59 protein-coding genes and 1 tRNA gene (2 of these 60 running past the window's edge) are annotated in these 53991 nt (G+C 67.4%); 31 read left to right on the plus strand and 29 right to left on the minus strand.

Annotated features, from left to right (window positions below; translation table 11 throughout):
- The 5 genes in view from sucC to BM009_RS11275 are tightly spaced (at most 60 nt apart) and all read left to right on the plus strand, a layout consistent with a single transcriptional unit that may run on beyond the window.
- On the plus strand, positions 1–197 hold the 3' portion of the coding sequence (sucC, locus tag BM009_RS11255) for an ADP-forming succinate--CoA ligase subunit beta (protein WP_093296218.1). The gene continues 1003 nt to the left of window position 1, outside the view; only the last 197 of its 1200 coding nucleotides appear in the window; the start codon falls outside the window, past its left edge; its stop codon occupies positions 195–197.
- Positions 194–667 carry a GFA family protein gene (locus BM009_RS11260; RefSeq protein ID WP_093296219.1) on the plus strand — a complete coding sequence of 158 codons (474 nt, stop codon included), beginning with the start codon at positions 194–196 and terminating at the stop codon, positions 665–667. Before sucC ends, BM009_RS11260 begins: the two co-directional genes overlap by 4 nt.
- Positions 668–727: 60 nt before the next feature.
- Positions 728–1477, plus strand: a complete 750-nt coding sequence (locus BM009_RS11265; protein ID WP_093296221.1) for an electron transfer flavoprotein subunit beta/FixA family protein — start codon at positions 728–730, stop codon at positions 1475–1477.
- The gene (locus BM009_RS11270) at positions 1477–2406 is read left to right on the plus strand and encodes an electron transfer flavoprotein subunit alpha/FixB family protein (protein WP_093296222.1); all 930 of its coding nucleotides are present in this window, start codon (positions 1477–1479) and stop codon (positions 2404–2406) included. The genes BM009_RS11265 and BM009_RS11270 overlap by 1 nt, the downstream gene beginning before the upstream one ends.
- Before the next feature lie 4 nt (positions 2407–2410).
- Positions 2411–3073, plus strand: coding sequence for a phytanoyl-CoA dioxygenase family protein (locus BM009_RS11275; RefSeq protein ID WP_093296223.1), 663 nt, complete (start codon positions 2411–2413; stop codon positions 3071–3073).
- A gap of 84 nt (positions 3074–3157) precedes the next feature.
- Here BM009_RS11275 and BM009_RS11280 read toward each other — a convergent pair whose 3' ends face one another.
- The 3 genes from BM009_RS11280 to BM009_RS11290 all read right to left on the minus strand — a co-directional run bounded on the left by BM009_RS11280 (position 3158) and on the right by BM009_RS11290 (position 5070).
- Positions 3158–3721, minus strand: a complete 564-nt coding sequence (locus tag BM009_RS11280) for a fasciclin domain-containing protein (protein WP_093296225.1) — start codon at positions 3719–3721, stop codon at positions 3158–3160.
- 85 nt (positions 3722–3806) lie between these two features.
- Positions 3807–4502 (minus strand): anti-sigma factor domain-containing protein, encoded by a 696-nt coding sequence (locus BM009_RS11285; protein WP_093296226.1) that lies wholly within the window; start codon positions 4500–4502, stop codon positions 3807–3809.
- Positions 4495–5070 (minus strand): sigma-70 family RNA polymerase sigma factor, encoded by a 576-nt coding sequence (locus BM009_RS11290; RefSeq protein WP_093296228.1) that lies wholly within the window; start codon positions 5068–5070, stop codon positions 4495–4497. Before BM009_RS11290 ends, BM009_RS11285 begins: the two co-directional genes overlap by 8 nt.
- A 94-nt stretch (positions 5071–5164) precedes the next feature.
- Here BM009_RS11290 and BM009_RS11295 point away from each other — a divergent pair, with 94 nt between their 5' ends.
- Together BM009_RS11295 and BM009_RS11300 are read left to right on the plus strand one after the other, a co-directional pair.
- Positions 5165–6535 (plus strand): APC family permease, encoded by a 1371-nt coding sequence (locus BM009_RS11295; RefSeq protein WP_175487985.1) that lies wholly within the window; start codon positions 5165–5167, stop codon positions 6533–6535.
- A gap of 135 nt (positions 6536–6670) precedes the next feature.
- On the plus strand, positions 6671–7789 hold the full coding sequence (locus tag BM009_RS11300) for an MFS transporter (protein WP_093296230.1): 1119 nt from the start codon (positions 6671–6673) through the stop codon (positions 7787–7789).
- Here BM009_RS11300 and nhaA read toward each other — a convergent pair.
- Positions 7690–8952 carry a Na+/H+ antiporter NhaA gene (gene nhaA / locus BM009_RS11305; protein ID WP_093296232.1) on the minus strand — a complete coding sequence of 421 codons (1263 nt, stop codon included), beginning with the start codon at positions 8950–8952 and terminating at the stop codon, positions 7690–7692. The genes BM009_RS11300 and nhaA overlap by 100 nt on opposite strands.
- A 62-nt stretch (positions 8953–9014) precedes the next feature.
- Positions 9015–10613 carry a lysine--tRNA ligase gene (locus BM009_RS11310; RefSeq protein ID WP_093296233.1) on the minus strand — a complete coding sequence of 533 codons (1599 nt, stop codon included), beginning with the start codon at positions 10611–10613 and terminating at the stop codon, positions 9015–9017.
- A 236-nt stretch (positions 10614–10849) separates the two neighbouring features.
- On the opposite strand from BM009_RS11310, the gene BM009_RS11315 reads away from it, so the two are divergent.
- Positions 10850–12388 (plus strand): outer membrane protein assembly factor BamB family protein, encoded by a 1539-nt coding sequence (locus tag BM009_RS11315; protein WP_139216601.1) that lies wholly within the window; start codon positions 10850–10852, stop codon positions 12386–12388.
- Between the two features lie 42 nt (positions 12389–12430).
- On the opposite strand, the gene BM009_RS11320 is transcribed toward BM009_RS11315, so the two are convergent.
- The 3 genes from BM009_RS11320 to BM009_RS11330 all read right to left on the minus strand — a co-directional run bounded on the left by BM009_RS11320 (position 12431) and on the right by BM009_RS11330 (position 15653).
- Positions 12431–14287, minus strand: coding sequence for a ferrous iron transporter B (locus tag BM009_RS11320; protein WP_093296235.1), 1857 nt, complete (start codon positions 14285–14287; stop codon positions 12431–12433).
- On the minus strand, positions 14284–14562 hold the full coding sequence (locus BM009_RS11325) for a FeoA family protein (protein ID WP_093296237.1): 279 nt from the start codon (positions 14560–14562) through the stop codon (positions 14284–14286). The genes BM009_RS11320 and BM009_RS11325 overlap by 4 nt, the downstream gene beginning before the upstream one ends.
- A 287-nt stretch (positions 14563–14849) precedes the next feature.
- On the minus strand, positions 14850–15653 hold the full coding sequence (locus tag BM009_RS11330) for a DUF72 domain-containing protein (RefSeq protein WP_093296238.1): 804 nt from the start codon (positions 15651–15653) through the stop codon (positions 14850–14852).
- 63 nt (positions 15654–15716) lie between these two features.
- On the opposite strand from BM009_RS11330, the gene BM009_RS11335 reads away from it, so the two are divergent.
- The gene (locus BM009_RS11335) at positions 15717–16409 is read left to right on the plus strand and encodes a FadR/GntR family transcriptional regulator (protein WP_093296240.1); all 693 of its coding nucleotides are present in this window, start codon (positions 15717–15719) and stop codon (positions 16407–16409) included.
- A 29-nt stretch (positions 16410–16438) separates the two neighbouring features.
- Here BM009_RS11335 and BM009_RS11340 read toward each other — a convergent pair.
- A tRNA-Gly gene (locus tag BM009_RS11340) sits at positions 16439–16513 on the minus strand.
- Between the two features lie 220 nt (positions 16514–16733).
- On the opposite strand from BM009_RS11340, the gene BM009_RS11345 reads away from it, so the two are divergent.
- The 4 genes from BM009_RS11345 (at position 16734) to BM009_RS11360 (ending at position 20161) form a co-directional block, all read left to right on the plus strand.
- Complete coding sequence (locus BM009_RS11345) at positions 16734–17630, plus strand: tetratricopeptide repeat protein (RefSeq protein WP_093296241.1); 897 nt, start codon at positions 16734–16736, stop codon at positions 17628–17630.
- The gene (locus BM009_RS11350; RefSeq protein WP_093296243.1) at positions 17627–18235 is read left to right on the plus strand and encodes an LON peptidase substrate-binding domain-containing protein; all 609 of its coding nucleotides are present in this window, start codon (positions 17627–17629) and stop codon (positions 18233–18235) included. The genes BM009_RS11345 and BM009_RS11350 overlap by 4 nt, the downstream gene beginning before the upstream one ends.
- A gap of 145 nt (positions 18236–18380) precedes the next feature.
- Positions 18381–18719 carry a P-II family nitrogen regulator gene (locus tag BM009_RS11355; RefSeq protein ID WP_010542740.1) on the plus strand — a complete coding sequence of 113 codons (339 nt, stop codon included), beginning with the start codon at positions 18381–18383 and terminating at the stop codon, positions 18717–18719.
- Between the two features lie 14 nt (positions 18720–18733).
- Positions 18734–20161: an ammonium transporter gene (locus BM009_RS11360; RefSeq protein WP_093296244.1), complete on the plus strand. Its 1428-nt coding sequence runs from the start codon at positions 18734–18736 to the stop codon at positions 20159–20161.
- Positions 20162–20425: 264 nt separating this feature from the next.
- Here BM009_RS11360 and BM009_RS11365 read toward each other — a convergent pair whose 3' ends face one another.
- Positions 20426–20851, minus strand: coding sequence for a protein tyrosine phosphatase family protein (locus BM009_RS11365; RefSeq protein WP_093296246.1), 426 nt, complete (start codon positions 20849–20851; stop codon positions 20426–20428).
- 64 nt (positions 20852–20915) lie between these two features.
- Positions 20916–22685, minus strand: a complete 1770-nt coding sequence (gene recQ / locus BM009_RS11370) for a DNA helicase RecQ (protein WP_093296575.1) — start codon at positions 22683–22685, stop codon at positions 20916–20918.
- Between the two features lie 108 nt (positions 22686–22793).
- On the opposite strand from recQ, the gene BM009_RS11375 reads away from it, so the two are divergent.
- Positions 22794–23306, plus strand: a complete 513-nt coding sequence (locus BM009_RS11375; protein ID WP_093296247.1) for a GAF domain-containing protein — start codon at positions 22794–22796, stop codon at positions 23304–23306.
- A 75-nt stretch (positions 23307–23381) separates the two neighbouring features.
- Positions 23382–24833, plus strand: a complete 1452-nt coding sequence (locus BM009_RS11380; RefSeq protein WP_093296249.1) for a helicase HerA domain-containing protein — start codon at positions 23382–23384, stop codon at positions 24831–24833.
- Here the strand turns inward: BM009_RS11380 and BM009_RS11385 are convergent.
- Both BM009_RS11385 and BM009_RS11390 read right to left on the minus strand, forming a co-directional pair.
- Positions 24822–25511 (minus strand): phosphatase PAP2 family protein, encoded by a 690-nt coding sequence (locus BM009_RS11385; protein WP_093296250.1) that lies wholly within the window; start codon positions 25509–25511, stop codon positions 24822–24824. The two genes, BM009_RS11380 and BM009_RS11385, sit on opposite strands and share 12 nt — an antisense overlap.
- A gap of 217 nt (positions 25512–25728) precedes the next feature.
- Positions 25729–28014 (minus strand): CDC48 family AAA ATPase, encoded by a 2286-nt coding sequence (locus BM009_RS11390; RefSeq protein WP_093296252.1) that lies wholly within the window; start codon positions 28012–28014, stop codon positions 25729–25731.
- A 292-nt stretch (positions 28015–28306) separates the two neighbouring features.
- On the opposite strand from BM009_RS11390, the gene BM009_RS11395 reads away from it, so the two are divergent.
- From BM009_RS11395 to BM009_RS11410, 4 genes are read left to right on the plus strand one after another with little or no spacing between them, the layout of a single operon-like run.
- Positions 28307–29212, plus strand: a complete 906-nt coding sequence (locus BM009_RS11395; protein WP_093296253.1) for a LysR substrate-binding domain-containing protein — start codon at positions 28307–28309, stop codon at positions 29210–29212.
- Between the two features lie 59 nt (positions 29213–29271).
- Positions 29272–29772 carry a sterol desaturase family protein gene (locus BM009_RS11400; protein WP_254772269.1) on the plus strand — a complete coding sequence of 167 codons (501 nt, stop codon included), beginning with the start codon at positions 29272–29274 and terminating at the stop codon, positions 29770–29772.
- A gap of 50 nt (positions 29773–29822) precedes the next feature.
- Entirely contained in the window at positions 29823–30236 is a 414-nt protein-coding gene (gene msrB, locus BM009_RS11405; protein ID WP_093296256.1) for a peptide-methionine (R)-S-oxide reductase MsrB, read from the plus strand.
- 58 nt (positions 30237–30294) lie between these two features.
- Positions 30295–32448 (plus strand): transglycosylase domain-containing protein, encoded by a 2154-nt coding sequence (locus tag BM009_RS11410; RefSeq protein WP_093296258.1) that lies wholly within the window; start codon positions 30295–30297, stop codon positions 32446–32448.
- Positions 32449–32642: 194 nt separating this feature from the next.
- On the opposite strand, the gene BM009_RS11415 is transcribed toward BM009_RS11410, so the two are convergent.
- From BM009_RS11415 to BM009_RS11425, 3 genes are read right to left on the minus strand one after another with little or no spacing between them, the layout of a single operon-like run.
- Positions 32643–33314, minus strand: coding sequence for a M48 family metallopeptidase (locus tag BM009_RS11415; RefSeq protein ID WP_093296259.1), 672 nt, complete (start codon positions 33312–33314; stop codon positions 32643–32645).
- Positions 33311–33754: a YcgN family cysteine cluster protein gene (locus BM009_RS11420; RefSeq protein ID WP_093296261.1), complete on the minus strand. Its 444-nt coding sequence runs from the start codon at positions 33752–33754 to the stop codon at positions 33311–33313. The genes BM009_RS11415 and BM009_RS11420 overlap by 4 nt, the downstream gene beginning before the upstream one ends.
- Positions 33742–34323 carry an SCO family protein gene (locus BM009_RS11425; protein WP_093296262.1) on the minus strand — a complete coding sequence of 194 codons (582 nt, stop codon included), beginning with the start codon at positions 34321–34323 and terminating at the stop codon, positions 33742–33744. The genes BM009_RS11420 and BM009_RS11425 overlap by 13 nt, the downstream gene beginning before the upstream one ends.
- 71 nt (positions 34324–34394) lie before the next feature.
- Between BM009_RS11425 and BM009_RS11430 the strand changes: the two genes are divergently transcribed.
- Positions 34395–35012: an ankyrin repeat domain-containing protein gene (locus BM009_RS11430; protein ID WP_093296264.1), complete on the plus strand. Its 618-nt coding sequence runs from the start codon at positions 34395–34397 to the stop codon at positions 35010–35012.
- Positions 35013–35019: 7 nt separating this feature from the next.
- Here the strand turns inward: BM009_RS11430 and BM009_RS11435 are convergent, their stop codons facing one another.
- The 11 genes from BM009_RS11435 to BM009_RS11485 all read right to left on the minus strand — a co-directional run bounded on the left by BM009_RS11435 (position 35020) and on the right by BM009_RS11485 (position 41898).
- A complete protein-coding gene (locus tag BM009_RS11435) occupies positions 35020–35517 on the minus strand; it encodes an MmcB family DNA repair protein (RefSeq protein WP_093296577.1) in 498 nt (165 codons plus the stop codon).
- Between the two features lie 85 nt (positions 35518–35602).
- Positions 35603–36220: a cell wall hydrolase gene (locus BM009_RS11440; protein ID WP_254772255.1), complete on the minus strand. Its 618-nt coding sequence runs from the start codon at positions 36218–36220 to the stop codon at positions 35603–35605.
- A gap of 197 nt (positions 36221–36417) precedes the next feature.
- On the minus strand, positions 36418–36759 hold the full coding sequence (locus BM009_RS11445) for a DUF1491 family protein (protein ID WP_093296267.1): 342 nt from the start codon (positions 36757–36759) through the stop codon (positions 36418–36420).
- Positions 36756–37259 (minus strand): PaaI family thioesterase, encoded by a 504-nt coding sequence (locus BM009_RS11450; protein WP_093296268.1) that lies wholly within the window; start codon positions 37257–37259, stop codon positions 36756–36758. The genes BM009_RS11445 and BM009_RS11450 overlap by 4 nt, the downstream gene beginning before the upstream one ends.
- A complete protein-coding gene (locus BM009_RS11455; RefSeq protein WP_093296270.1) occupies positions 37210–37677 on the minus strand; it encodes a PTS sugar transporter subunit IIA in 468 nt (155 codons plus the stop codon). The genes BM009_RS11450 and BM009_RS11455 overlap by 50 nt, the downstream gene beginning before the upstream one ends.
- A 45-nt stretch (positions 37678–37722) precedes the next feature.
- Positions 37723–38322: a ribosome hibernation-promoting factor, HPF/YfiA family gene (gene raiA, locus BM009_RS11460; RefSeq protein ID WP_093296271.1), complete on the minus strand. Its 600-nt coding sequence runs from the start codon at positions 38320–38322 to the stop codon at positions 37723–37725.
- A gap of 35 nt (positions 38323–38357) precedes the next feature.
- A complete protein-coding gene (gene dnaQ / locus BM009_RS11465) occupies positions 38358–39068 on the minus strand; it encodes a DNA polymerase III subunit epsilon (protein ID WP_093296273.1) in 711 nt (236 codons plus the stop codon).
- A 7-nt stretch (positions 39069–39075) separates the two neighbouring features.
- Positions 39076–39681 (minus strand): dephospho-CoA kinase, encoded by a 606-nt coding sequence (gene coaE, locus BM009_RS11470; RefSeq protein WP_093296274.1) that lies wholly within the window; start codon positions 39679–39681, stop codon positions 39076–39078.
- Positions 39678–40487: a shikimate dehydrogenase gene (gene aroE, locus BM009_RS11475; RefSeq protein ID WP_093296276.1), complete on the minus strand. Its 810-nt coding sequence runs from the start codon at positions 40485–40487 to the stop codon at positions 39678–39680. The genes coaE and aroE overlap by 4 nt, the downstream gene beginning before the upstream one ends.
- Complete coding sequence (locus BM009_RS11480) at positions 40484–41083, minus strand: Maf family protein (protein ID WP_093296277.1); 600 nt, start codon at positions 41081–41083, stop codon at positions 40484–40486. Before BM009_RS11480 ends, aroE begins: the two co-directional genes overlap by 4 nt.
- The gene (locus BM009_RS11485) at positions 41083–41898 is read right to left on the minus strand and encodes a pyruvate, water dikinase regulatory protein (RefSeq protein WP_175487986.1); all 816 of its coding nucleotides are present in this window, start codon (positions 41896–41898) and stop codon (positions 41083–41085) included. Before BM009_RS11485 ends, BM009_RS11480 begins: the two co-directional genes overlap by 1 nt.
- Before the next feature lie 302 nt (positions 41899–42200).
- Between BM009_RS11485 and hemE the strand changes: the two genes are divergently transcribed.
- The 4 genes from hemE (at position 42201) to BM009_RS11505 (ending at position 46094) form a co-directional block, all read left to right on the plus strand.
- A complete protein-coding gene (gene hemE, locus BM009_RS11490; protein WP_093296581.1) occupies positions 42201–43232 on the plus strand; it encodes a uroporphyrinogen decarboxylase in 1032 nt (343 codons plus the stop codon).
- A complete protein-coding gene (locus BM009_RS11495; protein ID WP_093296279.1) occupies positions 43229–43681 on the plus strand; it encodes a CopD family protein in 453 nt (150 codons plus the stop codon). Before hemE ends, BM009_RS11495 begins: the two co-directional genes overlap by 4 nt.
- A 300-nt stretch (positions 43682–43981) precedes the next feature.
- Positions 43982–45238, plus strand: coding sequence for a transcription termination factor Rho (gene rho / locus BM009_RS11500; RefSeq protein WP_064313625.1), 1257 nt, complete (start codon positions 43982–43984; stop codon positions 45236–45238).
- Positions 45239–45374: 136 nt separating this feature from the next.
- Complete coding sequence (locus BM009_RS11505) at positions 45375–46094, plus strand: TerC family protein (RefSeq protein ID WP_093296281.1); 720 nt, start codon at positions 45375–45377, stop codon at positions 46092–46094.
- Between the two features lie 117 nt (positions 46095–46211).
- On the opposite strand, the gene BM009_RS11510 is transcribed toward BM009_RS11505, so the two are convergent.
- Both BM009_RS11510 and BM009_RS11515 read right to left on the minus strand, forming a co-directional pair.
- Entirely contained in the window at positions 46212–46907 is a 696-nt protein-coding gene (locus tag BM009_RS11510; protein ID WP_093296283.1) for a dienelactone hydrolase family protein, read from the minus strand.
- A complete protein-coding gene (locus BM009_RS11515) occupies positions 46904–47383 on the minus strand; it encodes a methylated-DNA--[protein]-cysteine S-methyltransferase (protein WP_093296583.1) in 480 nt (159 codons plus the stop codon). Before BM009_RS11515 ends, BM009_RS11510 begins: the two co-directional genes overlap by 4 nt.
- A gap of 52 nt (positions 47384–47435) precedes the next feature.
- Between BM009_RS11515 and BM009_RS11520 the strand changes: the two genes are divergently transcribed.
- The 7 genes from BM009_RS11520 to BM009_RS11550 all read left to right on the plus strand — a co-directional run.
- Positions 47436–47672 carry a DUF6489 family protein gene (locus BM009_RS11520; protein WP_093296285.1) on the plus strand — a complete coding sequence of 79 codons (237 nt, stop codon included), beginning with the start codon at positions 47436–47438 and terminating at the stop codon, positions 47670–47672.
- 11 nt (positions 47673–47683) lie between these two features.
- On the plus strand, positions 47684–48967 hold the full coding sequence (gene mnmE, locus BM009_RS11525) for a tRNA uridine-5-carboxymethylaminomethyl(34) synthesis GTPase MnmE (RefSeq protein WP_093296287.1): 1284 nt from the start codon (positions 47684–47686) through the stop codon (positions 48965–48967).
- Positions 48968–49047: 80 nt separating this feature from the next.
- The gene (gene mnmG / locus BM009_RS11530) at positions 49048–50883 is read left to right on the plus strand and encodes a tRNA uridine-5-carboxymethylaminomethyl(34) synthesis enzyme MnmG (protein WP_093296289.1); all 1836 of its coding nucleotides are present in this window, start codon (positions 49048–49050) and stop codon (positions 50881–50883) included.
- Complete coding sequence (locus BM009_RS11535) at positions 50880–51503, plus strand: 16S rRNA (guanine(527)-N(7))-methyltransferase RsmG (RefSeq protein ID WP_093296290.1); 624 nt, start codon at positions 50880–50882, stop codon at positions 51501–51503. Before mnmG ends, BM009_RS11535 begins: the two co-directional genes overlap by 4 nt.
- Positions 51500–52282, plus strand: a complete 783-nt coding sequence (locus BM009_RS11540) for a ParA family protein (protein WP_093296292.1) — start codon at positions 51500–51502, stop codon at positions 52280–52282. The genes BM009_RS11535 and BM009_RS11540 overlap by 4 nt, the downstream gene beginning before the upstream one ends.
- Positions 52279–53175, plus strand: a complete 897-nt coding sequence (locus BM009_RS11545; RefSeq protein WP_093296293.1) for a ParB/RepB/Spo0J family partition protein — start codon at positions 52279–52281, stop codon at positions 53173–53175. Before BM009_RS11540 ends, BM009_RS11545 begins: the two co-directional genes overlap by 4 nt.
- Positions 53176–53238: 63 nt before the next feature.
- Positions 53239–53991, plus strand: partial view of an FAD-binding domain-containing protein gene (locus BM009_RS11550; RefSeq protein ID WP_093296295.1) — the 5' portion only. The gene runs 453 nt beyond the window's last position; 753 of the gene's 1206 nt are visible here — the first part of the coding sequence; its start codon is at positions 53239–53241; its stop codon lies beyond the right edge, outside the window.

A 53991-nucleotide genomic window follows, 5' to 3' on the forward strand; every position in this document is an offset into this window, starting at 1 on the left:
GCGACATCATCGCAGAAGGCATCGTTGCGGCCGCCAAGGAAGTGAACCTCTCGGTTCCGCTGGTCGTCCGCCTCGAGGGCACCAACGTGCAGCAGGGCAAGGACATCCTGGCCAATTCGGGCCTCGCCATCGTTCCCGCCAACGACCTGGGCGACGCCGCCCAGAAGATCGTGGCGGAGGTGAAGAAGGTCGCGTGAGCGACACGGCCGCCCCGACTGGCAAGTCGGTCGAGGGTGGCTGCCGCTGCGGCCGCGTGCGGTTCCGGGTGACGGGCGATGCGCTCGTCACCATGGCCTGCCACTGCACCGGCTGCCAGCGCATGACCGCCAGCGCCTATTCGCTGAGCGGGCTGTATCCGGCGGAAGCGTTCGCCGTGATCGAGGGCGCGCCGGTGATCGGCGGCCTCCACGGCGCCACCCGGCATTTCCACTGCGAGCATTGCAAGAGCTGGCTGTTCACCCGGCCCGAGGGTCTCGACGCCTTTGTGAACATCCGCACGACGATGCTCGATGCGCCGATGTCCGCCCCGCCCCTTTTCGAGACCTGGACGGAGGAAGCGCTGCCCTGGGCTGCGACTGGCGCTTCGTACAGCTATCCAAAATTTCCGCCCCCGGAATCCTTCGGCACGCTGATGCAGGCGTACGCCGAATCGCTTGCGAGCGGTTGACGTTCGCGTAAACGTAACCCAATTGTCAGGGGGAGAGCCCCGGCAGACAGGAAGGATGCGATGAAGGTCTTGGTGCCGGTCAAGCGTGTGCTTGACTATAACGTGAAGCCCCGCGTGAAAGCGGACGGGACGGGCGTCGATCTGGCGAACGTCAAGATGAGCATGAACCCCTTCGACGAGATCGCGATCGAGGAAGCGGTGCGCCTGAAGGAAAAGGGCGCGGCGACCGAGATCGTCGTCGTCACGATCGGCGTCGCCAAGGCGGAGACCGACGTGCTGCTCACCGCGCGCGCCATGGGTGCCGATCGCGGCATCCTGATCCAGACCGACGAGGAGGTCGAGCCGCTGGCCGTCGCCAAGCTGCTCGCCAAGGTTGCCGAAGAGGAACAGCCTGGGCTGATCATCCTCGGCAAGCAGGCGATCGACGACGATTCAAACCAGACCGGCCAGATGCTCGCGGCGCTGCTCGGCTGGGCGCAGGGCACCTTCGCCTCCAAGGTCGAGATCGCCGGTGACCGCGTGCATGTGACGCGCGAAATCGACGGCGGCCTGGAGACCGTGGACCTCAAGATGCCGGCGATCGTCACCACCGATCTCCGCCTCAACGAGCCGCGCTACGCCACGCTGCCCAACATCATGAAGGCGAAGACCAAGCCGGTCGCGAAGAAGACCGTCGCCGACTATGGCGTCGACGTGACGCCGCGCCTCAAGACGCTGAAGGTCGTTGAGCCGTCCAAGCGCCAGGCGGGCATCAAGGTGGGCTCGGTCGACGAGCTGGTCGAGAAGCTCAAGGGCATGGGAGTCGCGTGATGAAGACGCTGGTTTGGGTTGAACACGACCATCAGAGCGTCAAGGACGCGACGCTCTCCACCGTCACCGCAGCTGCCAAGCTGGGTGAAGTCCATCTGCTCGTCGCCGGCAAGGGCATGTCCGCCGTTGCCGAGGCCGCGGCGCAGATCGCCGGCGTGGGCAAGGTCCATGTCGCCGACGACGCTGCGTACGAGCATTTCCTCGCCGAGAATGTCGCGCCGCTGGTCGTCCAGCTGATGGACAGCCACGACGCCGTGCTGTTCCCGGCAACCACCACGGGCAAGAATGTGGCGCCGCGCGTCGCCGCCGCGCTCGACGTGATGCAGATCTCGGACATCCTCTCCGTCGAGGGTGCGGATACCTTCACCCGGCCGATCTATGCCGGCAATGCGATCGCCACGGTGCAGACCAGCGACAAGAAGCTGGTGATCACCGTGCGCGGCACCGCCTTCGACAAGGCGGCGGCAACCGGCGGCAGTGGCACGGTGGAAGCCGTGGCGGCAGCGGGCGACAAGGGTCTCTCGACCTTCGTCGGCTCGGAAATCGCCGCGTCGGAGCGTCCGGAGCTGACCAGCGCCAAGATCATCGTTTCGGGCGGTCGTGCGCTCGGCTCGCAGGAGCAGTTCCACGCGCTGATCGATCCGCTGGCCGACAAGCTCGGTGCCGCGGTGGGCGCGAGCCGCGCGGCAGTGGACGCGGGTTACGCGCCGAACGACTATCAGGTCGGCCAGACCGGCAAGATCGTCGCGCCGATGGTCTATGTCGCGGTCGGCATCTCGGGGGCGATCCAGCACCTGGCCGGCATGAAGGACTCGAAGACGATCGTCGCGATCAACAAGGACGAGGACGCGCCGATCTTCCAGGTGGCGGACATCGGCCTGGTCGGCGACCTGTTCACGCTGGTGCCGGAGCTGACCGAAAAGCTCTGAGCCGGTGACGCTCGATTTTGAGCGCGATGGGGCGGCGCACCTTGCCGGTGCGGCCGCCCCTTTTCTCGCACGGCTGCATGCGCTGGCGGCGGTGCTGCCGGCGGGCAGGGCCGGCCTTCGGCTGCACGGCGTCGAGGGCTTGGCCGAACTCCTCGCCCTTGATGCGTTGAGCGCAATGGCCGCCGGATATCTGGGACCGAGTGCCCGGCCCGTGCGCGCAATCTGGTTTGACAAGAGCGCGGCGAATAACTGGGCGCTAGGCTGGCATCAGGATCGCACCATCGCTGTCCGCCAGCAGGCCGACTTTCCGGGCTATGGCCCCTGGTCGACCAAGCAGGGCCTGCTCCACGTCGAACCGCCCTTTGCTGTCATCGAAGCCATGGTGACGCTCCGGATCCATCTTGATCCGGTGCCGGAGGATAACGCGCCGCTGCTCGTCGCGACGGGATCGCACCGGCTGGGAAGGGTTCCGGAAGCGGAGATCGCGGCGGCTGTGACGGCATGCGGCACTGTGATGTGCCTTGCCGAGGCTGGCGACGTCTGGGCGTATCACACCCCTATCCTCCACGCCTCCGCTGCGAGCAGCGCCGCCGGCCATCGCCGGGTGCTGCAGCTGGACTACACGACTTTCGACCTGCCCGCGCCGCTGGAATGGCTCGGCATCTGAAGGGGTAGGCCCGCCGGCAAGGAGGGTCGCCGGCGGGCCGGGGCCTCGCCCAAAGGGGGGAGCGCGCGAGACCCCACGACAGCCTCAGGGCATGAGGACGCTGTCGATCACGTGGATCACGCCGTTCGACTGGTTGACGTCGGCGATGGTGATCTTGGCCTTGCCGCCCTTAGCATCCTGGATCATCCAGCCGCCGCTCGGGCCCTTCATGATGGTGATCGGCTCACCCTGGACGGTGGTGAGCGTCGCCTTGCCGCCATGCGCCTTGGCATTGGCCGCGATCGACGCCGCGCTCAGCTTGCCGGCAACGACATGGTAGGTGAGGATCTTGGTCAGCGTCGCCTTGTTCTCCGGCTTCACCAGCGTGTCGACGGTGCCGGCGGGCAGCTTGGCAAACGCGGCATTGGTCGGCGCGAAGACGGTGAACGGACCCGGGCCCGACAGGGTATCCACCAGCCCCGCTGCCTTCACGGCGGCGACCAGCGTGGTGTGGTCCTTCGAATTCACCGCATTCTGGACGATGTTCTTGGTCGGATACATCGCGGCACCGCCGACCATCGGGAATTTCTGCACGGCAGCAACGGCGCCGGTGGCGAGCAGCGCGGCACCGACGATTCCGGTGACCGAGGCGAGACGGGTCTTGCGCATCTTCTAGCTTCCTCTTGCTACGCACCCCTCTTTGCGGAGATGCGCCGGAGCTACGGGACGGCCTGCGCCCCGGATGCAGCGATGCTTAAAGAATCGTGATTTTTCCTGCCGCGACCGGCGTGCTGGTCGGCGCAACATGCGGCGCGGTGGCGGCGTCTTCCAGCGTCACCGCGAGCGTCGCACCCTCGGCGAGCAGCGCCCGGGTGGCGGGCGCCACCGTCACGTCGCGGCTGCCGTGCGGGGCAACCAGGCCAAGCGACACCGGCTTGCCGCCGGCCGGGATCACCCAGAGCTCGGGTGCTTGACGGCTGGCCGGCAGCGCCTCGGTTCGAACGTGGAGCATGCCCTGTGCGGCATCGTAGCGGGCTGCGAAGGCGGCGCCGGCGGTGCCGGTGATCTGCGCGACCACGACCGGCGGCGGCGGCAGCACCACCGGCTGCGGCACCGGGCGCAGCAGCAGGATCGCGAGCAGCACCGCCGCGGCGGCGCTGGCCGCGATCGCGGTCGCTCGCCAGCGCCGCAGCGCGACGACACTGCCGTGATCGCCCCCTGGCAGCCGCGCCTCGATCCGCCGCCACAGCCCTGCCGAGACTGGCGCATCGACACCACCCAGCGCCAGCGGCGCGAAGTCAAGCACCCAGCGCGCCACCGCGGCGGCAAAGACCGGATCCGCCAGCTGGCGGCGACGCGCGACGGCGAGGTCCTCGCCGTCCAGCAGGCCCAGGGCCAGTTCGGCGGCGAGCACGATGTCTTCGTCTTCCGGGCGCAGCGGCTCAGCCATCGCCGAGGCACCCCCGCAATTGGAGCAGCCCGCGCCGGATCCAGCTCTTCATCGTGCCGAGTGGCACGGCGGCGGCGGCGGCGAGCTCGGGATAGGTGCGGCCGTGGAAGAAGGCGGCGCGGATCGCCCCGCGCGGCTTTTCCTCCAGCGCCTCCAGGCAATCGAAGATTCGCGCCTCGGTCTCTCCGGCTTCGAGCAATGCTTCGGCCGAGGGGCGGCCATCGGGCAGTTCGAGCACCGCCTCGACCGGTGCCGTCTCGCCCAGCCCGCGCGCGCGGCGCCAGTCGATCGCGGTGTTACGGGCAATCGTGCACAGCCAGGTGATCGGGCTGGCGCGCGACGCATCGAAGCGCCCTGCCCTGTCCCACACCTTCAGATACACTTCCTGCATCACATCCTCAGCGGCCTCGCGGTCCTGGCAGATACGCAGGCAAACGCCCATCAGCTTCGCCGCTGTCAGATCATAGACGGTTTTGAGCGCCTTGCGGTCGCCACTCGCCACGGCGGCGAGCGCCTGGACGAGACGGGCGCGGGCGCCGTCGCCGGCCGGGGGGGTGGGAGAAGCCACGCGCCCAACCTAGCGAATCGCGCAGGCAGGGCAAGCGGCACCGATTGACGCGCACGCGGCCCTCGCCCAGGCTGCCTGGCAATTCGGGGGAACGATGTCGCAATCGAACGCACAGATGGAGCGCAGCCTGGGCACCGCAGGCGTGCTGTTCCTCACCCTGTCGATCACCACCCCGGCATCGTCGCTGTTCGTGATCGTGCCCGGCAGCCTGCAGATCGCCGGCACCGGCGCCTTGCTTGCGCTGGCGATCGCCGGTGTGGTGTGTCTCGCCACGGCGCTGATCTATGCCGAGCTCTCCTCCGCCTTCCCGGTGGCGGGCGGCGAATATGTGATGGTCGGGCAGACGCTGGGGCCGGCCGCCGGATTCATGATGCTGGGCGTCAACGCCTGCAACAACCTGCTCTTCCCGCCGGTGGCGGCGCTGGGGATCGCCTCGGTCGCCTCGACGGTGCTGCCGGGGCTGCCGCCGGTGCCGGTTGCCGTCGGGGTGCTGCTGGCCTCCACCCTGGTCGGCGTCCTCGACATCCGCCTCAACGCGCTGCTGACCGGCGCCTTCCTCGCCGTGGAAGTGGCGGCGGTGCTGGTGATCCTGGCGCTCGGTCTGGCAGCCCCGGTCCGCGACGTCCTGCCGCTGCTGCTGCACCCGGTGGCGCCTGCCGGCGGCGGGCTGGTACCGGCGAGCGCAGCCAATATCGGTCTGGCCAGCTCGATCGCGATCTTCGCGCTCAACGGCTATGGCGCCGCCGTCTATTTCGGCGAGGAGATGCACGCGGCGCCGCAGCGCATCGCCCGCGCGATCCTGCTGGCGCTCGTCGGCGCCCTGCTGCTCGAAGCGGTGCCGATCGTCGCCGCACTGGTCGCCGCGCCCGACCTTGCCGCCTTCCTGTCGGCCGGGGATCCGTTCGGGGCCTTTGTGCGGATGCGCGGCGGGGCTTCGCTCAATCTGTGGGTCGCGATCGGCATCGTCGTCGCGATCGTCAACGCGGTGATCGCCTGTATCCTCGCCAATGGGCGGTTCTTCTACGCCACCGCCCGCGACGGCAGCTGGGGCAGGCCGGTGGATGCCTGGCTTGCGGCGATTCACCCGCGCTTCGGCTCGCCGGCCCGCGCGACGCTGGCATCGGGCGCGATCGGCATTGCCGCCTGCTTCCTGCCGCTCCGGCTGCTCCTGCTGCTGAGCGGGACCGGGCTGATCGCGATCTATGCGGGGCTAGCGCTGGCGACGATCGTCGGACGGAGAACCCGCCGTACGGGCCATGCGCCCTATCGCATGCCGCTGCACCCGCTTCCCGCCATCGCGACCCTGCTGGTGCTGGGCGCCGTTACTTGGCTCAACGCGCTCGATCCCGCCGAAGGGCGACCGGCGTTGCTCGCAACGGCGGCGCAACTGCTGCTGTCAGCGCTCTATTATGCGCTGGTGCTGCGGCGGCGGGGCTGGACGACAAGCCTGCCGCCGGCGCCTTGATTGCGCGCAAAGCATTTGAGCACATACGAATTCTTATTTGACGCTGCACCGCAGCAAACCCATGTGGGCGCCGTGCACGCTCCCGTTCAACACTCCGCCGCCCGCTCGCCGGGTCTGGTTCACTTCGCGCTCGCCATGGGCGGGTTCGCGATCGGCACCACCGAATTCGCGACAATGAGCCTCGTGCCCTATTTCTCCAAGGGCCTCGGCATCGACGAGCCGACCGCGGGCCATGTGATCAGCGCCTATGCGCTCGGCGTGGTGGTGGGCGCCCCCCTGCTGGCGGTCGCGGCGGCGAAATGGTCGCGGCGGACGCTGCTGATCGCGCTGATGGCAAGCTTCGCGCTGTTCAATGCACTGAGCGCGCTGGCGCCGACCTATCACTGGATGCTGCTGTTCCGCTTCCTCAGCGGGCTGCCGCACGGCGCCTATTTCGGCATCGCCTCGCTCGTTGCTGCATCGCTGGTGCCGTATGATCAACGCTCGCAGGCGGTGGGGCGGATCATGCTGGGGCTGTCCGTCGCCACGGTGCTTGGCGTGCCGGCGGCCAACTGGCTGGGGCAGGCGGTCGGCTGGCGCTGGGGCTTTGCGATCGTCGCGGTGCTGGCGCTGATCACCGTGCTGCTGGTGCTGTGGCTGGCGCCGCAGGATCGCCCGCAGCACGGCGCGAGCCCCTTGCGCGAGCTGCGCGCGCTGGCGAACGGCCAGGTGTGGCTCACCCTCGGCGTCAGCGCGATCGGCTTTGGCGGCTTGTTCTGCGTCTACACCTATGTCGCCTCGACGCTGATGCACGTCACCGGCACCCCGCCCTGGGGCGTGCCGCTGGTGCTGGCGGTGTTCGGCATGGGGATGATCGCGGGCAACATCGTCGTGCCGCGCTTCGCCGATCGCGCGCTGATGCCGACCGGCGCGGCGCTGCTGCTCGCCAGCGCCGTCGCGCTGTCGCTCTACCCGCTCGCCGCGCATTCGCTGCCGCTGGTGGCGCTGGACGTGTTCGCGATCGGCTTTGCCGGCGCGCTCGGCCCGGTGCTGCAGACCCGGCTGATGGACGTGGCCGGCGAGGCGCAGGCGCTGGCCGCCGCGCTCAACCACTCCGCCTTCAACACCGCCAACGCGCTCGGCCCTTGGCTGGGCGGCCTCGCGATCGCCGCCGGTTACGGCTGGACGTCGACCGGCTGGGTCGGCGCGCTGCTGGCGCTGGGCGGGCTGGCGATCCTGGGGGTCGCGGTGCTGGCGGACCGCAGGACGGCGTAACCCGCCACCGCCGACACGATCGAGCCGAGCAGCACGCCGAGCTTCACCTCGTCGACCAGCAGTTCGTTGCCGGGGAAGGCGAGGCCGCCGATGAACAGGCTCATGGTGAAGCCGATGCCGGCGAGCAGCGACACGCCGTAGATCTGCCGCCAGCCGGCATTGCCCGGCCGCTTGGCGATCCCGGTCTTCACCGCCAGCCAGATGCTGCCGAAGATGCCGAGCTGCTTGCCGAGGAACAGCCCGGCGGCGATGCCGAGCGGCAGCGGCTCAAGCAGGATCGAAGGCGACAGCCCGTCGAACGACACGCCGGCATTGGCGAAGCCGAACAGCGGCACGATCAGGAAGGCCGACCAGGGGTGCAGCGCATGCTCCAGCTTGTGGAGCGGTGAGTCGGCGGCATCGGGTGCTCCCGGGGATTTGACCAGCGGGATCGTCATTGCCGCCGCGACGCCTGCGATCGTCGCATGCACGCCCGACTGAAAGACTAGCACCCACAGCACCATTGCCAGCGCCAGATAGACGGCCAGATGGCGCACGCCGAAGCGGTTGCACGCGATCATCACGCCCAGCACCACCGCAGCGCCGGCGAGCGCGATCACGTCGATATGCGCGGTATACGCCACCGCGATGATCGCCACCGCGCCCATATCGTCGACGATCGCCACCGTGGTCAGGAACAGCTTGAGCGCGGCCGGCGCGCGGCTGCCGAGGATCGCCAGCACGCCGATCGCGAAGGCGATGTCGGTCGCAGCGGGGATCGCCCAGCCGCTGGTGACGCCGGGGGTGCGGCCGGCGATCAGCAGATAGACCAGCGCCGGCACCGCCATGCCGGCGGCGGCGGCGATCACCGGAAGACGGCGGCGGTCCCAGCTCGCCAGTCGCCCGTCGACGAACTCGCGCTTGATCTCGAGGCCGACGAGCAGGAAGAACACCGCCATCAGCCCGTCGTTGATCCACAAATGGACCGTCATCGGGCCGTGCAGCGGCGCGATCACCGGGCCGGTCTGCAGGTGCAGCGTATGGAAATAGGTTTCGGAGATGCCGGGCAGATTCGCCGCGAGCATCGCCAGCGCGGCGGCCGCGATCAGGAAGATGCCGCCCGCCGCCTCGCCGTGCAGAAAGTCCCGCGTCGCCGATCGGATATGGCGGATTCGGCGTCGCATGGGTTTCAGTCCTCTCGATAAGTAACGTATCCTCCCCCGCCAGGGGGAGGATACGCGATCTCTCAGCCCTCTGCCTTCGCCAGCGCTTCCGCGATCAGCTTGCGGCTGTTCGCGATGCCGTACAGCGCGATGAAGCTGCCCATGCGCGGCCCCTGTTCGGAGCCGAGCAGGGTTTCGTACAGCGCCTTGAACCAGTCGCGCAGATTCTCGAAGCCGCCGGTCTTGCCGATCTCGTAGACCTGGTCCTGAATCGCCTCGGCCGTCGCATCCGCCGGCAGCGCGGCGAGTTCGGCGTCGAGGCGCTTCAAGGCGTCGATCTCCACGCCCACCGGCGCACGCTTCTTGAGCGTCGGGGCAACGAAATCGCGGGCATAGGCAAGCGCATAGCCGATCAGACGGTCGAGCGCCGGATAGGTTTCCGGGTTCGCGTCCGGGACATAATTTGTAAGATAGCCCCAGACCTGCTCCTTGGTCGCCTCGCCCATCACGCCGACCAGGTTGAGCAGCAGCCCGAAGGTGACCGGCAGCGTCTCCGCCGGCGGCTCGCCATTGTGGATGTGGTGGACCGGGTTGCCCAGACGCTGCTCCACCGCCTGCCCCGCATAATTGCCGCGGAACTGCCAGTACTCGTCGATCGCGCGCGGGATCACGCCCAGGTGCAGCTGCTTGGCCTTTTTCGGCTCGCGATAGGCGTAGAAGGCGATGCTCTCCTCGGGGCCATAGGTCAGCCACTGCTCGAGGCTGAGGCCGTTGCCCTTGGACTTGGAGATCTTTTCGCCCTTCTCGTCGAGGAACATCTCGTAGTTGAAGCCCTCGGGCGGGCGGCCGCCGAGCACGCGGGCGATCTTGCCCGACTGGGTGACCGAGTCGATCAGGTCCTTGCCCGCCATTTCATAGTCGACGTCCAGCGCCACCCAGCGCATCGCCCAGTCGACCTTCCACTGCAGCTTGGCCTTGCCGCCGAGCACCGACTGGACGATCCGCTCGCCTTCATCCTCAAAAGCGATCAAGCCCGCCTTGGCGTCGACCACCTCGACCGGCACCTGCAGGACAATGCCCGAATTGGGGCTGATCGGCAGCACCGGCGAATAGGTCGCCTGGCGCTCGGCGCGCAGCGTCGGCAGCATCACGTCCATGATGCCCTGATAGTGCCGCAGCACCTTCTTCAGCGCATCATCGAAACGGCCGCCGGTGTAATAGTCGGTGGACGAGGCGAACTCGTATTCGAAGCCGAACTGGTCGAGGAATTCGCGCAGCCGCGCATTGTTGTGGTGCGCGAAGCTTTCGTACTTCTCGAACGGATCGGGCACCTGCGTCAGCGGCTTGCCGAGATGTTCGCGCAGCATTTCCTGGTTCGGCACATTGTCCGGCACCTTGCGCAGCCCGTCCATGTCGTCGCTGAACGCGATCAGGCGGGTGGGGACGTCGCACAGGCTTTCGAAGGCGCGGCGGACCATGGTAGTGCGCAGCACTTCGTTGAACGTGCCGATATGCGGGAGCCCTGAGGGGCCATAGCCGGTCTCGAACAGCACATGGCCTTTCTCCGGCGCGCCACCCGATGCGATCTGGGGATAGCGTTTGAGCAGCTTGCGCGCCTCTTCATAGGGCCAGGCCTTGGAGACGAGCGCGGCTGCGCGGAGTTCGGGGGTTACGGTGCTCATAGACCGGCGCGTGTAGCGAAGACTCGGCCGCGGAACCAGAGGCCCGTCCGTCCTCGCCCCCTCCGGAAGAACGCCCCGCAACGGGGCATCGGCGCGCCATTTCTGCAACGATCGCACTTGCGTCCAGCCCCGTTTGTCGCACAATTCGGCGCCGACGGGGCCTGTGGCATCTGCCGGCAAGCAATTGCCCGCCGGGAATGGCGGGTCTGGGGGATTACGGAATGCGACTGATATATATGGCCCTGCTGGCGGGGATGACGGCTGCGTGCTCGGGAGGCGGAACCTCTACGCCGGCGCCTGTGCCCACACCCACGCCGACGCCCACGCCGACGCTGGAGGTGACGCTAACCCCCTCGGCGACGAGCCAGACTGCGGCCGAGACCAATTTCGCGGCGAACTTCACGCTCAACGCGAGCTTCACCGGGACGAGTCCGTACGCGGTGGTCCCGGATGTGCAGTTCGACCCGGCCGTCCTGATGCAGGATGGCCCCGTGGTGCAAACCGGCAACGTTTTCGCCTACAAGTTCAAGACGCTGACCGGACTGCAGCCAAAGCGCTATTCGAACACCATCAGCTTCCGGCTGTGCCGCGAAACGGCGTGCACCACGGTGTATCCGGGATCGAGCAAGAGCTTCGTCTATGCGCTGAATGTCGACCTGCTCGACTGGACCACCCTCCAGCGCAACGCGTCGCATGACGGCTATGTCCATGCAGCCTTCGACCCGGCGGTCTTCACCAAGAGCTGGGAATGGGCGCCCGCCAGCACGACCGGCATCCAGCCCGTTGCTGCGAAAAAGGGATTCGTCTTCGCGACGCGAACCACCTCGACCGGCGAGACCGTCGTGCACGCCCTGGACGGCGCTGCAGGTACGGAGCGCTGGCAGTTCTCGCTCGGCAATGTCTGGAGCGCCAGCGGCCCCGCCCTGGTCGGCAATCGCCTGGCCGTGAGCAGCATGTTCATTTCTTCGAGCGACAATCAGCTCAAGATCCTCGATCCCGACAAGGGGACCTTCACCAGCAACCTGCTGTTCGCGGCGCAATGGTCGACCTTCGCGCAGCCGACGGGCGTCGGCAACGAGCTCTACATGGCTGCCGGCTATTACGGCAATGTCGTCTATAGCTACGATCTAGCAGCCTTAAGCGATCGCTGGAACGCCACTGGCAGCGGCGGCCACACCTGGGATGGCGAGACCCTCGCGATCGACGACAAATACGTGTACTATTATTCCGGCAACCTCGACGTGTTCGATCGCGCAAGCGGCGCGCTGGTGAAAAGCATCACTGACCCGAGTTGGGTCTGGAACGGTTACTCCTACTTTGGCTCGCCCATCGTGAGTTCGCCGAACAATGTGATTGCCTATTCGGGCACGCGAGCCGCCAGCTACAACCTCTCGCTTCCGCTGACGAGCTTCGACATCGCAGCAGGCACCATCCGCTGGCGGAGCGCGCGCTCCTACAGCAATCTTCCCGCGGTCGGGAAAGGCGTGCTCTATGCGGGCAGCAATTCGAACGGACAGCTGGATGCGCTGAACGAACAGACGGGCGCGGTGCTGTGGTCGTGGCCGCTGCCGGCCGGGGAAACCTTCGTCGGCAACGTCCTCGTCACCGATACGCTGCTGTTCTTCAGCACGACCGCCAAGACCTACGCGATCGCGTTGGATGGTGCGCACGAAGTGAAATGGACCGCGCCGGTAAGCGGCTCGCTGGCGATCACACCGGACGCCAAGCTGGTTGTGACGTCCTCGAGCAAGATCGCAACCTATTCGCTGCAGTGATCCGGCGCCGGGAGGTACCGTTGCGGTGCCTCCCGGCAAGGATCAAAGGCCGAGGCCCACTGCGCTCCAATAGGTGATCCCCGCCGCGACATAGGCGAGCGCGAACAGATAGCCGATCATGAAGGCCGGCCATTTCCAGCCATTGGTCTCGCGTCGCGTCACCGCGATGGTCGAGATACATTGCGGCGCGAAGACGAACCACATCAGGAAGGCGAGCGCGCTCGGCAGGCTCCAATGCTTCTGGAGCTGTTCGCGGATCGACTCCTCGCCCGCTGCGTCATCGGGATTGTCGACCGCATAGACGGTGCCGATTGCCGCCACCGCCACTTCGCGCGCCGCCATGGCCGGGATCACCGCCAGCGCCATGTCGCGGTTGAAGCCGATCGGTGCCACGATCTTCTCCAGCCCGCTGCCGATCCGCCCGGCGATCGAATAATCGACCTTGGAGATGCCGCTGCCCTCGGGCGGCTTGGGAAAGCTGAGCAGCGCCCACAGGATCACCGTGGTATACAGAATGATCGTGCCGGCCCGCTTCAGGAAGATCAGCGCGCGCTGCCACAGCCCCAGCAGCACGTCGCGGGCGCTCGGCCATTGGTATTTCGGCATCTCCATCATGAAGCCCGAGGTCGCGCCCTTGGTCACCGTGTGCCGCAGCACCAGCGCGACGACGAAGGCACCCAGGATGCCGAGGATGTAGAGCGCGAACAGCACCAGCCCCTGTAGGCCGACGCCCGGCAACACCGCACGATCGGGGATCAGCGCGCCGATGATGATGGTGTAGACCGGCAGGCGCGCCGAGCAGGTCATCAGCGGCGCGATCAGGATGGTGGTCAGCCGGTCCTTCTCGTCGGAGATGGTGCGCGTCGCCATGATCCCCGGCACTGCGCAGGCGAAGCTGGAGAGCAGGGGAATGAAGGCGCGGCCCGAAAGCCCCACGCTCGCCATCACCCGGTCCATCAGGAAGGCGGCGCGGACCATGTAGCCGGTCGCCTCCAGCACCAGGATGAAGGCGAACAGGATCAGGATCTGCGGCAGGAAGACGATCACGGCGCCCACGCCCGCGATGACGCCGTCGACGATCAGCGAGCGGAACACGCCGTCGGGCAGCGCGGTGCCGACTTCGGCGCCCAGCCACTTCATCCCCTCCTCGATCCAGCCAATCGGCACCTGCGACCAGGCGAATACCGCCTGGAACATCAGGAACATCGTGCCGAGCAGGATCAGCGGACCGGCAACCGGGTGGAGGAACAGCGCGTCGAGCCGGTGGGTCCAGCGTCGCGCTGCGGTTTCGGAAACGGTGACGGCGGTGGCGATCTGGCGGGCGCGGCGCTGGAGCAGGACGATGTCGTGCTGCACCCCGGCCGAAGGGCGGATCCTGGTGACGCCCTTGACCATCTCGGCCATGCGCTCCTTGAGCGCATCAAGCCCGCGACGGCGTACTGCGACGGTGGCGATCACCGGCACGCCGAGTTCGCGCTCCAGTGCGTCGGGATCGAGCTTGAGGCCGTCGCGCTCGGCAAGGTCGACCATGTTGAGCGCCACCACGATCGGCAGGCCCAGCGCGATCAGCTGCAGCGTGAAGCGGAGATGGTTGTCGAGGTTGGAGGCGTCGACCACGGTGAGGATCGCGTCGGGCAGCCGCTCGCCCTGCTGGCGGCCGAGCAGCACGTCGCGGGTCACCTGCTCGTCGGGGCTGCCGGGATCGAGGCTGTAGGCGCCCGGCAGGTCGACCAGTTCGATCGGGCGGCCATCGGGCAGCGCCATGCGGCCCGAATGGCGCTCAACGGTGACGCCGGGATAATTGCCCACCTTCTGCCGCGCGCCGGTCAGCGCGTTGAACAGCGCGCTCTTGCCGGCATTGGGATTGCCGACCAGCGCAACCAATGGCGTGGTGTTCATGCCCGTGTGGCCAGCGGCGTCACGTGAATCGCGGCGGCGACATGGCGGCGGAGCGCCACGGTCATCCGGCCGATCCGGCAGGCAAGGGGGCCGCCGAACAGGCCCGAGCGGTGGAGAAGTTCCACTTCCACACCTTCGTCCAAGCCCAGTTCGCGCAGGCGGCGCGCCTCGGGTTCGGCGAGCCGATCCCAGTCGACTCCGGCCACGGTGCCGGGGGCATGGCGATGCAGCTGGGCGAGGCGTACGGGCACAGGGATCGCAGCGGGGGCGTTCATGCTGCGAGTGATTATCAATTACGCAGCCGCTTGGCTAGACCTTGAACGACATGCGGCAAGGCCCGACATCGGGGGCAGGGCGCAGCGCACGGTGTGCCGCCGCCACGCCCCAAGCCGCCTTATTGATAGCCGCCTTCTTCCTCGCGCTCCTCGGCGGCGTCCTTCTGCGCCTCTTCCATCGCCTCGGCTTCGTCGTCCTGCGGCTTCTGCTGTTCGGGATCGTGGATCATGTGGGCCTCCTGGGGTTGCCAGGACTCAACGAAGCGGTGCCGCAAAGGGTTCGAGGTTCAGCCTAGCCGGCGGATGAACTCTTGGGCACCTGCGGGCGCCCGTACCTTGCCGCCATGGATGAAGAAGACGAAGGTCTCGCGGGGCTGCACCGGCGCGGGCTCGGGCGCGAAGGTGGGAAGCCCCGCGGGCTGGCCGCCCGCCGCCCAGGTCCTGGCCGCGTCCACCCAGCGGGGCAGCGCGTCTTCGGGATAGCAGAAGGGGTTGTTGTCCTCGCCCGCCTCGAGCCGCGCATAGACGAAGTCGCCGCTGACATCGGCGATGGCCGGATATTGCGGCGAATCGGCGAAGACGATTGCCACGCCGGCCGCGCGGCACAGTGCGACGAATTCCGGCGTGTGGAAGCTGTCATGCCGCACCTGCACCGCGTGGCGGAGCTTCACGCCGTCCTGCACCGCTGGCAGCAGCTTGAGGAAGGCGCCGAAATCTTCGGCATCGAACTTCTTGGTCGCCATGAACTGCCAGAAGATCGGGCCGAGCTTGTCGCCCAGCTCGGTCAGCCCCTGGCCGCAGAATCGCGCGATCGAGTCGCCTGCTTCGGCCAGCACCTTGCGGTTGGTGACGAAGCGCGAGCCCTTCACCGCGTACACAAAGCCTTCCGGCGCCGCCGCCGCCCAGCCGGCGAAGCTCGCGGGCTTGAAGGTGGAATAATAGGTGCCGTTGATCTCGATCGCGGTGAGCGCGGCGGCGGCATATTCCAGCTCGCGCTTCTGCGGCAGCTTGTCGGGATAGAAGGTGCCGCGCCACGGCTCGAAGGTCCAGCCGCCGATGCCGACGCGAATGGAGGCGGGGGTGGCGGACATCGGCTTCTCCTAAGACCATGGCACGACTCGCCATTTGCTTCGGCCTTAGTATCGTGGCGCATCATGCTGCGAAACCACGCACCCGCCGACCAGCGCCTCGCCGACCAGGCCTATTCGCGCATCGTCGAGATCATCCTCGGCGGACTGAACGTCGGCGACCGGCTCCCGTCCGAATCGCGTCTGGCCGAAAGCTTCGGCATGTCGCGCACCGTGGTGCGCGAGGCGCTGGTGCGGCTGGCGGCCGACGGCATTACCGAAGCCCGGCGCGGGGCGGGGTCCTATGTGATGCGGCGCCCCTCGCTGCGGTTGGGCGCGCATATGGCGTTTGATGAGCTTTCGGCGACGCTCGGCACCTATGAAGTGCGATTCGCGCTCGAATCGGAAGCCGCCCGGCTGGCGGCGCGGCGGCGCTCGCCCGAGCAGCTGGCGGAGATCGAATCGGCGATGGCCGATCTGCGCAAGGCATTGCTCTCCAGCGACCCCGCGCACGACGAGGATTGGCGGCTGCACCGCGCAATCTTCCGCGCGACCTCGAATCCGGCCTTCGAGAAGGCATTCGAGCATCTGCATGAGGAAACGATGCGAATCATGCGGGCCGGCGTCGACATCGCCCGGCTGCGCGAAGCCGAACCGATCGCGGCGATGGTGCGCGAGCATGCGACGATCGTCGAGGCGATCCGCGCGCAGGATGCGGACGGCGCAGCGCTCGCGATGCGCTGGCATTTGTCGGAAGGGAGAAAACGGCTGATGCCGTGAGATCGACAATACAGTCGCTGGTACGCGACTGGAGCGGGCGAAGGGATTCGAACCCTCGACCCCAACCTTGGCAAGGTTGTGCTCTACCCCTGAGCTACGCCCGCTCTGGCGTCGTGGCCGGGAGCGTTTCGAAGCGCTCTCGGCGGGTGAGGCGGGCCAACTAACAGCGGGTTTGATAGTGCGCAACCCCCAATTTGTCACTTTTTGGAAAAGGCTTGGCGGTTCGGCCCCGAACGCCCAAATAGGGGCCGACCCGCCCGCGCGCCCTTCAGAGGCGCCGGCACCCGCAATTCGCTGAAGGAGCGCATTTTGGCCACGCTTGGTTTGAGCCCCGCCGACAAACAGGCGGTCGACGCCTTCCGCAAGGACGTCGTCGAGCCGTCGATGTCGAAGCTCGTCATCATCGATTTCTGGGCGGAATGGTGCGGGCCGTGCAAGGCGCTGGGCCCGGTGATCGAGAAGGTCGCCGACGAATATGCCCCCAAGGGGGTAATGCTGGCCAAGATCGACGTCGACGCGAACAACTTCATTGCCAGCCAATTCCAGGTCCGCTCGATCCCCACGGTCTATGCGATGTTCCAGGGCCAGCTGGTCGCCGACCTGACCAGCGCGCGCACCGAATCGCAGCTGCGCACGATGCTCGACCAGATTCTCCGCCAGCTGCCGATCAGCGGCGAAGAGGCCGAAGCGGAAGCCGAGCTCGAACCGCTGATCGCGATGGGCGAGCAGGTGCTGGCGGACGGCGATGCCGAGCGCGCGCTCGCGATCTTCGACCAGATCGCCGAAATGGCGCCGGGCCATCCGGTGGTCACCGCCGGCCGCGTTCGGGCCCTCACCGCACTGGGCCAGCATGACGCGGCACAGGCCGCGCTCGACGCGATCGAGGGCGATGCCGCCAAGGCACCCGAGGTCGAGCGCGCCCGCGCCGCGCTGAGCCTCGCCCGCGAAGCCCAGCCGGTCGGCGATCTCGCCGGTCTCGCCGCGCATGCGGCCGCGAATCCCGAGGACATGGACGCGCGCTACGAGCTCGCCGGCGGCCAGATGGCGGCAGGCGATCGCGAGGGCGCGGCCGAAACGCTGCTCGCCATGGTCCGCGACGATCGCGCCTGGAACGAGGGTGCCGCCCGCCAGCGGCTGCTCAAGCTGTTCGAGGTCGTCGGGCTGGAGGACCCCTGGGTCGCCGCCCAGCGTCGCAAGCTGTCGCAGATCCTGTTCGGATGAAGACGACGCGGCTCTCGGTGTTTCCGCTGGCAGGTGCGCTGCTGTTTCCGCGCATGCACCTGCCGCTCCACATCTTCGAGCCGCGCTACCGCGCGATGGTCTCCGAGGCCCTCGCGCGCGATCGGCGCATCGGCATGGTCCAGCCGCGCGACGAGCGCGACCCGCCGACGCTGTTCGACGTGGGCTGTGTCGGCCGGATCGCGGACGTGGAGGCGCTGGAGGACGGTCGCTACAACATCGTGCTGGAGGGCCTGAGCCGCTTCACCATCGTCCGCGAGCTGGAGCTGGGCACGCCCTTCCGCCAGGTCGAAGCGGCGCTGGAAGTCGCCGGCGAGTCCGAATCGCTGTCGCTCGCCGGCCGCGCCTCGATCGAGATGGAATCGCGCCGCTTCGCCGATGGCCTCGGCTATATGGTCGATTGGGAAGCGGTGACGCGGCTCGACGACGAATCGCTGGTCAACGGCATCGCCCAGATCGCACCGTTCGATGCGGCATCGAAGCAGGCGCTGCTCGAGGCACCCCGGCTGGAGGACCGCGCCGAGCTGATCGTGCAGCTGATGCAGTTTTTCGGCCGCCACGGCGAGGACAGCGCGACGCTGCAGTGATCTGCCCGTTTTTCGGGCAGAGCTGCGTCACAAAATTCACCAGTTCATAATAATTGGCGGCACGAAACGCACATCCCCTCTGTGCGTTCCATTTGGCACGCCCCTTGCGACGTTGCTCCCCGGGACAACCGCCAGAGGGGGCGACATGAAGCTCATCATCGCCATCATCAAACCCTTCAAGCTCGACGAGGTGCGCGAGGCGCTCACCACCGTCGGGGTGACGGGCATGACCGTTACCGAAGTGAAGGGGTTCGGCCGCCAGAAAGGCCAGACCGAGATCTATCGCGGCGCCGAGTACAGCACGAACATGGTGCCGAAGATCAAGATCGAGGTCGCCGTGGGCAGCGATCTTGCCGACCGCGCCGTGGAGGCGATCCAGGCGGCGGCGAGCACCGGCGCGATCGGTGACGGCAAGATCTTCGTCCTCGACATGGGCCAGGCCGTGCGCATCCGCACCGGCGAGACCGACGAGACGGCGCTGTGAGCAAGGGGGTAGCAATGAAGCAAGGATGGAAGACCGCCGGGCTCGCGCTCGGCGCGGCCGCGCTGGTCGCGGCGATGCCCGCCTGGGCACAGACCCCGGCACTGATCAAGGCGCCCACCGTCGCCCAGCAGGCGACGATGGTGAACAAGGGCGACACCGCCTGGATGCTGATCTCCTCGGCGCTGGTGCTGATGATGTCGGTGCCGGCGCTGGCGCTGTTCTATGGCGGCCTGGTGCGCACCAAGAACATGCTCTCGGTGCTGATGCAGGTGTTCATGATCGTCTCGGTCGCCTCGCTGGTGTGGTGCACCTGGGGCTATTCGATCGCCTTCACCAGCGGCGGCGAGAACCATTTCTTCGGCGGCCTCTCCAAGGCGTTCCTGATCGGGGTGAGCGGCAACACCTATGCCGCGACCTTCTCGAACAACGTCTACATCCCCGAATTCGCCTTCGTCTGCTTCCAGATGACCTTCGCCTGCATCACGCCGGCGCTGATTGTCGGTGCCTTTGCCGAGCGTGTGAAGTTCACGCCCCTGATCATCTTCACCGTGCTGTGGATGACGCTGGCCTATTTCCCGATCGCGCACATGGTGTGGTACTGGGCGGGCCCGGACTTCCTGGTCGACACGCCGACCGATTATGGCTTCCTGTGGGGCAAGGGCGCACTCGATTTCGCCGGCGGCACCGTCGTCCACATCAATGCGGGCATCGCCGGCCTGGTCGGCTGCCTCGTGATCGGCAAGCGCGTGGGCTTCAAGAGCGAGCCGATGCCGCCGCACTCGCTGACCATGACCATGATCGGCGCCTCGCTGCTGTGGGTGGGCTGGTTCGGCTTCAACGCCGGCTCCAACCTGGAATCGAACGGCGTGACTGCGGTCGCCTTCATCAACACCTTCGTCGCCACCGCCGCTGCCGCGGTCAGCTGGGCGGTGATCGAGCAGGTCGTGCACAAGAAGCCGTCGCTGCTGGGTGGCGTGACCGGTGCGGTCGCCGGCCTCGTCGCGATCACCCCGGCTTCGGGCTTCGCTGCGCCGATGACTTCGATCGTGCTCGGCCTGGTCGTGTCGCCGATCTGCTTCTTCTTCGTCACCACGGTGAAGAACAAGCTCAAGTATGACGACTCGCTCGACGTGTTCGGCGTCCACTGCGTCGGCGGCATCATCGGTGCGCTCGGCACCGCGATCGTCGCCAACCCGGCGCTCGGGGGCCAGGGCATCATCGACTACACCAAGTTCCCGGCGGTCGCGGCACCCAGCTACGACACCGCGGCGCAGCTGCTGATCCAGGCCGAAGCGGTGGGCATCACCCTGCTCTGGTCGGGCGTGGTTTCGGCGATCCTGTTCTACGGCCTGAAGCTCACCATCGGCATCCGTCCTTCGAAGGAAGTGGAAGTCGAAGGGCTCGACATCAACGAGCATGGCGAGCGCGCCTACAACTACTGACAAGTTCGGGCGCCGCGGGATCCTCTCCTGCCGCCGCGCCCCACCGAGGTTCCTCCTGCGGACGACTGGGCTGGTGGGCAACCACCAGCCCATTTTTTGTGTGTTGGGAGTAGACGAGCCGCCGCTTGCAGCAGGCCTCCCCTCCCGCTTGCGGGAGGGGCTAGGGGAGGGTGTGTAAGGGTAGCGGGCGACGGCGTCCCAGAAAGAACCTCCACGTCGCACCCTCCCCCATCCCCTCCCGCAAGCGGGAGGGGGGATAAAGGATCAGCGCCCCGACAGCTGCTCGAGCGCCGGGCGGATGCCGGACAGGTCGTAGCCTGCACCCGCGCCCTTCGCGACCAATTCGTTCGGCTCCCCGCCCTTGTACGCCGTAGCCAGCGCCCAGAGGTTGCACGAGCGCGTGCCCGAGCGGCAGTACGCCAGCACCGGCCCGTCGACCGAGGCCAGCGCCTCGGCCATCGCCTCGACCTGCGCCATCGAGAAGCCGCCCGGCGTCACCGGGATCTCGGTATAGCCCAGCCCCGCCGCCTCGGCGGCCTCGGCGATCTGCGCGCCGGTCGGCTGGCCGAACTCTTCCCCTTCGGGGCGATTGTTGATGATGTGCACGAACCCCGCCGCCGCGAGCGCCGGCACGTCCTCGGGACGGATCTGCGGGGCCACCGAGATGCTGTCGTCGATCTTGTTGGGCATGGCAGGTCCTCTTTCTGATTCCAGCGCGAGGCTGTAGCGCGAGGGCACGCCCCAAGGAAGCCGATCAGAACTGGCGGAGGACGTTCAGGAAGTCCTGCCCATAAGCGTCGAGCTTGCGCGCGCCGACCCCGGAGAGCTGCCCCATCTCCGCCAGCGACGACGGCCGCACCATCGCCATGTCGCGCAGCACCGAATCATGGAAGATCACATAGGGCGGCAGCCCGGTCTCCTGCGCGATCTCGCGGCGCTTGGCGCGCAGTGCCTCGAACAGCGGATTGCCGACCGGGTTCGGCACCGAACCCTTGGCCCCGCGGCGACGCCGCTCGCGCTTGGGCGGCAGGACCAGCTCCAGCTTCGCCTCGCCCTTGAGGATCGCGCGCGCCTCGGGCCCGAATTCCAGCCCGCCATGTTCGTTGGTGCGCAACGCATCGCGCAGCAGCAGCGCGCGCGACACGGGCTTCAGCATCGCCACTTCGTCGCCGTCGACGATGCCGAACACCGACAGCTTCTCATGCCCGTTCATCAGGCTGCGCTCGGTCGAGACGCCGGTGAGGATGCCCTCGATATAGCCGATGCCGTAGAGCATGCCGGTGCGGAACACCGCCGAAAGGAATTTCTGCGCGGTCACGCTGACGTCGATCGCCGCCGGGGGATTGAGGCAGTTGTCGCAGTTGCCGCAGGTCTCCGGCGGATCCTCGCCGAAATGCTTGAGCAGGATGCGACGGCGACACCCCGCGGTCTCGACCAGCGCACCGAGCGCCATCAGCCGGGTGCGCTCGCCGGACTGGCGCGACGGCTCGACCTCGCCGATCCGCTGGCGGGCGCGGGCGAAATCGTCGGCGCCCCAGAAGAGATGCGCGACCGAGGGATCGCCGTCGCGGCCGGCGCGGCCGGTTTCCTGGTAATAGGCCTCGATCGACTTGGGCAGCCCGGCATGGGCGACGAAACGGACGTCGGGCTTGTCGATCCCCATACCGAACGCGACGGTGGCGACCACCACCATGTCCTCGCTCGCGACGAACTGCGCCTGGTTGCGGCGACGCACCTCGGGATCGAGCCCGGCATGATAGGGGAGCACCGACCGCCCGGTCTCCGCCGCCAGCTTTTCGGCGAGCTGCTCCACGCCCTTGCGGGTCTGGGCATAGACGATGCCGGGGCCGGGATTCTCGGCGACGATGTCGATGATCTGCCGCGTCGTGTTCTCGCGCGGAGCGATATGGTAGCGGATGTTCGGCCGGTCGAAGCCGGCGACGATCAGCCCGTCTTCCGGAATGCCCAGCTGTTCGAGAATGTCGGCGCGGGTATGCGCGTCGGCCGTGGCGGTGAGCGCAAGGCGCGGCACTTCCGGAAAGCGATCGAGCAGCGGGCGCAGCAGCCGGTAATCGGGGCGGAAATCATGCCCCCATTCGGAAACGCAATGCGCTTCGTCGATCGCGAACAGGCTGAGCGGCGCCTGGGTCAGCAGGTTGCGGAAGCCCTCGCCCGAGGCGCGCTCCGGCGCGATGTAGAGCAGGTCGAGCTCGCCCGCGCGGAAGCGCTCGATCGTCTCGGCACGATTGTCGTCGACCGAGGTGAGCGTCGCCGCGCGGATGCCCACGGCTTCGGCCGCGCGCAGCTGGTCGTGCATCAGCGCGATCAGCGGGCTGACGACGACGCAGGTTCCCTCCAGCATCACCGAGGGCAGCTGATAGGTGAGCGACTTGCCCGCGCCGGTGGGCATCACCGCGAGGGTGCGCTGTCCCGCCATGACGCGGTCGACCACCGAGCCCTGCACGCCGCGAAAGGCGTCATAGCCGAAAACCCGGCGGAGATGTTCAATGGGATCGGGACGCATGGCTGCCATCAGACTGCCCGGCACATGCTTGCACTGTCGAGCAAATGTTAACTTGTCGGTCGCTATTAGACCGATGTGCTGGGGGGCGCAAACGCAGGAAGTTAGACGATGCCGATCGAGCCCCCGGATGAAACCGCCCGCCTTGCCGAGCTCAAGGGCTATGGCGTGCTCGACACCCCGAACGAAGCCGAGTTCGACGCGATCGTGCGCGAAGCCGCCGCCGCGCTGGGCGTGCCGATCGCGCTGATTTCGCTGATCGACGAGAACCGGCAATGGTTCAAGGCGCGCGTCGGGCTGGAACCGCAGGAGACGCCGCGCTCGATCTCCTTCTGCACCCATGCGATCCGCGGACCCGAGGTGTTCGTGGTCAACGACGCGCAGGCCGATCCCCGCTTTGCCGAGAACCCGCTGGTCACCGGCGACCCCAATATCCGCTTCTATGCCGGGGCGCCGCTGCGCACGTCCACCGGCAAGCGGATCGGCACGCTCTGCGTCATCGATCGCATGGCCCGCCCAGCGCTGACCGAGCAGGACACGGCGCGGCTGACGCTGCTCGCCGACAAGACGATGCAGGCGCTCGAACGCCGCCGCCAGCGACTGAATGCTGCCGACGCAGCCTGAAGCGAAACGAACACCCACAGTTTTCGTGGGCCCAGCCCTTGCCGCTGACCCCCCTGATCCGGCAAAGCGGCCCGGATGACCGTCAGCGTGGACATGGGCGTCGACGGCACGGGCAGCCCCGTGCCGGTCGATCTGGAGGAGTTGCTTGCAACCCGATTGCTCGTCCAGGGCAATTCGGGCTCGGGCAAGTCGCACCTGCTGCGGCGGCTGCTCGAACAATCGGCTGGCCATGTGCAGCAGGTGGTGATCGATCCCGAGGGCGATTTCGTCACCCTCTCCGATCGCTACGGCCATCTCGCGATCGAGGCGGTCGACCATAGCGAGCGCGACGTCGCCCGCTTCGCCGCGCGCATCCGCGAGCATCGCGCCTCGGTGGTGCTGAGCCTCGAAGGGCTGGAGGCGGAAGGCCAGATGCGCTGCGCCGCCACCTTCCTCAACGGCCTGTTCGATGCGCCGCGCGACCATTGGTATCCCGCCCTTGTCGTGGTGGACGAGGCCCAGCTATTCGCGCCCGCCGGCGGCGGTGAAGTGGCGGAGGAAGTCCGCCGCGCCTCGCTCTCCGCAATGACCAACCTGATGTGCCGCGGCCGCAAGCGCGGGCTGGCCGGGGTGATCGCGACGCAGCGGCTCGCCAAGCTCGCCAAGAACGTCGCGGCGGAAGCGTCGAACTTCCTGATGGGCCGCACCTTCCTCGATATCGACATGCAGCGCGCCGCCGACCTGCTCGGCATGGAACGCCGCCAGGCCGAGGCGATCCGCGACCTGGCGCGCGGGCATTTCCTCGGCCTCGGCCCGGCGATCACCCGGCGGCCGGTGGCGATCCGCATCGGCTCGGTGGAAACCAGCGCGCGCAGCTCGTCGCCCAAGCTGACCCCGTTGCCCCAGGCACCGACCGAAGACATCAAGGACCTGCTGCTCGCCCCCGCCGAACCCGAATGGGTGCCGCCGGCCCCGCCGCCCGCGCATGCCTATGCCCAGCCGGAGACCGTGCTCGAGCAGCTTGCCCGCTCGGCGCCTTCGCCGATGGAGATCGAGCCCGATCGCGATCCCGAGGAAGTCGCCGGCCTCGTCGGCGATGTGCTGCGCGCGATCGTCGAGGACGAGCAGTCGACGTTGCGCTCGCCGGCGGTGCTGTACCAGGATTTCCAGGTCCGCTGCCGGATGGTGGGGCTGACCCGTCCGCCGCTCGACATTTCGGGCTTTGTCCGCCGTCTGTCGGCGGCCCGCGCGGGCATCCATGGCGATCCCGACGACGAATGGGCGCAGGCGCTGGAAGCGGCACGGGCGCTGCCCGACGACATGCTCGCCCCGTTCCTGCTCGTCGCCAAGGCGGCGCGCGAGGGGCTGCCCTGCCCGAGCGATACCGACATCGCGACCAGCTACGGCACCAGCTCGCTCGGGCGGGCGCGGCGGCTGATGCAATATATCGAGAGCAAGGGGTTGTTCGTCACCCGCGTCGACCTGTCGGGCAAGCGCTCGATCACCATCCCGCGGCTCGGCTGGACGACGCAGGCCTCAGACGGCTGAGCGCCCGCGCCGATGCAACCGCGCGTTGAGCGCGAACATGCACAGCGCCCAGATCGCGCCGAAGCACCAGCCGGCCAGCACGTCCGACGGCCAGTGGACGCCGAGGAACACGCGGCTGCAGCCGATCAACAGCACCAGCAGCACCGCGAAGCCGAGCAGATAGGCGCGCGCCCAGCGGCTGGTCTGCGTCTGCGCGACCATGATGCCGAGGGTAAGGTACACCGCCGCCGAGATCATCGCATGGCCGCTCGGGAAGCTGGCGCTGGAGACATGGGCGAGGTGGGGCACCACGTCCGGCCGCGGACGGTGCAGGAAGATCTTGAGCAGCGCGTTGATCGTCGAGGCGCCGACCAGCGATCCGCCGAGCAGCAGTGCCTCGGAGCGCTTGCCAAACGCGAACAGGAAGATCAGCGTCGCGGCGCCGGCCAGCCACAGCACCGTGTAGCCGCCCAGCGCGCTGATATCGATCGCCGACTGGAGCAGCCAGGCCGGGCCGATCGGCGTGGCGAGATCGTCGGGGGTGCGAAACGCCAGCAGCAGCGCAGGATCGAAGGCGAAGCCGCTGGCGAAGCGCAGGGAGAGGAACGCGGCGAGGCCGGCCAGCGACAGGCCCAGCAGGGCGAGCGCGGGCCAGAGCCATTGGCGGTTGGATTGCTGAAGCGGGTTGGAATCGGTCATGCTGCTCGCGTTTTGGAGGGGAGAGGGCCTCCTATCGCATAGGCGGTGTGAGCGGAGGCAAAAAAACCATCGTCATCCCCGCGAAGGCGGGGATCCATTCGCCTGTGCGCTGGGGAGAGAACCGCAGCATCAGCGCCAATGGATCCCCGCCTCCGCGGGGATGACGTGGTAGTTCAAACAGACGCGATAACCCTGGCGGGGACGAGACGGGTACGCCTCACCCCTTCGGGCCGCGACCTTCCAGCATGCCGGGCGCGATGAAGCCGATCGGTTGGATCGACGAGGCCTGCTGCTTCAGCCTGCCCTGCATCGCCTCGTAATCGCTCTCCATCTCCGGCGTGACGGTCGCCCGCGAGTCCTTCAGCGCTTCCTCGAAATGCGCCATCGTCACTTCGCGCGTCGCGAGCGACTGGCGCAGCGCGACGAGGCCGGCGCGGCGGACCACATCTTCCAGGTCGGCGCCGGTATAGCGCTGGGTCTGCTCGGCGATCGAACCCAGGTCGACATCGGCAGCCAGCGGCATCTTGCCGGTCTGGATCCGCAGGATGCGCTCGCGCCCGGCCTTGTCGGGCACGCCGACATAGACCAGCTCATCGAACCGGCCCGGGCGGAGCAGGGCAGGGTCGATCAGGTTCGGCCGGTTGGTCGCGCCGATCACCACCACCGACTGGAGTTCCTCCAGCCCGTCCATCTCGGCGAGGATGGTGTTGACCACGCGCTCGGTCACCTGCGGCTCGCCCATCGCACCGCCCCGGGCAGGGACCAGCGAGTCGAGCTCGTCGATGAAGATCACGCAGGGCGCGACCTGGCGGGCGCGGGCGAACAGCCGCGCGATCTGCTGCTCGCTCTCGCCATACCATTTGGACAGCAGGTCGCTCGACTTGGTGGCGATGAAGTTCGCCTCCGCCTCGCGCGCCACGGCCTTGGCGAGCAGCGTCTTGCCGGTACCCGGCGGCCCATAGAGCAGGAAGCCCTTGGCCGGACGAATGCCGAGGCGCCGGAACGCGTCCGGATCCTTGAGCGGCAGCTCCACGCCTTCCTTGAGCCGCATCTGCGCGTCGTCGAGGCCGCCGACATCCTCCCAGCGGACCGTCGGCGCCTGCACCATGACTTCGCGCATCGCCGAGGGCTGGACGCGCTTGAGCGCCTCCAGGAAGTCGTCGCGGGTGACCGACAGCGTGTCGAGCACCTCGGGCGGGATCGTGCCTTCCTCGAGGTTGAGGCGCGGCATGATCCGCCGCACGGCCTCGATCGCTGCCTCGCGGGTCAGTGCAGCGAGATCGGCGCCGACAAAGCCGTAGGTGGTGCGGGCCAGCTCGGGCAGGTCGACATCCTCGGCCAGCGGCATGCCGCGGGTGTGGATGCCCAGGATCTCGCGGCGACCGCGATCGTCCGGCACGCCGACGACGATCTCGCGATCGAACCGGCCCGGACGGCGCAGGGCCTCGTCGATCGCCTCGGGACGATTCGTCGCGGCGATCACGACGATGTTGGCGCGCGCCTCCAGCCCGTCCATCAGCGTCAGCAGCTGGGCGACGAGGCGCTTTTCCGCCTCGCCGGTGACCTGGCCGCGCTTGGGCGCGATCGAATCGATCTCGTCGATGAACACGATGGAAGGCGCGTTCTTCGCCGCTTCCTCGAACACCTGGCGCAGCCGCTGCTCGGATTCGCCATAGGCCGAACCCATGATCTCCGGCCCGTTGATCAGGTGGAAGCTGGCATCGCTTTCATTGGCGACCGCGCGGGCGAGGCGGGTCTTGCCGGTGCCGGGCGGCCCATGCAGCAGCACGCCCTTGGGCGGATCGACGCCCAGGCGCTGGAACAGCTCCGGATAGCGCAGCGGCAGCTCGACCATCTCGCGCAGCTGGTCGATCGTCGCGCCCATGCCGCCGATATCGTCATAGGTGACGTCGGCGCGGCGGCTTTCCTTGGCCTCCTCATACTCCGTGCGGAGCTCGACCTCGGTATTCTCGTCGATATGCACTACGCCGCGCGGCACCGTCGAAAGCACGGTGAGGCGAATCTCCTGCAGGGCATAAGCCGGCGCGCGGACGAACTGCGCGACGTTCGGCGGCACGTCGGCACGCTGATGGCCCACCGTGGCGATGGTGTCGCCGGAAGTCAGCGGGCGGGTGAAGAAGGTGCGCTTCAGCGCCTCGCCGGTGCCGCGCAGGCGCAGATTGGCCTGGGCCGGGCCGAACACGACCCGAGTCGCCGGCTTCGAATCGGCACGACGCACCTCGACAAAGTCGCCCGAGCCGACACCGGCATTGGCGCGCTGGAGCCCGTCGATGCGGAGCAGCTCCAGGCCTTCGTCTTCGGAATAGGGGAGGACGGCGCGCGCAGGGGTGCTGCGCTTGCCGACGATTTCGATCACATCGCCCTCGGTGATGCCAAGGGCAGCCATCAAACTGCGTGGGATATGGGCCAGGCCGCGGCCGCTGTCCTCGGGCCGCGCATTGGCGACCTGCAGGCGGCGGGTGCGGGATTCGTCATCGGCCATTCTGGGTTCCTTCGTGGCTAGGCACGGAAGCTAAGAACGGCGGAGGCAAAAAAAAGGGCCGCCTCAATAAAGGGCGGCCTTGGAAAGTTTTAGGAGAGGATGCCTGAAAGGCACCCCCTATGTGCGGTGCGGCACGTTTTTGTGCAAGTGCGAAAATTACACCGCGTAGATGCATGGCTTGCAATCGCAATTGTCCGGAGCGATATTCGCTGCGAGCGGGAATGGATCGCGCAAGAGCCTTTGGTTCTTGCGAGCCCTTTGCTGCACCGCACCACAGAAGAGAGACGGATCGATGCGACGCCTTCCGCCGCTCACCGCGATCGAAGCCTTTGTCCAGGTTGCCCGCTTGGGTTCGATCAAGGCCGCCGCCGAGGAGCTGGCGCTGTCCTCGCCCGCGCTCAGTCGGCGGGTGCAGGCGCTCGAGCGCTTCATCGGCAAGCCGCTGTTCGAGCGACGGCACCAATCGCTGCGGCTCAACGACGATGGCGACCGGCTGCTCAGCCTGATCGCCCCTGCGCTCGACACGATGACCGACGCGATCGAGACGATGACCAGCGGCAGCGAATTGCTGCGGCTGCGGCTCGGCGTGCTGCCGCTCTATGCGACGCAGCAGCTGCTGCCGCGCCTGCCCGAGCTGAAGAGACAGCATCCCCAATTGCATCTGGACGTCGACACCGGCAGCCATGGCATGGCGCGGCTGGGCGACGGGCTCGACGCGGCGATCGTCATCGCCCGCGATATCGACCCCGGCTATTATTCGCGCCGGCTCGATCGCAACCGCGTGCACGTCATCGGCGCTCGCAACCTTGTGGAGGGGCCGACCCCGGTCCGTGATCCCATGGACCTGTCGCGGCTTACCGCATTGGTCCACCGCGAAATGCCCGAGACCTTCACCGCCTGGCGGATGGCGGCCGGCTATCCCGATCTCGAACCGGCAGCGATCGACCTGTTCGATTCGGGCAATCTGATGCTGGAGGCAGCCGCCCAGGGCCTAGGCGTCGCGTTCATGCTCGAGTCGCATTACCAGTCCGCCCGAGACGAGCGGCTGGTGCAGCTGTTCGACCTGACCGTGGAGAGCCATTACAGCTACTGGTTCGTCTGCCGTCCCCGCGCGCTGACGCTGCGGCCGGTGCAGATCTTCCATGACTGGCTGATCTCGGCGATGGGCGCGGATTTGCTGGACATGCCGCAGGCCTGACCCTGCCTCTTTGGGCAAAGTCAATGGAATGGCGCGGCGGGATCGCCTACATGGGGGCCATGTCGCCGCTCAACGCCGTCCTGATTTTCCTCGCCACCGTGCTCGGCATGGAGCTGTTCGCCTATGCCGCGCACCGCTGGATCATGCACGGGCCCGGCTGGTTCCTCCACGAAAGCCACCACCGCCCGCGCACGGGCAATTGGGAGCTCAACGACCTCTACGCGGCGATCTTCGCGGTGCCGTCGTTCGTGCTGCTGCTGGGCGGCGTGCAGCTCGGCTGGTGGCCGGGCTTCACCTGGATCGGCGCGGGGATTGCGGCGTACGGCGCGATCTATTTCGGCTTCCACGACCTGATCGTGCACAAGCGGCTTCGCCACCGCTACATCCCGCGCTCCAGCTACATGAAGCGGATCGTCCAGGCGCACCGGCTCCACCACGCCGTACGCACCCGCAAGGGCACGGTGAGCTTCGGCTTCCTCTATGCTCCCAAGCCCGAGGTGCTGAAGGCGCAGCTGCGCGAGAGCGGCGCCATCGTCCAGCGGATCACCATCCCGGATTGAGCCGTTCGGCGGATTGACGGGGCGCCCCACCGGACCCACATCTTGGGTCTATGGAACAGCTGAATCTCTCCGAATCCGAATGGCGCAAGCGCCTTACCCCCGAGCAGTTCCACGTGCTGCGCGAGGCCGGCACCGAGCGCGCCTTTTCCGGACATTACAACGACAACAAGGCCGACGGCATCTATCGCTGCGCCGGATGCCAGCTCGAATTGTTCGACAGCGTCGACAAATATGACTCGGGCTCGGGCTGGCCCAGCTTCACCCAGCCGGTGGCGCCGGACCATGTGAGCGAGCATGCGGATACCAGCCATGGCATGCGCCGGATCGAGGCACGCTGCGCCCGCTGCGACGGCCATCTCGGCCATGTCTTTCCCGATGGACCCCCGCCGACCGGCCTTCGCTACTGCATGAATTCGGTCAGCCTTGATTTTCGGCCCCGCGCGGCAGGTGCATCGGCCGCCTGATCCCTAACGCCTGATCCTTGTGAGAAGGCCCCGCACGCTGTAATCGCTCACACCGTACATGGCCGTGAAATCGAAAACCGCAGCTGCGCCTTGGTGGCGCCGGGGCTCCTTCTGGAAGAAGTTCTTCCTCTGGTCGCTGATCAGCGGCGTGGCGTTGGCGCTGATCGCCGGCATCGCGCTGCTGATCGCGGTCTATTCGGCGCGCTCGACGCTGCCGAGCTTCGACCAGATGAAGTCCTCGCCCAACGGACAGATGATCCGCGTCCACGCGGTCGACGGCACCGTGCTCGTCTCGCTCGGGCCGAGCTATGGCGAGTGGATCAAGTACGACCAGATCCCGCAGGCGATGAAGGACGCGATCATCGCGACCGAGGATCGCCGCTTCGAATCGCACTGGGGCGTCGATCCGATCGGCGTCGCGCGCATCTTCTGGGTGGCCAAGCGGCTGCATGACGAGGGCCGGCGCCTGCAGGGCGGCTCGACGATCACCCAGCAGGTGGCGCGCACCATCTTCCTGTCGAACAAGTACAGCGTCGGCCGCAAGGTCCGCGAGGCGGTGCTGGCGCTGGCGCTCGAGCGCAAGTTCAGCAAGCAGGAAATCCTCGAGCTTTACCTGAACAAAGTCTATTTCGGCGGCGGCGCGTACGGTATCGACGCGGCGAGCCGCAAGTTCTTCGGCCACCCCGCGACCAACCTCTCGCTCGGCGAGTCCGCGATCATCGCAGGCCTGGTCAAGGCGCCGTCGCATTATTCGCCGACGGCCGATGCCGAGGCGGCGGTCGATCGCGCGACGGTGGTGCTCAAGCTGATGGCCGATGCCGGCAAGATCAGCGAGGCCCAGGCCAACAGCACCGATCCGCACGCCGTGCAGCTGGCGCCCGAGCCCAAGCAGAACAGCGTCCGCTACTTCACCGACTGGGCGCTGCCCCAGCTGGAGACGCTGATCGACGAGACCGAGGCGCCGCTCGACGTGTGGACGACGCTCGACCTCAACATGCAGCGCAGCGCCGACCAGGCGATCCGCGTGAATGCGCCCGACGGCGCGCAGGGCGCGCTCGTCTCGATCGACCGGGATGGCGCGGTGCGGGCGATGGTGGGCGGCAAGGACTATGTGTCCTCGATCTACAACCGCGCGACCCAGGCGCAGCGCCAGCCGGGCTCGTCGTTCAAGCTGTTCGTCTATCTCTCGGCGCTCGAAGCCGGGCACAAGCCCGATGACGTGGTGGTCGACGAGCCGGTGACGATCGACGGCTGGAGCCCACGCAATGATTCGCGCCGCAACAGCGGGCCGATCACGATCCGCACCGCCTTTGCCTATTCGGTCAACACGATCGCGGCGAAGCTCGGCCAGGAGGTGGGCTTCACCACCGTGGCGGACATGGCGAAGCGCTTCGGCATCACCACCCCGATCAACACCCAGCCGGCGATGGTGCTCGGCACCTCGAACGTGCGCCTGATCGACATGACGCGCGCTTTCGCCTCGGTGGGCAACAACGGCGTGGCGGTGACGCCCTATGGCATCACCCGCGTCACCGCGAACAACCGCGTGATCTACCAGCATGAGGTGGATACCAGCCATGTGCTGGTCGCCAATTACGTCGCGGCGCAGATGATCGACCTGATGCAGACCGCGGTGGCCACCGGCACCGGCCGCGCCGCGCAGATCGGTCGTCCGGTCGCGGGCAAGACCGGCACGACGACCTCGAACAAGGACGGCTGGTTCATCGGCTTCTCCAGCGGCCTCACCACCGGCGTGTGGATGGGCCGCGACGACGCCAAGGTGGTGCCGGGCCTGCAGGGCGGCCGCGCGCCGGCCCGAGCCTTCCACGACTTCATGATCCAGGCCGTCGCCAACCGCCCGGTCGAGCAGTTCGAGACCCAGCTGACGCCGCCGGACAACATGCTTGAGCCCGACGAGGACGCCTATGGCGCCCCGGATAACGGCATGATGGTCGATCCGGACGGCAACCCGATCGCGCCGCCGCCGCAGGTGCCGACCGAGCCGGAGGATGGCGAGGAGATGGACGGCACCGCACCGGTGCAGCCGGGCGGCCGCCCGGCGCCCGTCCAGCAACAACAGGGCGAACGGCTCGACCGCGACTGGATCAATCGGATGACCGGCCGGCCGCCGGCGCAGCAGCAGCCCCAGCCGCGCCAGCCGCAACGTCAGCCGGCACCGCAGGATCGCCAGCGGCCCAACGACGAATATTGAGGGCTGCCCCTCTAAACTCCCCTCCCGCTTGCGGGAGGGGCTGGGGGAGGGTGTGTGAGGGTGGCAGGCGATCCGCTGCCGGGATCTCCCGACTGCGACGACCTTCGTTTGTGTAGCGCTTCTGCGTGTGCAGGATCCGCTTCCAGCACACACCCTCCCCTCCCGCAGGCGGGAGGGGGATTGAAGGCGGGAGGCTATTCCCGCCCTACCCAGTGCAGGCTCGACCCATGTTTGCGCAGCCAATGCCGGTGCGGGGTCGGATCGGCGCCGTAGAGCTGCTCGACCAGCGCATGAAACTCCGGGCCATGGTTCATGTGCACCCGGTGCGCGACTTCATGCGCCACCGTTGCCCGGCGGACCTCGCTCGGCGCCAGGATCAGCCGCCAGCTGTAGCGGATTACCCCCGTGGAGGCGCAACTGCCCCAGCGACTCCTCGCATCACCGATCGCGACCTTGGTGACCCGCACCCCGGCCAGCGCCGCATACTGCCCGGTCTCCTCGCTCAGCACCCGCAGCGCCTCGGCCCGCAGCCAGCGTTCGACGCGGCGCCCCAAGCCTTCCTCGGTTCCGCCGCAGAGCAGTTGGTCGCCCTCGCGTCGTACCCCGCGGACGCCCGGCACTGGCCAGACGATCGTCAGTTCGCCATCGCCGAACGGCACGCGGGCACCCGGCACGAACGGCCGCCCGCCGGGCAACCGCTCGCGCTGCGCGTCGATCCAGCCCTGCTGCTCGCCGACCCATTGCATCGCCTTGGCGAGCGACGCGCGCGGCGGAATCGTCAGCCGCACCTTGCCGTCGCGGGGATCGATCGCGAGCCGCATCCGCCGCGCGCGGGGATGGCGGATCACCTCGAGCCCCTCGATCAAAGGCGGCGGTCCGTCATGTGATGTTCGAGATCGCCGGCATCGTCCTCGGAGATGGTCCAGCCGCGGGTCGATTCCCCCGCCTTGTGCACCGCCTCACGGTCGCCCGAGACGAGATAATGCCAGTCGGGCAGCTTCTCGCCATTCGCCCGCAGCCGATAGGCGCAGGTGGTGGGCAGCCACTCGATGTCGCGGACGTTGCGCGTCGTCAGCCGCACGCACTCGGGCACATAGGCGCGGCGATGCTTGTAATCCTTGCAGAGGCCCATGCGGCGATCGAGCAGCTTGCAGGCGACATTGGTGGCGAACAGCTCGCCCGTTTCCTCGTCCTCCAGCTTGTGCAGGCAGCATTTGCCGCAGCCGTCGCACAGGGCTTCCCATTGCGCGCGGTCCAGGGCCTCCAGCGGCAGATCTTCCCAGAATTTGTTGGTCAACGCACCCAATGCTCAAGCTCGGCGACGATCGCCGGGGGATCCTTTTCCAGCGGCAGGCTGGTAATCGGCTTGCCGTCCGGCCCCATCAGATAGGCCACTTCCGTGTGGCCCATCAGATAGCCCGACGGCGTAGGCTGCTTCATATAGGCGACAGCATATTCCTTTGCCACCTGCGCGATCGCTTGCGGCGAGCCGGTAAGCCCCACCAGCCGCGGGTGGAAATTACCGACATATTGCTTGAGCTGCGCCGGCCCGTCGCGCTCGGGATCGACGGTGATGAACAGCGGCACGATCTTCTGCGCGGTGCCCGGCCCCTGCTTGTCGAGCGTGCGCAGCGCCGCGCCGATCTTGGTCAGGTCGGTCGGGCAGACGTCCGGGCAATAGGTGTAGCCGAAATAGACGATGCGGTACTTGCCCGCGAAATCAGCATCGGTGACGGTCTTGCCGTTCTGATCGGTGAGGGTGAACGGCCCGCCGATCCGAGCACCGGCCAGCGGCGGCGCTTCGGTGCTGCCCGTGCCACAGGCCGCCAATGCCAGCATTGCAGAAGCTATCAACGCGCGAAACATCCAGTTCATGGTATCCACCGCCAGTCTTTGCTAGGAACGCCCCTGCATCCGTCGCCCGTATCGAAGGTACCGATCCAGCAATGACGTTCCGTCTCGCCTCTGCCGCCGCCGCGGCGCTTCTCCTCCTGCCGCTTCCGGCGCTCGCCCAAGGCATGGGCCAGCCGCGCGAGAGCATCCAGTTCCTCGACGCGATCCGTAAGGCGGACGGGAACAAGGTCAACGAGTTCCTGCGCGACAAGGCAGCCTCGATGATCAACGTCAAGGATCCCTATGGCACCGGCGAGGCCGCGCTGCACATCGTGATCAAGCGCCAGGACCCGACCTATCTGACCGTGCTGATCAACCAGCCCGGCATCAATGTGAACATCCAGGATCGCGATGGCAACACGCCGCTGATCTTCGCCGCCGGCCTCGGCTGGGCGCCGGGCGTCGACGCGCTGCTCGCCAAGAAGGCCAACGTCAACCTGGCGAACAATGGCGGCGTCACCCCGCTGATCCGGGCGGTGCTCGCCCACGACGCCGAAGTAGCGAAGAAGCTGCTCGATGCGGGCGCCGATCCCGATCGGGCCGATTTCGGCGGCGGCCTGTCGGCGCGCGAATATGCCAAGCGCGAGACTCGCTATCCCTCGATCGCCAAGCTGCTCGCCGACGCGCCCAAGGTCGGCCGCGCTGCGGCGGCGGCAGGGCCGAAGCTCTAACCGACGCTCAGAACCCGTCGGCGACGTCGGGATCGAGCATCCCCAGCAGCCTTCGTCCCGCCCGGCGGGCGAAGGCGAGCGTGGCCTTGCGGCGGGCAGGCGCCGCCAGCGGCACCGTCGCCGCCTCGCGCGCCACCGCCGCATCATAGCGATCGGCAACGATCAGCCCGGTGCGCTCGGGCAGGAAATGCGGCTGGTCGAGCGGGCGCAGGTCGAACCCCTGCGGCACCGCCCAGAAGAAGCGGTCGCAATGGCCAAGATATTCGGGCCATTTGGCGTCGCCGAGCAGGTCGGCGCGCGACACCTTGATCTCGACGATGACGATGTTGCCGCGGGCATCCAGCGCCATCAGGTCGACCCGCCGGCCGCCCTCCAGCGGCACCTCGCCGATCGCCACGCAATCGTGGCGCAGCAGCATCCGGCACACGCCCCGCACCACATCGGCGGCGACCAGCGCCTCGGCTTCGGGAGTCAGGGCAGGAGGCAGGGGAGCGTGCGCGTTCATTGCCGGAACATAGAACATTCGGCGAACACAGAAAAGCCGCCGAATCGCTTCGGCGGCTTTTCAAGCGCGAGCGGGAACCTCCCGATCAGCGATAGAAGATGTGGTTCCCCACGGTCGCAACCGAAGCGCGGCCCTGGGCGCCGTTTACGTAGCGCGCATGGAAGTAGAGCGCGTCGCCGGCCGGGCTGTCCCACAGATTCTTGCGGGCGACCTGCGCCACCGCGAGCGCGCGGCGCCACTGGGCGTTGGCCGGCGGGGTCGGCATCTTGCCGCCGCGGACGAACGAGAACTGGCCCTTCTGGGTCACCACCGAGCAGACCGAACCGGGGAAGCGCCCCGAAGTGCTGCGGTTGATGATCACGTCGGCGACCGCCAGCTGGCCCGACAGCGGCTCGCTGCGGGCTTCGAAATAGACGCCGGTGGCGAGGCAGCGGAGTTCGCGATCCTCTTCGAGCGCAGCAACGTCTTCCTGCGCGGCGACCGCGTCGGAGAGGGTGGCGTATTCCGTATCGCTATCGTCCTCGGCGTCGGTCCCCTGCTGCTCGACCGCGGCCTGGGGCGCGGGAACCTGCTGGGAAGCAAGGACGTTCTGAATCTGTGCCGGTGCCGGCTGCACCGTCGCCTGAAGCTTCGCTTCCTGCTGGGGGAGCGGGCTCAGGTTGAGCGTGGCGGCATTCGCAAGTGCGCCAGCGCAAAAAGTCACAGCTGCGAAAGTCGCAGCCCGTGGCAGAAACTTCATTTCATATCTGTATTGTGCGGTTGGCGTGCGATCGGCCGCTGCTCCGGAGGAGACTGAGCCGTCGGACTTACCCCCCGACTGCGTAACCGATCGACTTCACACCTCGAACGGCACAACGCGAATTGACGTGGTGAACCCTTTCGCGGGCGAGGCCCGGGCTGTCAACAAAGGTTCATCGTTTCAGCGGCGAACCGTTCGCCGCCTGCGATATCCAGTTCAACGACCCACAGATCGCTGTCGCGTTCGCGCCGCCGCCGCCAATAGGCGCTGGCCTCCGCCTCATCGGCCAGTTCCCTGGGGCCGGAGGGGAGCAAGGCACGCTCACCATCGGGCGCGATACCGCCTTCGACGAAGCGCGGATTGCTGCCGCGCTCCAGCAGCAGGAGCAGGATCGCGCCCGAGGTAGCGTCCCCCTTCGCCAGCACCATCGCCGATCCGCCAGCGGCATCGGCCCGCCGCACGAGCGCGCTCACCAGCATCGCGCTGGTCAGCCGCGGCGTCATGCGGTGCGATAGCCGGGCAGGGTGGCGAGCGCGATCCGCGAGCGCATGAAGGTGCCGGTGCCGCGCGCGGCCTCCTCGCCATGCGCGTCGATCAGCCGCGCCTCGGCGACGAACACGCGGCGCTGGCCGCTTACCCAGCGGCCCTCCGCGATCACCGGCCCCTCGGGCAGCGGCCGGGTCAGCAGCAGGTTGAAGGCGGTGGTCAGCAGGAAGCGATCGGTGACCAGGCTGTTTGCCGCATAGAAGGCGGCATCGTCGAGCATCTTGAAATAGCTGGTGCCGTGGGTCGCCCCGGCGGCGTGGAAATAGCGCGAATCCACCTCGAAGCGGATTCGCGCGACTCCCGCCTCGGGAATCTCGAGCACCGACGGGAAGAGCTGGTTGATCGGGGCGGCGGCGTAAAGCGATTCCAGCGCCCGGTAATGCGCCTCGGCCCCCGTCGGCGCCGATTCAGGCGGCGTCACGCGCCTCGACTCCGGTGAGCAGCACGTAGAGCGCATCCTTCGACCCCGCGCCGCGCAGCTTCTCGGCAAAGGGACGCTCGCGCAGCCGCCGCGAGACCGAGGCAAGCGCCTTGAGATGCTCGGCCCCGGCATTGGTTGGGGAGAGCAGCATGAACACCAGGTCCACCGGCAGATCGTCGACCGCGCCGAAATCGAGCGGCTGTTCCAGTCGGGCGAAGACGCCGCACACGCGCGGCAGATCGTCGAGCCGCGCATGCGGAATCGCGATGCCGCCGCCGAAGCCGGTCGAGCCCAGCCGCTCGCGCTCGGCCAGCCGCTCGGCGACCAGCTTGGCGTCGACCCCGTAGATCGCCGCCGCACTGGCACCAAGCTGCTGGAACAGCGCCTTCTTGTTACCCGCCGTAACGCCGGCGAGCACCGCCTCCGGCACGAGCAAATCGCTCAGATCAGTCATGAAATCGTTCCAAAGAAGCGGTGCTGCCCCTGGGGCAGCCCGGCCTTACGCCGGTGCGCGGTTGGGCTCAACCCAGCCAATCGTTCCGTCACCGCGGCGATAGACCATATTATAGGCGCCCGTGCCGCTGTTGCGGAACAGCAATGCGTTGGTATTGCGCAAGTCGAGCATCATCACCGCGTCCGAAACCGTGGCTTCCGGAACGTCGACGCGCGTCTCCGCGATCACCAGCGGTGCGTCGGCGACTTCCTCTTCCTCGCGCGCTTCCTGGAACAGGGTATAGCCGGCATTGTCGAAACCATTGTCATAGGCGCCGCCTTCGGCCAGCGCGATCACTTCGGTGGGGCGGCGATCCTTGAGCCGGCGGACATAGCGGCGCAGCTGCTTGTCGATCCGGTCCGCCGCGCCGTCGAACGCGCCATGCGCTTCCATGCCGCTGTTGGTCGCCTTGAGCACCAGGCCTTGGGTCACGTGCATCACGATGTCGCAGGTGAAGCCGTTGTCGTGCGGGCCCTTGCCGAAGGTGATCTGCGAGGAGATGGCGCGGGAGAAATATTTGTCGGCGATACCCTGGACCCGATCCGTCACCTGCGTCTTGAGCGCTGCGCCCGTATCGACCTGATGCCCCGAGATCCGGATATCCATAATGTACCTCCACTTCGCAATTAGGGACGAGCGACCTAGGGGTGCGCCGGAACCGCGTCGATTGTGGGAACACCCCATAGCGGCTCGTCCAGGGACTTCAGAAACGCTGCGTGCCGTTCAAGTTCCACCGCACTCGCGGTGAAACGCCGCGCCGGCCGGACGTGTACCCGAGTCGGCGCCTCGGCGACGGTCTCCGGCATGACCGGCACTTCTTCCGCCAGGCCCAGCGTGATTTGGCGGCCGCCGGTCAGCTCGACATAGACCTGCGCCAGCAGCTGCGCGTCGAGCAGCGCACCGTGCAGGGTACGCGCGCTGAGATCGATGCCGTAGCGGCTGCACAGCGCATCGAGCGTGTGTTTGGCGCCCGGATGCCGGGTGCGCGCGAGCACCAGCGTGTCGACCATGCGGCTCAGGTGGATGATGGGACGGCTGCAGCGGCCGAGCTCGCCGTTGAGGAAGCTGAAGTCGAATCCGGCATTGTGCGCGACCATCGGCGAGTCGCCGATGAACCCCAGCAGATCCTCGACAACGTCCTCGAACAGCGGCTTGTCGGAGAGGAATCGCTCGGACAGGCCGTGGACGTTGAACGCCTCCACCGGCATCGGCCGCTGCGGATTTATATAGGCGTGGAAATGGTTGCCGGTGGCAACCCGGTTCACCAGCTCGACACAGCCGATTTCGACGAGGCGGTCTCCGCCTGAGAAACTGAGTCCCGTCGTTTCGGTGTCAAACACGATTTCCCGCATGGAGCGCTTATCCACCCGCAGGCGGCGCGAGGCAAGCGATGACCTTGCGTACGCAATCTTCCGTAACCTGCAAACCTTCGCCGGTGGGGACGACGAAATCGGCGCGGGCGCGCTTCTCGGCGTCGGGCATCTGCCGCGCAAGGATGGCGTCGAAGCGCTCCGCGGTCATGCCGGGGCGGGCGAGGACGCGCTCGCGCTGCACCTCGGGCGGCGCCGAGACCACAGCAATCTTGTCGACATGCCGCCAGCCGCCCGCCTCGAACAGCAATGGTACGTCAAGAACGACCAGCGGCGACTCGGCATGCGCGGCCAGGAACGACTCGCGCGCCTCGGCGACGGCGGGGTGGAGAATCGCCTCGAGCCGGGCGAAAGCGGTGGGATCGGCCATCACCGCCTCGCGCAGCAGCGTGCGATTCACGCCGAGCTCGGTCGTGGTGTCGGGGAACTCGGCTTCAATCGCCGCTACCGCCGCGCCGTTCGGGCCCTGAAGCTGGTGGACGCTTGCGTCGGCATCGAACACCGGCACGCCGTCGGCGGCGAACATCGCCGCCACGGTCGACTTGCCCATGCCGATCGAGCCGGTGAGGCCCAGCACGATCGGCCGCCTGCTCATGCGGTGAGCAGCGCGCGCAGTTCCTCGTCGCGGTCGCGCGGGGGCTCGGCGCCGAAGAAGAGCTCGAAGGCAAGCGCGGCCTGGCCGACCAGCATCTCGAGGCCGTCGACCGTGTCCAGCTCGCGGTCGCGCGCCTGGGCGAGCAGCGGCGTCTCGAGCGGGGCGTAGACGATATCGTACACCACCGCATGTTCGGGCAGCGGATCGAGGTTGAGGTCGAGCGGCGGCTGGCCGTCCATGCCGAGCGGGCTGGCGTTCACCAGCAGGTCGGCGGCGGGGAGCGGCGCGCCGATCGGCAGCGCATCGCCTTTGACGCCGAAGCTGGAGAGCAGGGCAGCCGCCTTGAGCACGTTGCGGTTGAGGATCGTCACCCGGCCGATGCCGACGCGCGACAGAGCGAACAGCACCGCACGCGCGCCGCCGCCGGCGCCGACGACCACCGCATGGCGGCCTTCCAGCTCCAGCCCGGCGATCGGCGAGAAGAAGCCACCGGCATCGGTATTGGTGCCGATCAGCGTGCCGTCTTCGCCGCGGATCACGGTGTTCATCGCGCCGATCGTGTTCCGCACCCCGCCGGGATCGCCCACCAGGTCCATCACCGCCAGCTTGTGCGGGATGGTGACGTTGCAGCCGCGCCAGTCGGAATCGTCCTTGGCGCGAGCGAAATAGGTAGCGAGATCGTCGCCCAGCACATGGGTGCGGCGATAATCGCCCTCGATCCCCAGCGCATCGAGCCAGAATTTGTGGATGATCGGGGATTTGGAATGGGCGATTGGATCGCCGATCACCTCGGCATAGCGAGTCACTTGGGCATTACTCCCCGGGTGCGCAGATAGTCGAGAATCGGCAGCAGCGGCATGCCGAGGATGGTGAAGTGGCTGCCCTCGGTGCGGTGGAACAGCTGCACGCCGGGCCCTTCGATGCGGAAACAGCCGACACAGCCGGCGATCGCTGGCCACTCCATGTCGAGGTACGATTCGATGAATGCGTCGCCCAGCGGTCGCACGTGCAGCCGCGCGCGATCGACATGCCGCCACACCGGCCGGCCGCCTTCGGCGATCACTGCGGCGCTGTAGATGTCGTGGGTCCTGCCCGACATGCGCTCAAGGTGGTCGCGCGCCTGCTCGCGACTCTCCGGCTTGTCGAGCAGGCTGCCGTCGTCGAGTGCGACCAGCGAATCGCCACCCAGCACCAGCGCCTGCGGCGCCATGCGCGAAACCTTGAGCGCCTTCAGCTCGGCGAGTGCATCGGCAAGGTCACGCGGGCTCGTGCCCTCGGCGAGCAGCGATTCCTTGGCGCTGGCCTCATCCACCAGCGCGGGCAACGCCTCGTGCGGCACGCCTGCGGCATCGAGCATCGCCCGGCGCGAGGCGCTCTGGGAGGCAAGAACGAGAGTCGGCATTATCGGCGCTCCATCGCGCGGTCGTTGCACAGCTGGATGATCGCAGCCGCGGTTTCCTCGATCGAGCGGCGTGTGACGTCGATCACCGGCCAGCCATTGTCGGCGAACATGCGCCGCGCAAAGGCGATCTCGCGCTGCACCGCTTCCTGGTCGACATAATCGGTCTCCGGCGCCTGGTTGAGCGAGAGCAGCCGGTTGCGGCGGATCTGCACCAGCCGATCGGCGCTGGTGGTGAGCCCCACGATCAGCGGCCCCTGGAGCTGGAACAGCTTGGCCGGGGGCGGCGATTCCACCACCACCGGGATGTTCGAGACCTTGTAGCCGCGATTGGCGAGATAGATCGAGGTCGGCGTCTTCGACGAGCGCGACACGCCGGCGAGCACGATGTCGCTTTCCTCCCAATCCTCCCAGCCGATGCCGTCGTCATGCGCGATGGTGAACTGGATCGCGTCGACGCGGGCGAAATAGGCGGCGTCGAGCATGTGCTGCCGCCCCGGCCGCGCCTTGGCTTCCTGGCCGAGCAGGTTGGAAAGCGCATGACTCACCTGATCGAGCGGCGCGATCGCAGGCAGCCCCAGCGCGCGGCAGCGCGTCTCCAGCATGCGGCGGATGTCGCGATTGACCAACGTGTAGATCACCAGCCCCGGATTTTGCGCGATCTCCTGCAGGATGCGCTCCAGATGCGCCTCGCTGCGCACCATCGGCCAGAAATGGCGCAGCGGCTCGACATCGTCGAACTGCGCCAGCGCCGCCTTGGCGATGTTTTCCAGCGTCTCCCCGGTGGAGTCCGAGAGCAAATGGAGGTGCAGCCGCATCAGGCTGGGGACTGATCTGTGCATAACATGGCGAACAAGCGGTAGCGTAACCGCGGCACCCGGCCAACCCGCCGAGATTCGGGATTCGCCGCGTGATTCGTCCACAACGGCATCCCCAGCTTGTACTTTCGATCCACAGCCTGTGAGTCTTGTGGACAGATTTCCCGAATCCGGCTGATTCCGTATGGCCGCAGGAGTCAAATTGTTGGCAACTGACTCACATCGCCATAAGCCCCGGCTTTCACCGGCCAACAGACTCCAACATCCTGAGAATCGAATCTTCTAGTAGTGGGACCCCGGCTCTGACCCTTCGCGCTTCCAAGCCGCTGCTCGCGACCCTGCAAGGGACTCGCCAGCCCGTTCCGCCCGTCTGGCTCATGCGCCAGGCCGGCCGATACCTGCCCGAATATCGCGCGCTCCGTGCCGAGAAGGGCGGCTTCCTCGCGCTCGCCATGGATTCCGACGCGGCGGCCGAGGTCACGCTGCAACCGATCCGCCGCTTCGGCATGGACGGGGCGATCCTGTTCTCGGACATCCTGGTGGTGCCGATGGCGCTAGGCCAGCAGCTCTGGTTCGAGACCGGCGAAGGCCCCAGACTCGCCCCAACGGTGACCGCGCGGGACGTGCTCGATGGCTTCGATGCCGATTCCAGCGTCCTGGAGCCCATCTACGGCACGATTCGGCGGGTGAAGGCGGCCCTGGACCCTTCGACCACCTTCCTGGGCTTTGCGGGCTCTCCCTGGACCGTGGCGACCTACATGATCGCGGGGCAAGGCAGCCGCGAGCAGGCCGAGGCGCGCCGCCTCGCCTATCGCGACGAAGGCCTGATGCAGGCGCTGGTCGATCGCATCGCGGACCAGACGATCGCCTATCTGCGCGCCCAGGCCGAAGCGGGGGTCGAGGCAGTGCAGCTGTTCGACAGCTGGGCCGGCAGCCTCAGCCCCGCCCAGTTCGAACGCTGGGTGATCGCCCCTAACGCCCGGATCGCGGCGGCAGTTCGGGATCTGGTGCCCGTGATTGGATTCCCGAAAGGGGCAGGGGGCAAGCTCGCCGCCTATGCCCGCGAAACCGGCGTCGATGCGATCGGGTTGGATGAAACGGTCGACCCCGAATGGGCGAACGCGGTGCTGCCCGAAGGGCTGCCGGTGCAGGGCAATCTCGATCCGCTGGCGCTGATCGCCGGCGGCGACGTGCTGGACAGCGCGATCGACCGGATCCTCGCCGCCTTCCCGGCGCGGCCACATGTGTTCAACCTGGGCCACGGCATCCTGCCCGACACGCCGATCGCGCATGTCGAGCAGCTGCTGGCCCGTGTGCGGGGAACGGCTTCATGATCGGCTGGCTCGGCAGTGCCTATCTCTGGGTGAAGGCGTTCCACGTCATCTTCGTGATATTCTGGATGGCGGGGCTGTTCCTGTTCCCGCGCTACCTGATCCACCACCAGGAAGCGCTCGGCACCTCCGAGGCGGCGGCCTGGGCAAAGCGCGAGGCGCTTCTGAAGCGGATGATCCTCACCCCCTCGATGCTGATCGTCTGGGCGCTGGGGCTGGCGCTCTCCGCCAATATCGGGCTGTTCGACGGGGAGGCGGGAATCGGCTGGCTGCATGCCAAGCTGCTGCTCGTCGTGCTGCTCAGCGGCTATCATGGCTGGGCGGTTGCCTATGGCAAGAAGCTTGGCCGCGGCGAGGCGCCGATTGCCACCCGCACGCTGCGCTTCCTCAACGAAGTCCCGGCGCTGGCGCTGGTCTTCATCGTCATCCTCGCCGAGGTAAAGCCCTTCTGACGCTGACCAACATGCGGCCGTCATCCCGGCGGAAGCCGGGATCCATTGACTTCAACGTCCCGGTTCCTGCCTTGGCGGCGTGGCGTCTGGATCCCGGCTTCCGCCGGGATGACGATTGAGGGCATCGTTTCCAAGATCAGTACCCGAAAATCTGCGCCGAATCGCAGTTGACTTGGGGGGATCGGCTACCTAATTTTATAGCCGTGTACCGGGCCTCGGTGCATCCTTCCTTCAAGCATCGAATCCTGCGCGTGCCTATCGCCGATCGACGCTCTCCCCCTTAGAATTTCCGGACCTTACATGCATCTCAAGGACCTCAAGAAAACCGCCCCCGCCGAGCTGGTCACCATGGCCGAGGCACTGGGCGTCGAGAGCGCGTCGACGCTGCGCAAGCAGGACCTGCTCTTCGCCATCCTCAAGGCCCAGGCCGAGCAGGGCGACCAGATCATGGGCGAAGGCACGATCGAAGTGCTGCCCGACGGCTTCGGCTTCCTCCGCTCGCCAGAGGCCAACTATCTCGCCGGCCCCGACGACATCTATGTCAGCCCCAACCAGGTCCGGAAGTTCGGCCTGCGCACCGGCGACACGGTGGAAGGCGAGATCCGCGGCCCCAAGGATGGCGAGCGCTATTTCGCGCTCACCAAGCTGGTGAAGGTCAATTTCGATGATCCGGACGCGGTCCGCCACCGCGTCAACTTCGACAACCTCACTCCGCTCTATCCCGAGCAGAAGCTGCGCCTCGACACGCTCGACCCGACGGTCAAGGACAAGTCGGCTCGCGTGATCGACATCGTCGCGCCGCAGGGCAAGGGCCAGCGCGCGCTGATCGTCGCCCCGCCGCGCGTCGGCAAGACGGTGCTGCTGCAGAACATCGCCAAGGCGATCACCGACAACCATCCCGAAGTCTTCCTGATCGTGCTGCTCATCGACGAGCGCCCGGAAGAAGTCACCGACATGCAGCGTTCGGTGAAGGGCGAAGTGATCAGCTCGACCTTCGATGAGCCGGCGACGCGCCACGTGCAAGTCGCTGAAATGGTTATCGAAAAGGCCAAGCGCCTGGTCGAGCACAAGAAGGACGTGGTGATCCTGCTCGACTCGATTACCCGCCTCGGCCGCGCCTACAACACCGTGGTGCCGAGCTCGGGCAAGGTGCTGACCGGCGGTGTCGACGCCAACGCCCTGCAGCGCCCGAAGCGCTTCTTCGGTGCCGCGCGCAACATCGAGGAAGGCGGCTCGCTCTCGATCATCGCCACCGCGCTGATCGATACCGGCAGCCGCATGGACGAAGTGATCTTCGAAGAGTTCAAGGGCACCGGCAACTCGGAAATCGTCCTCGACCGCAAGGTGGCGGACAAGCGCATCTTCCCTGCGCTGGACGTCGGCAAGTCGGGCACCCGCAAGGAAGAGCTGCTGGTCGAAAAGGCCAAGCTCACCAAGATGTGGGTCCTGCGCCGCATCCTGATGCAGATGGGCACCATCGACGCGATGGAATTCCTGCTCGACAAGATGAAGGATTCGAAGACCAACGAAGACTTCTTCGACAGCATGAACCAGTAACGCGGGGCCGTCGCGCTTGTGATTTGGGAAAGGCCGGGCCGGGGTGCCCGGCCTTTTTGCGTATGGCTGCAGGGAACGCGTCGCGGCGGGCATGCGTAGGCGTTGCGTGCGCCGATGGGGGCGCTAGGGTTTTGGCATGATCGATCTTCTTCTCAGCGCCGCGGCAGGCGGTATCGGCTCGCCGCTCGACATCTGGCAGCATATCGTCGCCGATTTCTCCAATCTCGGCGATCCGGCGGCATTGGCCGCATTCGGATCGGTGCTGATGATCGACCTGGTGCTGGCGGGCGACAACGCGATCGTCGTCGGTGCGCTGGCGGCGGGACTGCCGGCGGACCAGCGCAAGAAGGTGATCCTGATCGGCATCGGCGCGGCGCTGATCCTGCGGATCGCCTTCGCGCTGGTGGTCAGCTGGCTGATGGGGATCGTTGGGCTGATCTTCGCGGGCGGCCTGCTGCTGCTCTGGGTCAGCTGGAAGTTCTGGCGCGAGATTCGTCATGGCGGCGAGAGCGGAGGCTCGGAAGAGATCGAGGGCGACGAGCGCTCGGGCGTGCGCGCCGCGCGCAGCTTTGCGGGTGCTGCCTGGGCGGTTGCGGTTGCCGACGTCTCGATGAGTCTCGACAACGTCCTGGCGGTCGCCGGCGCGGCGCGCGAGCATCCGGGCATTCTGGTGGTCGGTCTGCTGCTGTCGGTCGCGCTGATGGGGCTCGCAGCGAACCTGATCGCCAAGCTGATCGATAAGCACCGCTGGATCGCCTATTTCGGCCTGGCGGTGATCGTCTTCGTGGCGTTCAAGATGATCTATGAGGGCTGGGTGGGCACGCCCGGCACGGCGGGCATCACCAGCCTTTTTTGAGCCCTCGACAACAGTCTACCCTCACCCTTCTGAGGCTTCGCCGCTCCTCCCTCTCCCATCGGGAGAGGGAAGGGGCCCGCCGCCGAAGGCGGTGGGAAGGGTGAGGGTGATCTGCTCTCAGCCGAGGTTTACGGCGAAGAAGTCCGCGGTACGCTTGTCCGCGAGCTGCGCGGCCTCTTCCGAACGGCGCTTGCCGAGTTCGGCGGCAAAGCCGTGGTCCTCGCCGGGATAGTCGTACAGGGTGACCTTGGGGTGATCGTCCAGACCCTCGTGCATCTTCGCCTGCACGTCGGGCGAGACGAAATGGTCGGCCACGGGGATATGCAGCATCAGCGGCTTGGCGATGGCATGCTTCTCGCCGAGGAGCCCGTCGATCCCGACGGCATAATAGCCGACGCTCGCATCGATGTCGGTTCGTGTGGCGGTCATATAGGCCAGACGGCCGCCCAGGCAGAAGCCCACTGCGCCCACCTTGCCGCCGCCCAGTTCGGCGCGCGCCACCTGGATGGTCGATTCGATGTCGGCGATGCCTTTGTCCTGGTCGAACTTGCCGAACAGGTCGAACGCCTGCTGCATCTCTTCGGGCACGTCGGCGTCGAGTTCGATGCCGGGCTTCAGCCGCCAGAACAGGTCGGGCGCGAGCGCGAGATAGCCCTCTCGTGCGAAGTCCTCGCACTTCTGGCGGATGCCATCGTTCACGCCGAAGATTTCCTGGATCACGATAATCGCGGCGCGCGGTGTGCCTTCGGGGCGCGCGACATAGGCGGAGAAGCTGCCGCTCTCGTCCAGCGCGTCGATCGTCAGGGTGCTCATAGCAGATAGTCTCCGGTTAAGCGCCGCTCATGAGCGAGCAGCCAGGATTTGGTGGTCGGCCCTTGCCCGGCCGAATAGGCGCCGAGCCCGCCGCCCTGGTTCAACACGCGGTGGCAGGGCACAACGAGCGGGAACGGGTTTCGTGCACATAGCTGGCCGATCGCGCGGGCGCTTGAACCCAATGCGCGCGAAAGTTCGCCATAGCTGATGGTCCGCCCGAACGGCACCGCAATCAGCCCGTCGCGCAGGCTTGCACCGCGCGGCGTCGACGGGGGCGACAGCGCTACATCGAAGTCCCGCCGCTCGCCGGCGAACCATTGTTCGAGCTGATCGGCGGCTGTCCGGACGGCCGCCCCGCTGCCGCGAGCAGGCGCGCCTTCGGCGCCGATGGTGATCCGCTCCAGATACCCCTCCTTGCCTTCGATCCGGATCGGGCCGATGGGCGTTGCGATCAGGGCATGGTCGCGCGCATACATGGCCATGGCCTAGCAGGCGGCCGGGGATGCGCTCAAGCGCGGAAGGGATCACATGAAGATCAACGTCGAAGTCGAGTGCACGCCGGAAGAAGCGCGCCGCGCCATGGGACTGCCCGACCTGACCCCCGTCCATGATCGCTATGTGAAGCTGATGGTGCAGGCGATCGAGAATCACGGCACGCCCGAAGGCTTCGAGCAGATGATGCGCAGCTGGGCGCCGATGGGCGAGGCGGGGATGAACTTCTGGCGCGGGCTGTTCGACGCCGCGACCAAGAAGCCCGGGAGCTGACGACCGCCCGCATGGACACGATCTTCGCGGTTTCGAGCGGGGCACCGCCCGCGGCGATCGCGGTGCTGCGCATCAGTGGCGCGCACGCTTTTGCTGCGGTGCAACAGCTGGCCGGCGATGCGCCGCCCGCGCGGCGTGCTGCACTGCGCACCTTGCGCGACGGGGCGGGCGAGCCGCTCGACCAGGCGCTGGTGCTGTGCTTTCCGGGGCCGCGATCGGCGACCGGCGAGGATCTTGCCGAATTGCACCTGCATGGCGGCCGCGCGGTGGTGCGTGCCGTCGAAGCGGCGCTGGCGAAACTTCCCGAACTTCGCGCAGCGGAGGCAGGGGAGTTCACCCGGCGGGCGCTGCTCCACGGCCGGCTGGACCTGAGCGAGGCCGAGGGCCTGGGCGACCTGCTGATGGCGGAGACCGAGGCGCAGCGCCGCGCCGCGATCCGCAGCGCGGGTGGGGCGGTGCGGCGCCATGCCGAGGACTGGACGAACCGGCTGCTCGGCCTCGCCGCCCGCATCGAGGCCGAGCTCGATCATGGCGATGAGGATGATGTCGCCGGTGCCGATCCGCTGCCGGGGTTGCGGTCGGGCGCGGCTGCCTTGCGCGCGGACATCGCCGCCGTGGCCGCACGGCCGCCGGTGGAGCGGCTGCGCGACGGCGTGCGGGTGGCGCTGGGCGGCCCGCCCAATGCCGGCAAGTCGACGCTGTTCAACGCCCTTGCCGAGCGCGACGCCGCGATCGTCTCGCCTATCGCCGGGACCACGCGCGATCGCATCGAGGTGCCGGTGGTCCGCGAAGGCATTGCCTGGCTGCTGATCGACACCGCCGGGCTTGCGGAGAAAACCGACGACCCCATCGAAGCCGTCGGCGTGGCACGCGCCCGCGATGCGCTGGCCGAAGCCGATCTGCTGCTGTGGCTGGGTGACGATCCCCCACCGCCGCACGCCTGCGCTTTGTGGGTCCATGCCCGCGCCGATGCCGAGGGCCGTTCGATGGCGCAGCCCGATCAGCTGGTCGTCTCGGTGCGCGAGGGCAGGGGTGTCGATGCGCTATGGCAGCGCATGGCGGAGGTCGCATCCGACCTGCTGCCGCCGCCCGACCTCGTCGCGCTCAATGCCCGGCAGCGCGGCTGGTGCATCGCCGCCGCCGATGCGTTGGCCCGCGCATCACAGCTCGCCGATCCGCTGCTCTTTGCCGAGGAGCTCCGCGCCGCCCGCCGCGCGCTGGATGCGATCACCGGGCGGGCCGGCGTCGAGGACGTGCTCGATGCGCTGTTCGGGAAGTTCTGCATCGGTAAATAAACTGTTCCACGTGGAACACGGACGGGGCGTTCCACCGCAGCCCTCTGGACAAGCGCGTGCCGAAGGCGTTTAGCGATTCCATGCAATTCGACGTGATCGTGATCGGCGGCGGCCATGCCGGTACCGAGGCAGCGGCTGCGGCCGCGCGCCGCGGTGCTCGCACCGCGCTGCTCAGCTTCGATCTGGCAAAGCTCGGCGCGATGTCGTGCAACCCCGCGATCGGCGGGCTCGGCAAGGGCCATCTCGTCCGCGAGATCGACGCGCTCGACGGGCTGATGGCGCGCGCCGCGGACGCTGCCGGCATCCATTATCGCATGCTCAATCGCTCCAAGGGCACTGCCGTACAGGGCCCGCGCGTCCAGGCGGACCGCACGCGCTATGCTGCCGCGATTCAGGCAATGCTGCAGGCGCAGGCCCATCTGACCCTCGTGGAAGGCGAGGCGGAAGCGCTGGTGCTTGAAGGCGGACGGATCGCAGGCGTGCAGCTTCGCGACGGCACCAGCCTGGCCGCGCCCGCCGTCGTGCTCGCCACTGGTACCTTCCTCGGTGGCCGGTTGTTCCGCGGCGAGGAGCGGTTCGACGGCGGCCGGGTAGGGGAGGCGTCGGCGCTTCGCCTCGCCGCGCAGCTGCGCGAACTGGCGCTACCGATGGGGCGGCTCAAGACCGGCACCCCGCCGCGGCTCGACGGTCGCACGATCGACTGGGCGCGCACCGAGGAGCAGGCCTCGGACGCCGAGCCCTGGACGATGTCGCCGATCAACACAGCCCGGCCGCTGCCGCAGCTCCACTGCGCCGTCACTCGCACGACGCAGGCGACGCACGATGCGATCCGCAGCGGGCTCGATCGCTCGCCGCTGTTCACCGGCGCGATCGAAGCGCAGGGCCCGCGCTACTGCCCGTCGATCGAGGACAAGGTGCATCGCTTCGGCGATCGCGACGGCCACCAGGTGTTCCTGGAGCCCGAGGCGCTCGCCCATCACTGGATCTACCCCAACGGGCTTTCGACCTCGCTGCCGGTCGACGTGCAGGCGGCGATGATCGCCTCGATCCCGGGGCTGGAGCAGGCCGTCATCACCGTGCCCGGCTACGCGGTGGAGTATGACTATATCGATCCGCGCGCGCTGGAATCGACCCTGGCGCTGCCGCAGATTCCGGGGCTGTTCTTCGCCGGCCAGATCAATGGCACGACGGGCTATGAAGAGGCGGGCGGGCAGGGGCTTGCCGCCGGTGCCAATGCGGCGGCACTGGCGCTAGGCATCGCGCCCTTGGTGCTCGATCGTGCGACCTCTTATCTCGGCGTAATGATCGACGATCTGGTGCTGCAGGGCGTGACCGAGCCCTATCGCATGCTCACCGCCCGCGCCGAGTTCCGCCTGCGCCTGCGTGCCGACAATGCCGAGACGCGGCTGGGTCCGATCGGCGAAGGGCTGGGGCTGCTCGGTTCGGAACGCCAGGCGCGGCTCGACCGGAGCCGGGAAGGCAGGGAGAAGCTCGACGTGATCTTCGCCGTCGAGCGTACCGCGCATCAGCTTGCCACCCGCGGGGCGCCGGTGGCGCAGGATGGGGCGAAGCGACCGGCGCGCGAGTGGCTGCGCTTCCCGGGTGTCGCGCTCGAGCATGTGCTGGATGCAGCGCCTGAGACCGATGCGGCGTTGCTCGCCGAATATGTCGAGGACGCGCGCTATGCACCCTATCTCGAAAGGCAAGATGCCGAAGTCGCGCAGCTGCGTGCCAATGATGCTGTGCGGCTGCGGGTCGACATGGAGTATGCCGCGATCCCCGGCCTCTCGAACGAAATGGTGGAGCGCCTGACCGTCGCCGCGCCCGAGACGCTGGGTGCGGCAGCGCGCATTCGTGGCATCACGCCCGCCGCTCTTTCCGCCATATTGTTGCACGCGCGAAAGGCCGTGGCATGACCGAAGACGACGCCAAGACCTGGGTGCGGGACCGCTTCGGTGTTTCACGTGAAACACTGCTTGCCAGGTTCGGCGATATCCTTGTCGCCGAGGCCGAGCACCAGAACCTGATCGCCCGCTCGACCCTGGACAGCCTGTGGGGCCGCCATCTCACCGACTCTGCCCAGCTCGTGCCGCTGGCGGGGATGGCCGGGGAAGGGGCTTGGGTAGATGTCGGCAGCGGCGCCGGACTTCCCGGAATCGTGGCGGCGCTGCTTACCGATCGCCCTGTGGTGCTCGTGGAGCCCCGCACCAAGCGCGTCCAGTTCCTACGCGATGCCGCCGACAAGCTCGGAATCGGCGACCGGGTGACGGTTATCGGCAGCAAGGTCGAGTCCTATCGACCCGATCAACCTGCGGCCATTGTCTCCGCGCGAGCGGTCGCCGAACTATCGGCGCTGATGTTATCCACAGTCCACTGCACCGATTCGTCCACAGTCTGGTTGCTGCCCAAGGGGCGGGGTGCGCAATCGGAGGTGGATGCCGCGCGCGCGAAATGGCAAGGTCGGTTTCACGTGGAACCCAGCATCACGCAGCCGGACTCCGGCATCGTGGTCGCAACACAGATAGGCGCCAGATGATCACCATCACGATCGCCAATCAGAAGGGTGGGGTGGGCAAGACCACGACCGCCATCAATGTCGGCACTGCCCTCGCCGCCACCGGCAAGCGGGTGCTGCTGATCGATTTCGACCCGCAGGGCAACGCCTCGACCGGGCTCGGCATCGGCCGCGGGGATCGCGAGCATTCGAGCTACGACCTGCTCGTTTCCGACGCCGATCTGGAGGACGTGGCAGTGCCTACCACCGTCCCCGGCCTCGATGTGGTGCCGGCGACGCAGGATCTGTCGGGCGCCGAGATCGAGCTGATCGAGTTCGATGCGCGTACCCACCGCCTCGATGCCGCGATCAAGCGCCATCGGGCCGAGCGCTGGGACGTGATCCTGGTCGACTGCCCGCCGTCGTTGGGACTGCTGACCGTCAATGCGATGGTCGCGGCGCATGCGCTGCTGGTGCCGCTGCAGTGCGAGTTCTTCGCGCTGGAGGGGCTGAGCCAGCTGCTCAACACCGTCGAGCGGATCCGCAGCCGGTTCAACCCGGGCCTGTCGATCCTTGGCGTCGCGCTGACCATGTATGACCGCCGCAATCGCCTTACCGACCAGGTCTCGGACGATGTCCGCGCGGTGCTGGGCAGGGTGGTGTTCGACACGGTCATTCCGCGCAACGTCCGCCTGTCCGAAGCACCGAGCCATGGCGTTCCCGCGCTGATCTACGATCATCGCTGTGCCGGCTCCGAAGCCTATATCGCGCTCGCTCGCGAAGTGATCGACCGCCTTCCCAAATTGCAGAAAGCCGCATGACCGAATCTCCCGCCGCCGCCCGCAAGCCTCGCCCCGGTCTCGGCCGCGGGCTTTCCGCCTTGCTGGGCGACAGCATTCCCGAAGAGCCGATCAAGGGCAATCCGACGAGCAGCTCGGGCGTGCGGATGCTGCCGATCAGCTCGCTGGTGGCCGATCCCAACCAGCCGCGCCGCCATTTCGACGAGGAGGCGCTGGACACGCTGGCGGAGTCGATCCGCACCCGCGGGCTGATCCAGCCGATCTTCGTGCGGCCGCACGGCCAGAGCTTCCAGATCGTCGCCGGCGAGCGCCGCTGGCGCGCGGCGCAGCGGGCGCGGCTCCACGAGGTGCCGGTGATCGTCCGCGAGCTGAGCGACGCCGAGACGCTCGAAATCGCGCTGATCGAGAATATCCAGCGCCAGGACCTCAACGCGATCGAAGAGGCCGAGGGCTATGCCCGGCTGATCCGCGAATTCGGCCATACCCAGGAAGCGCTGGGCAAGATCGTCCACAAGTCGCGCAGCCACATCGCCAATCTGCTGCGCCTGCTCGATCTGCCGGTGCCGGTGCGCGAGATGGTGGTCGATCGCTCGCTGGAGATGGGCCATGCCCGTGCGCTGATCGGTGCGCCCGATCCCGAGAAGCTGGCGCGCGAAGTCGTCGCCAAGGGACTGTCGGTGCGCGACACCGAGAAGCTGGCGCGCACCGCCAAGCCGGCGCCGAAGCGCAAGGCGAGCGACAGCCGCAGCGAGGGCGATCCCGATATTGCCGCGCTCGAGCGGCATCTGGGCGACGTGCTCGGTCTCAACGTGCGCATCGCGCATGCCGAGAAAGGTGGCACGCTGACGGTGGGCTATTCGACCCTCGACCAGCTCGACATGGTGTGCCAGCGGCTCAGCGGCGAACGTATCTGATCGGGTTCTGCTGCCCTTTCTGGCAGGTTTGAGCTTCGCAAGCAGCGTGGCAGCCTTGTCGTCATGCTGCTATCCGCGTCGGGCCGTGGGCCGATCCTTTCCTTCGACTTCCCGCTCTCGCGCAGCGCAGCGCTGGGACGGCTGGCTGCCTTCTTGCCCCACGCGGGTTCGGATTATGCCCGGCATCGCAATGAGGAGCGGGGGCAGGGGCAGCACCATGCGGTATCGCGGCTCTCGGCCGCGTTGCGGCGGCGGCTGATCAGCGAGGCGGAGGTTGCCGAAGCGGTGGTGCGCATGCATGGTGCCGGAGCGGCTGCCAAGTTCGTCGCAGAGCTGCTCTGGCGCACCTATTGGAAAGGCTGGCTCGAGCAGCGTCCCTCGATCTGGCACGACTGGCGCGCCGACTGTGCGCGGCTGACCAAGCAGGGGTTGCCGGAGGGCTATGCTGCGGCGATCGAAGGGCGGACCGGGATCGATGCGTTCGACGCATGGCTCCGCGAACTGCGCGAGACCGGCTATCTGCACAATTGGGCGCGGATGCAGTTTGCCTCGATCTGGATCTTCACGCTTCGACTTCCCTGGCAGCTCGGCGCAGCCTTCACCTTTCACCACTTCGTCGATGCGGACCCGGCTTCGAACACGCTGTCGTGGCGCTGGGTGGCCGGCTTGCATACGCAGGGGAAGGCGTATCTTGCGGACGCCGAGCGGATAAAGGCGCAGACCGGTGGGCGCTTCGATCCCAAGGGTCTTGCGATCACCGCCGACGTTCCACGTGAAACACCAAGCCCGGACCTTTGTCGCATCCGGATGCCGACG

This window comes from Sphingomonas sp. NFR04 (genome assembly GCF_900114095.1).
Taxonomy (GTDB): Bacteria; Pseudomonadota; Alphaproteobacteria; order Sphingomonadales; family Sphingomonadaceae; genus Sphingomonas.

Excerpts from the sequence above, each read along its gene's own strand:
- coaE (WP_093296274.1), bottom strand. The coding sequence starts at position 39,681 with ATGAGCAGGCGGCCGATCGTGCTGGGCCTCACCGGCTCGATCGGCATG.
- BM009_RS11400 (WP_254772269.1), top strand. The coding sequence starts at position 29,272 with ATGTCGCCGCTCAACGCCGTCCTGATTTTCCTCGCCACCGTGCTCGGC.
- BM009_RS11365 (WP_093296246.1), bottom strand. The coding sequence starts at position 20,851 with ATGCCCAACAAGATCGACGACAGCATCTCGGTGGCCCCGCAGATCCGT.
- msrB (WP_093296256.1), top strand. The coding sequence starts at position 29,823 with ATGGAACAGCTGAATCTCTCCGAATCCGAATGGCGCAAGCGCCTTACC.
- BM009_RS11375 (WP_093296247.1), top strand. The coding sequence starts at position 22,794 with ATGCCGATCGAGCCCCCGGATGAAACCGCCCGCCTTGCCGAGCTCAAG.
- BM009_RS11350 (WP_093296243.1), top strand. The coding sequence starts at position 17,627 with ATGAAGACGACGCGGCTCTCGGTGTTTCCGCTGGCAGGTGCGCTGCTG.
- BM009_RS11335 (WP_093296240.1), top strand. The coding sequence starts at position 15,717 with ATGCTGCGAAACCACGCACCCGCCGACCAGCGCCTCGCCGACCAGGCC.
- BM009_RS11330 (WP_093296238.1), bottom strand. The coding sequence starts at position 15,653 with ATGTCCGCCACCCCCGCCTCCATTCGCGTCGGCATCGGCGGCTGGACC.
- mnmE (WP_093296287.1), top strand. The coding sequence starts at position 47,684 with ATGGACACGATCTTCGCGGTTTCGAGCGGGGCACCGCCCGCGGCGATC.
- BM009_RS11270 (WP_093296222.1), top strand. The coding sequence starts at position 1,477 with ATGAAGACGCTGGTTTGGGTTGAACACGACCATCAGAGCGTCAAGGAC.
- BM009_RS11430 (WP_093296264.1), top strand. The coding sequence starts at position 34,395 with ATGACGTTCCGTCTCGCCTCTGCCGCCGCCGCGGCGCTTCTCCTCCTG.
- BM009_RS11515 (WP_093296583.1), bottom strand. The coding sequence starts at position 47,383 with ATGTATGCGCGCGACCATGCCCTGATCGCAACGCCCATCGGCCCGATC.
- BM009_RS11310 (WP_093296233.1), bottom strand. The coding sequence starts at position 10,613 with ATGAGCACCGTAACCCCCGAACTCCGCGCAGCCGCGCTCGTCTCCAAG.
- BM009_RS11285 (WP_093296226.1), bottom strand. The coding sequence starts at position 4,502 with ATGGCTGAGCCGCTGCGCCCGGAAGACGAAGACATCGTGCTCGCCGCC.
- BM009_RS11395 (WP_093296253.1), top strand. The coding sequence starts at position 28,307 with ATGCGACGCCTTCCGCCGCTCACCGCGATCGAAGCCTTTGTCCAGGTT.
- BM009_RS11325 (WP_093296237.1), bottom strand. The coding sequence starts at position 14,562 with ATGAACGCCCCCGCTGCGATCCCTGTGCCCGTACGCCTCGCCCAGCTG.
- BM009_RS11520 (WP_093296285.1), top strand. The coding sequence starts at position 47,436 with ATGAAGATCAACGTCGAAGTCGAGTGCACGCCGGAAGAAGCGCGCCGC.
- BM009_RS11535 (WP_093296290.1), top strand. The coding sequence starts at position 50,880 with ATGACCGAAGACGACGCCAAGACCTGGGTGCGGGACCGCTTCGGTGTT.
- BM009_RS11510 (WP_093296283.1), bottom strand. The coding sequence starts at position 46,907 with ATGAGCACCCTGACGATCGACGCGCTGGACGAGAGCGGCAGCTTCTCC.
- BM009_RS11300 (WP_093296230.1), top strand. The coding sequence starts at position 6,671 with ATGGGCGGGTTCGCGATCGGCACCACCGAATTCGCGACAATGAGCCTC.
- BM009_RS11280 (WP_093296225.1), bottom strand. The coding sequence starts at position 3,721 with ATGCGCAAGACCCGTCTCGCCTCGGTCACCGGAATCGTCGGTGCCGCG.
- BM009_RS11485 (WP_175487986.1), bottom strand. The coding sequence starts at position 41,898 with ATGCGGCTGCACCTCCATTTGCTCTCGGACTCCACCGGGGAGACGCTG.
- BM009_RS11380 (WP_093296249.1), top strand. The coding sequence starts at position 23,382 with ATGACCGTCAGCGTGGACATGGGCGTCGACGGCACGGGCAGCCCCGTG.
- BM009_RS11545 (WP_093296293.1), top strand. The coding sequence starts at position 52,279 with ATGACCGAATCTCCCGCCGCCGCCCGCAAGCCTCGCCCCGGTCTCGGC.
- BM009_RS11455 (WP_093296270.1), bottom strand. The coding sequence starts at position 37,677 with ATGACTGATCTGAGCGATTTGCTCGTGCCGGAGGCGGTGCTCGCCGGC.
- BM009_RS11385 (WP_093296250.1), bottom strand. The coding sequence starts at position 25,511 with ATGACCGATTCCAACCCGCTTCAGCAATCCAACCGCCAATGGCTCTGG.
- BM009_RS11265 (WP_093296221.1), top strand. The coding sequence starts at position 728 with ATGAAGGTCTTGGTGCCGGTCAAGCGTGTGCTTGACTATAACGTGAAG.
- BM009_RS11505 (WP_093296281.1), top strand. The coding sequence starts at position 45,375 with ATGATCGATCTTCTTCTCAGCGCCGCGGCAGGCGGTATCGGCTCGCCG.
- BM009_RS11355 (WP_010542740.1), top strand. The coding sequence starts at position 18,381 with ATGAAGCTCATCATCGCCATCATCAAACCCTTCAAGCTCGACGAGGTG.
- BM009_RS11315 (WP_139216601.1), top strand. The coding sequence starts at position 10,850 with ATGGCCCTGCTGGCGGGGATGACGGCTGCGTGCTCGGGAGGCGGAACC.
- raiA (WP_093296271.1), bottom strand. The coding sequence starts at position 38,322 with ATGGATATCCGGATCTCGGGGCATCAGGTCGATACGGGCGCAGCGCTC.
- BM009_RS11390 (WP_093296252.1), bottom strand. The coding sequence starts at position 28,014 with ATGGCCGATGACGAATCCCGCACCCGCCGCCTGCAGGTCGCCAATGCG.
- dnaQ (WP_093296273.1), bottom strand. The coding sequence starts at position 39,068 with ATGCGGGAAATCGTGTTTGACACCGAAACGACGGGACTCAGTTTCTCA.
- BM009_RS11495 (WP_093296279.1), top strand. The coding sequence starts at position 43,229 with ATGATCGGCTGGCTCGGCAGTGCCTATCTCTGGGTGAAGGCGTTCCAC.
- BM009_RS11425 (WP_093296262.1), bottom strand. The coding sequence starts at position 34,323 with ATGAACTGGATGTTTCGCGCGTTGATAGCTTCTGCAATGCTGGCATTG.
- BM009_RS11410 (WP_093296258.1), top strand. The coding sequence starts at position 30,295 with ATGGCCGTGAAATCGAAAACCGCAGCTGCGCCTTGGTGGCGCCGGGGC.
- nhaA (WP_093296232.1), bottom strand. The coding sequence starts at position 8,952 with ATGCGACGCCGAATCCGCCATATCCGATCGGCGACGCGGGACTTTCTG.
- rho (WP_064313625.1), top strand. The coding sequence starts at position 43,982 with ATGCATCTCAAGGACCTCAAGAAAACCGCCCCCGCCGAGCTGGTCACC.
- recQ (WP_093296575.1), bottom strand. The coding sequence starts at position 22,685 with ATGCGTCCCGATCCCATTGAACATCTCCGCCGGGTTTTCGGCTATGAC.
- mnmG (WP_093296289.1), top strand. The coding sequence starts at position 49,048 with ATGCAATTCGACGTGATCGTGATCGGCGGCGGCCATGCCGGTACCGAG.
- BM009_RS11295 (WP_175487985.1), top strand. The coding sequence starts at position 5,165 with ATGTCGCAATCGAACGCACAGATGGAGCGCAGCCTGGGCACCGCAGGC.
- BM009_RS11435 (WP_093296577.1), bottom strand. The coding sequence starts at position 35,517 with ATGAACGCGCACGCTCCCCTGCCTCCTGCCCTGACTCCCGAAGCCGAG.
- BM009_RS11480 (WP_093296277.1), bottom strand. The coding sequence starts at position 41,083 with ATGCCGACTCTCGTTCTTGCCTCCCAGAGCGCCTCGCGCCGGGCGATG.
- BM009_RS11320 (WP_093296235.1), bottom strand. The coding sequence starts at position 14,287 with ATGAACACCACGCCATTGGTTGCGCTGGTCGGCAATCCCAATGCCGGC.
- BM009_RS11540 (WP_093296292.1), top strand. The coding sequence starts at position 51,500 with ATGATCACCATCACGATCGCCAATCAGAAGGGTGGGGTGGGCAAGACC.
- BM009_RS11450 (WP_093296268.1), bottom strand. The coding sequence starts at position 37,259 with ATGCGCTCTACGTGCTGCTCACCGGAGTCGAGGCGCGTGACGCCGCCT.
- BM009_RS11360 (WP_093296244.1), top strand. The coding sequence starts at position 18,734 with ATGAAGCAAGGATGGAAGACCGCCGGGCTCGCGCTCGGCGCGGCCGCG.
- BM009_RS11445 (WP_093296267.1), bottom strand. The coding sequence starts at position 36,759 with ATGACGCCGCGGCTGACCAGCGCGATGCTGGTGAGCGCGCTCGTGCGG.